Annotated in this window: 49 protein-coding genes, 1 tRNA gene and 2 riboswitches (2 of these 52 only partly in view); of the genes, 19 read left to right on the forward strand and 31 right to left on the reverse strand. The window is 61.4% G+C overall.

Features of this window, described 5'->3' with window-relative positions; all coding sequences use genetic code 11:
• From manD to purN, 8 genes are all read right to left on the reverse strand, one after another.
• Positions 1-186: the 5' end (the start) of a D-mannonate dehydratase ManD gene (manD, locus tag EWR20_RS11290; protein WP_129360761.1), read on the reverse strand. Its footprint begins 1044 nt before the window's first position; 186 of the gene's 1230 nt are visible here — the first part of the coding sequence; its start codon is at positions 184-186; the stop codon falls past the left edge of the window.
• Complete coding sequence (locus tag EWR20_RS11295) at positions 186-1790, reverse strand: glycoside-pentoside-hexuronide (GPH):cation symporter (RefSeq protein ID WP_165001031.1); 1605 nt, start codon at positions 1788-1790, stop codon at positions 186-188. Before EWR20_RS11295 ends, manD begins: the two co-directional genes overlap by 1 nt.
• A gap of 134 nt (positions 1791-1924) precedes the next feature.
• Entirely contained in the window at positions 1925-3742 is a 1818-nt protein-coding gene (gene uidA / locus EWR20_RS11300; protein WP_129360763.1) for a beta-glucuronidase, read from the reverse strand.
• A gap of 75 nt (positions 3743-3817) precedes the next feature.
• Entirely contained in the window at positions 3818-5209 is a 1392-nt protein-coding gene (locus tag EWR20_RS11305; RefSeq protein ID WP_129360764.1) for a mannitol dehydrogenase family protein, read from the reverse strand.
• Complete coding sequence (gene uxaC / locus EWR20_RS11310; RefSeq protein ID WP_129360765.1) at positions 5206-6615, reverse strand: glucuronate isomerase; 1410 nt, start codon at positions 6613-6615, stop codon at positions 5206-5208. The genes EWR20_RS11305 and uxaC overlap by 4 nt, the downstream gene beginning before the upstream one ends.
• 84 nt (positions 6616-6699) lie before the next feature.
• Positions 6700-7722 (reverse strand): LacI family DNA-binding transcriptional regulator, encoded by a 1023-nt coding sequence (locus EWR20_RS11315; protein WP_165001032.1) that lies wholly within the window; start codon positions 7720-7722, stop codon positions 6700-6702.
• A 193-nt stretch (positions 7723-7915) separates the two neighbouring features.
• On the reverse strand, positions 7916-9526 hold the full coding sequence (gene purH / locus EWR20_RS11320) for a bifunctional phosphoribosylaminoimidazolecarboxamide formyltransferase/IMP cyclohydrolase (RefSeq protein WP_129360767.1): 1611 nt from the start codon (positions 9524-9526) through the stop codon (positions 7916-7918).
• 48 nt (positions 9527-9574) lie between these two features.
• Entirely contained in the window at positions 9575-10144 is a 570-nt protein-coding gene (gene purN, locus EWR20_RS11325; protein WP_129360768.1) for a phosphoribosylglycinamide formyltransferase, read from the reverse strand.
• 38 nt (positions 10145-10182) lie between these two features.
• On the opposite strand from purN, the gene EWR20_RS11330 reads away from it, so the two are divergent.
• Positions 10183-10608, forward strand: coding sequence for a hypothetical protein (locus EWR20_RS11330; protein WP_129360769.1), 426 nt, complete (start codon positions 10183-10185; stop codon positions 10606-10608).
• 164 nt (positions 10609-10772) lie between these two features.
• Here the strand turns inward: EWR20_RS11330 and EWR20_RS11335 are convergent, their stop codons facing one another.
• The gene (locus tag EWR20_RS11335) at positions 10773-11372 is read right to left on the reverse strand and encodes a TetR/AcrR family transcriptional regulator (protein WP_129360770.1); all 600 of its coding nucleotides are present in this window, start codon (positions 11370-11372) and stop codon (positions 10773-10775) included.
• Positions 11373-11455: 83 nt separating this feature from the next.
• On the opposite strand from EWR20_RS11335, the gene EWR20_RS11340 reads away from it, so the two are divergent.
• Positions 11456-12358 carry an aldo/keto reductase gene (locus tag EWR20_RS11340; protein ID WP_129360771.1) on the forward strand — a complete coding sequence of 301 codons (903 nt, stop codon included), beginning with the start codon at positions 11456-11458 and terminating at the stop codon, positions 12356-12358.
• Here EWR20_RS11340 and EWR20_RS12700 read toward each other — a convergent pair.
• Both EWR20_RS12700 and EWR20_RS11345 read right to left on the reverse strand, forming a co-directional pair.
• A complete protein-coding gene (locus EWR20_RS12700) occupies positions 12319-12609 on the reverse strand; it encodes a hypothetical protein (RefSeq protein ID WP_165001033.1) in 291 nt (96 codons plus the stop codon). The two genes, EWR20_RS11340 and EWR20_RS12700, sit on opposite strands and share 40 nt — an antisense overlap.
• Before the next feature lie 113 nt (positions 12610-12722).
• Positions 12723-14615: a cell division protein PerM gene (locus EWR20_RS11345; protein ID WP_129360772.1), complete on the reverse strand. Its 1893-nt coding sequence runs from the start codon at positions 14613-14615 to the stop codon at positions 12723-12725.
• Positions 14616-14735: 120 nt separating this feature from the next.
• On the opposite strand from EWR20_RS11345, the gene EWR20_RS11350 reads away from it, so the two are divergent.
• The gene (locus tag EWR20_RS11350) at positions 14736-16073 is read left to right on the forward strand and encodes a glycosyltransferase family 4 protein (RefSeq protein WP_238147739.1); all 1338 of its coding nucleotides are present in this window, start codon (positions 14736-14738) and stop codon (positions 16071-16073) included.
• Here the strand turns inward: EWR20_RS11350 and EWR20_RS11355 are convergent.
• Both EWR20_RS11355 and EWR20_RS11360 read right to left on the reverse strand, forming a co-directional pair.
• Positions 16070-16510 carry a type II toxin-antitoxin system VapC family toxin gene (locus EWR20_RS11355; RefSeq protein WP_129360774.1) on the reverse strand — a complete coding sequence of 147 codons (441 nt, stop codon included), beginning with the start codon at positions 16508-16510 and terminating at the stop codon, positions 16070-16072. The genes EWR20_RS11350 and EWR20_RS11355 overlap by 4 nt on opposite strands.
• Positions 16507-16692, reverse strand: coding sequence for a hypothetical protein (locus tag EWR20_RS11360; protein ID WP_129360775.1), 186 nt, complete (start codon positions 16690-16692; stop codon positions 16507-16509). The genes EWR20_RS11355 and EWR20_RS11360 overlap by 4 nt, the downstream gene beginning before the upstream one ends.
• Before the next feature lie 27 nt (positions 16693-16719).
• A riboswitch (SAM riboswitch) is annotated at positions 16720-16851 on the reverse strand.
• An 83-nt stretch (positions 16852-16934) separates the two neighbouring features.
• Here EWR20_RS11360 and EWR20_RS11365 point away from each other — a divergent pair.
• The 4 genes from EWR20_RS11365 to EWR20_RS11380 all read left to right on the forward strand — a co-directional run bounded on the left by EWR20_RS11365 (position 16935) and on the right by EWR20_RS11380 (position 26153).
• Positions 16935-20660 carry a DEAD/DEAH box helicase gene (locus EWR20_RS11365; RefSeq protein ID WP_129360776.1) on the forward strand — a complete coding sequence of 1242 codons (3726 nt, stop codon included), beginning with the start codon at positions 16935-16937 and terminating at the stop codon, positions 20658-20660.
• A gap of 152 nt (positions 20661-20812) precedes the next feature.
• The gene (gene betT / locus EWR20_RS11370; protein WP_129360777.1) at positions 20813-23056 is read left to right on the forward strand and encodes a choline BCCT transporter BetT; all 2244 of its coding nucleotides are present in this window, start codon (positions 20813-20815) and stop codon (positions 23054-23056) included.
• Entirely contained in the window at positions 23053-24528 is a 1476-nt protein-coding gene (locus tag EWR20_RS11375) for an aldehyde dehydrogenase family protein (RefSeq protein WP_178946006.1), read from the forward strand. Before betT ends, EWR20_RS11375 begins: the two co-directional genes overlap by 4 nt.
• Before the next feature lie 29 nt (positions 24529-24557).
• Positions 24558-26153: a GMC family oxidoreductase gene (locus EWR20_RS11380; RefSeq protein WP_129360779.1), complete on the forward strand. Its 1596-nt coding sequence runs from the start codon at positions 24558-24560 to the stop codon at positions 26151-26153.
• Positions 26154-26248: 95 nt separating this feature from the next.
• Here EWR20_RS11380 and EWR20_RS11385 read toward each other — a convergent pair whose 3' ends face one another.
• Positions 26249-27628, reverse strand: a complete 1380-nt coding sequence (locus EWR20_RS11385; RefSeq protein ID WP_129360780.1) for an MFS transporter — start codon at positions 27626-27628, stop codon at positions 26249-26251.
• An 84-nt stretch (positions 27629-27712) separates the two neighbouring features.
• Between EWR20_RS11385 and EWR20_RS11390 the strand changes: the two genes are divergently transcribed.
• From EWR20_RS11390 to EWR20_RS11405, 4 genes are all read left to right on the forward strand, one after another.
• Positions 27713-28546, forward strand: coding sequence for an aldo/keto reductase (locus tag EWR20_RS11390; protein ID WP_238147723.1), 834 nt, complete (start codon positions 27713-27715; stop codon positions 28544-28546).
• A gap of 239 nt (positions 28547-28785) precedes the next feature.
• The gene (locus EWR20_RS11395; RefSeq protein WP_129360782.1) at positions 28786-30198 is read left to right on the forward strand and encodes a TY-Chap domain-containing protein; all 1413 of its coding nucleotides are present in this window, start codon (positions 28786-28788) and stop codon (positions 30196-30198) included.
• A gap of 39 nt (positions 30199-30237) precedes the next feature.
• Positions 30238-31497: an MFS transporter gene (locus EWR20_RS11400; RefSeq protein WP_129360783.1), complete on the forward strand. Its 1260-nt coding sequence runs from the start codon at positions 30238-30240 to the stop codon at positions 31495-31497.
• Between the two features lie 219 nt (positions 31498-31716).
• A complete protein-coding gene (locus EWR20_RS11405; protein WP_238147724.1) occupies positions 31717-32907 on the forward strand; it encodes a VIT1/CCC1 transporter family protein in 1191 nt (396 codons plus the stop codon).
• A gap of 50 nt (positions 32908-32957) precedes the next feature.
• On the opposite strand, the gene EWR20_RS11410 is transcribed toward EWR20_RS11405, so the two are convergent.
• The 5 genes from EWR20_RS11410 to EWR20_RS11430 all read right to left on the reverse strand — a co-directional run bounded on the left by EWR20_RS11410 (position 32958) and on the right by EWR20_RS11430 (position 40983).
• Positions 32958-34427, reverse strand: coding sequence for a protein adenylyltransferase SelO (locus EWR20_RS11410; protein WP_129360784.1), 1470 nt, complete (start codon positions 34425-34427; stop codon positions 32958-32960).
• A gap of 126 nt (positions 34428-34553) precedes the next feature.
• Positions 34554-35471, reverse strand: coding sequence for a succinate--CoA ligase subunit alpha (gene sucD / locus EWR20_RS11415; protein WP_129360785.1), 918 nt, complete (start codon positions 35469-35471; stop codon positions 34554-34556).
• Positions 35472-35508: 37 nt separating this feature from the next.
• A complete protein-coding gene (sucC, locus tag EWR20_RS11420; protein ID WP_129360786.1) occupies positions 35509-36678 on the reverse strand; it encodes an ADP-forming succinate--CoA ligase subunit beta in 1170 nt (389 codons plus the stop codon).
• Between the two features lie 209 nt (positions 36679-36887).
• A complete protein-coding gene (locus EWR20_RS11425) occupies positions 36888-38279 on the reverse strand; it encodes an MFS transporter (protein ID WP_129360787.1) in 1392 nt (463 codons plus the stop codon).
• Between the two features lie 139 nt (positions 38280-38418).
• Positions 38419-40983, reverse strand: a complete 2565-nt coding sequence (locus EWR20_RS11430) for a UvrD-helicase domain-containing protein (protein ID WP_129360788.1) — start codon at positions 40981-40983, stop codon at positions 38419-38421.
• A gap of 104 nt (positions 40984-41087) precedes the next feature.
• On the opposite strand from EWR20_RS11430, the gene EWR20_RS11435 reads away from it, so the two are divergent.
• Positions 41088-41780 (forward strand): hypothetical protein, encoded by a 693-nt coding sequence (locus EWR20_RS11435; RefSeq protein ID WP_129360789.1) that lies wholly within the window; start codon positions 41088-41090, stop codon positions 41778-41780.
• 15 nt (positions 41781-41795) lie between these two features.
• Here the strand turns inward: EWR20_RS11435 and EWR20_RS11440 are convergent, their stop codons facing one another.
• Both EWR20_RS11440 and EWR20_RS11445 read right to left on the reverse strand, forming a co-directional pair.
• On the reverse strand, positions 41796-43412 hold the full coding sequence (locus EWR20_RS11440; protein ID WP_255411267.1) for a DHA2 family efflux MFS transporter permease subunit: 1617 nt from the start codon (positions 43410-43412) through the stop codon (positions 41796-41798).
• Positions 43413-43446: 34 nt separating this feature from the next.
• The gene (locus tag EWR20_RS11445; protein ID WP_129360790.1) at positions 43447-44055 is read right to left on the reverse strand and encodes a PadR family transcriptional regulator; all 609 of its coding nucleotides are present in this window, start codon (positions 44053-44055) and stop codon (positions 43447-43449) included.
• Positions 44056-44400: 345 nt separating this feature from the next.
• Between EWR20_RS11445 and EWR20_RS11450 the strand changes: the two genes are divergently transcribed.
• Positions 44401-44592 carry a hypothetical protein gene (locus tag EWR20_RS11450; RefSeq protein ID WP_129360791.1) on the forward strand — a complete coding sequence of 64 codons (192 nt, stop codon included), beginning with the start codon at positions 44401-44403 and terminating at the stop codon, positions 44590-44592.
• 503 nt (positions 44593-45095) lie between these two features.
• Here the strand turns inward: EWR20_RS11450 and EWR20_RS11455 are convergent.
• Positions 45096-45168: transfer RNA gene (locus EWR20_RS11455), tRNA-Arg, on the reverse strand.
• Positions 45169-45210: 42 nt separating this feature from the next.
• On the opposite strand from EWR20_RS11455, the gene EWR20_RS11460 reads away from it, so the two are divergent.
• Complete coding sequence (locus EWR20_RS11460) at positions 45211-46104, forward strand: DUF4031 domain-containing protein (protein ID WP_129360792.1); 894 nt, start codon at positions 45211-45213, stop codon at positions 46102-46104.
• A 9-nt stretch (positions 46105-46113) separates the two neighbouring features.
• Here EWR20_RS11460 and EWR20_RS11465 read toward each other — a convergent pair whose 3' ends face one another.
• From EWR20_RS11465 to EWR20_RS11480, 4 genes are all read right to left on the reverse strand, one after another.
• On the reverse strand, positions 46114-46374 hold the full coding sequence (locus EWR20_RS11465; protein WP_129360793.1) for a hypothetical protein: 261 nt from the start codon (positions 46372-46374) through the stop codon (positions 46114-46116).
• Between the two features lie 378 nt (positions 46375-46752).
• Entirely contained in the window at positions 46753-47379 is a 627-nt protein-coding gene (locus EWR20_RS11470; protein ID WP_129360794.1) for a C40 family peptidase, read from the reverse strand.
• Between the two features lie 8 nt (positions 47380-47387).
• A riboswitch (cyclic di-AMP (ydaO/yuaA leader) is annotated at positions 47388-47537 on the reverse strand.
• Between the two features lie 441 nt (positions 47538-47978).
• On the reverse strand, positions 47979-48602 hold the full coding sequence (locus EWR20_RS11475) for a thymidine kinase (protein WP_129360795.1): 624 nt from the start codon (positions 48600-48602) through the stop codon (positions 47979-47981).
• 6 nt (positions 48603-48608) lie between these two features.
• Positions 48609-49304: a metal-dependent transcriptional regulator gene (locus EWR20_RS11480; protein WP_129360796.1), complete on the reverse strand. Its 696-nt coding sequence runs from the start codon at positions 49302-49304 to the stop codon at positions 48609-48611.
• Between the two features lie 174 nt (positions 49305-49478).
• Here EWR20_RS11480 and serC point away from each other — a divergent pair, with 174 nt between their 5' ends.
• A complete protein-coding gene (gene serC, locus EWR20_RS11485) occupies positions 49479-50600 on the forward strand; it encodes a phosphoserine transaminase (RefSeq protein ID WP_238147725.1) in 1122 nt (373 codons plus the stop codon).
• Positions 50601-50619: 19 nt separating this feature from the next.
• Here serC and EWR20_RS11490 read toward each other — a convergent pair whose 3' ends face one another.
• From EWR20_RS11490 to EWR20_RS11500, 3 genes are all read right to left on the reverse strand, one after another.
• Positions 50620-51897, reverse strand: coding sequence for an MFS transporter (locus EWR20_RS11490; RefSeq protein WP_238147726.1), 1278 nt, complete (start codon positions 51895-51897; stop codon positions 50620-50622).
• Between the two features lie 118 nt (positions 51898-52015).
• Positions 52016-52543, reverse strand: a complete 528-nt coding sequence (locus EWR20_RS11495; RefSeq protein ID WP_129360799.1) for a DUF3027 domain-containing protein — start codon at positions 52541-52543, stop codon at positions 52016-52018.
• A 29-nt stretch (positions 52544-52572) separates the two neighbouring features.
• Complete coding sequence (locus EWR20_RS11500) at positions 52573-52956, reverse strand: cold-shock protein (RefSeq protein ID WP_129360800.1); 384 nt, start codon at positions 52954-52956, stop codon at positions 52573-52575.
• Between the two features lie 282 nt (positions 52957-53238).
• Between EWR20_RS11500 and EWR20_RS11505 the strand changes: the two genes are divergently transcribed.
• From EWR20_RS11505 to EWR20_RS11520, 4 genes are all read left to right on the forward strand, one after another.
• Positions 53239-53535: a hypothetical protein gene (locus EWR20_RS11505; protein WP_129360801.1), complete on the forward strand. Its 297-nt coding sequence runs from the start codon at positions 53239-53241 to the stop codon at positions 53533-53535.
• Positions 53536-53640: 105 nt separating this feature from the next.
• Positions 53641-54348 carry a response regulator transcription factor gene (locus EWR20_RS11510; protein ID WP_129360802.1) on the forward strand — a complete coding sequence of 236 codons (708 nt, stop codon included), beginning with the start codon at positions 53641-53643 and terminating at the stop codon, positions 54346-54348.
• A 75-nt stretch (positions 54349-54423) separates the two neighbouring features.
• Entirely contained in the window at positions 54424-55848 is a 1425-nt protein-coding gene (locus EWR20_RS11515) for a sensor histidine kinase (RefSeq protein ID WP_129360858.1), read from the forward strand.
• Positions 55849-55981: 133 nt separating this feature from the next.
• Positions 55982-56272, forward strand: coding sequence for a WXG100 family type VII secretion target (locus EWR20_RS11520; protein WP_129360803.1), 291 nt, complete (start codon positions 55982-55984; stop codon positions 56270-56272).
• Positions 56273-56282: 10 nt separating this feature from the next.
• On the opposite strand, the gene EWR20_RS11525 is transcribed toward EWR20_RS11520, so the two are convergent.
• Both EWR20_RS11525 and EWR20_RS11530 read right to left on the reverse strand, forming a co-directional pair.
• On the reverse strand, positions 56283-57257 hold the full coding sequence (locus EWR20_RS11525) for an RNase H family protein (protein WP_129360804.1): 975 nt from the start codon (positions 57255-57257) through the stop codon (positions 56283-56285).
• Between the two features lie 10 nt (positions 57258-57267).
• On the reverse strand, positions 57268-57671 hold the 3' portion of the coding sequence (locus tag EWR20_RS11530; RefSeq protein ID WP_129360805.1) for an isochorismate synthase. Its footprint extends 790 nt past the window's final position; the window shows 404 of its 1194 coding nt (coding positions 791-1194); the start codon falls outside the window, past its right edge — the gene reads right to left on this strand; the stop codon is at positions 57268-57270.

Consider the following 57671-nt stretch of genomic DNA (forward strand, 5'->3'; position numbering starts at 1 on the left):
AGTGCTGGGATCCTTGTCCAGCAGGAGCTGACAGACATGCTCCTTGAGGTAAGCGGCAACCGCCAGTTCACGCCCGTTCAGGGTTGCGTCGCCTATACCGGTGACTCCCTCGTCCGTCGTGATCCTAAGAGTCACGAAGTTGCGGGACGGGCTCGTCACGAAGACCTCTGCCTTCTCGATGCGCATTATTGTCCTTTCGTTGGGTAGTCGTCGTGGTGCGAATCATCGTCCGTGGAATTGTCCCCGGACTGATCCTCGACAATGTGGATTTGGGCCTGATCGTTCCCGGGCACGGCCTCCTGCGAGCTGGTGGCGGGATGGGACGCACGAGCAGTAGGACCATTGAGGTCCGAGGAGGTCTCGACCGAGGTCGGGATCGCTCCTGTTTCCAGGCCTTCGTGACGCTGCCTCCGGTTTGCCTCAATGGATTTCATGACCGATGTGAATTTTGCCTCGGTCAGGGGATAACCGGTCATGATCAGCATTGCGAGAATAAATATGGCCGCCGGAATCAGGCCACCGTAGATGGCCAAACCGGACACGACTCCGTCGCCCTGACTTCCCTTCCCGGCGGTATATCCGGCCCAGGTCAGCACGATGCCGCCCAGGGACTGTCCGAGGGCTTGCCCGACCTTTCGTGTGAAGGAAAACGCCGCGTATGTGGCTCCTTCAGTCCGGACACCGGTCCGGTATTCACCGTATTCAACGGTGTCGGCTTCGAGCGCCCATGTCATGGTGTTCAGCAGCCCCATCCCGACACCCATCAGGAACAGCCCAATGAGGCTCATGGCCAAGGAATGCCAGACGGAATTGCTCAACGCGAACAGGACACCGCCCGCGGCGGCCACCATGCAGTTGTAGACGAACCCTCTCTTCTTCCCCATCGCGCGGGTGACCATAGGGCCGAACGGGCCGACGTACAATACCGCTCCCGTGGTGATGATGATCGAGACGGACGCGACCCAGCCTCCAGAGGTGTACCGGGAGAGGACCACGTTGGACAGATAAATGGTGAGCGCACCGATCATCGACTGCGCAGTCAAGTAGAAGAGCGAAGAGGCGCACAACCTCAGCAAGGGGCCGTTCCGCCGGATCGTGGACAGGGTCTCCTTGAAGCTCACCTTCTCGACCTCACGGAACACCACTTCTTTCGAAGTGAGGAACGTGGTGTAGAAGAAGATCGCGCCGATCACCAGGAAGACGATGGACGTGACAAGAAAGGTGGTCGCGAGGTCCTCAGCCTGTTTGAGCCGGGGTGCGAGAAATACGGAAAGCAGAAGAATCGTGGCCCCTGAGCCGACCATGCGCGCCGAAGCGAGCCGCGACCTGTCCACCGGATTCTGGCTCATGGCCCCCGCGAGCGACCCGAACGGAATATTGACCATCGAATACAGCAGTCCCAAGAGGGCATAGCTTACGGTCGCCCATACGATCTTGGTCGCGTACGAGTCCACGGGAATCCAGAAGCAGAGAACATTCGACAGCAGAAGCGGAACCGAGTACCACAGCAGAAACGGACGGAATTTGCCCCACCGGGTCATGGTCCGGTCGACCATGCGACCGGCAAAAAGATCAGCAAAAGCGTCCCAGAATTTCACGAACAGGAAGATCGCGCTCGCGTGCGCGGGCTGGATGCCCACCACGTCCGTGTAGAACAGGAGAAGAAACACGCCGGTCATTTGGAACGCGACGTTGCATCCTGCGTCTCCGAGACCGTAGCCCGCGATGCGTCTCTTGGGCAGATGCTCGTGGGCCACGTGAGGTATGGACGAAGTAGCTATTTCTGACATGACAGGCTCCTTTGCCTGGGGTGCCCTACAAGGGCTTAATGGAGATGGCTGGGACGGTGTCTCGACCTCGCCAGGGTTGACCGTTCTCATCGGTGAGCCCGTGGCGGACCGGCAGCATCGTCACGTACCAGGGGTCAACGGCCGAGTTTCTCCGACCACCGTCTCCGGAGCTCATGGGCCAGAGCCTTGGGTTTGCGGTCCCTGGTGAACACTCCCTTTTTGTTACCGTCCACGCGCGCGAACCCGTTCTTGGTTTGGAAATCCGCGAAATTCCACACCTGCTCACCGGCCATGCATTCCACGCGGTCGAATTCCTCGTGATACATGCGCAGCAGTGCTGTCTGGTATTCCTCGGTGAAGGGGATCTCGAAGACCGAGTGGAGACCCGCGATCGTATCCGCGCCGTATTCGGTCATGATGGTTGGTTTGCCGTATTGCTCGTCCCAGGCCTCGAGTTCCTTGCGAAGGGAACCTCGGGCCGCGACGATGTCTCCGGCGTCTACGTACCAGCCGTAATAGCGGTTCAGCATCAGCACATCGAACAGATCCGAGATCTTGTCGACTCCACAGGGCGCGAACATGACGTTGACGAACCCGACAGGCCGTGAGGGATCGAGTCGGCGGGTCAGCTTTTCGAGCGGCTCGAAGTACTCCCGCGCGCCCTCGGCCCCGGAGTCTGGTTCATTGGCGATCGACCACAGAACCACCGAGGGATGGTTCTTGTCCCGTTGGATGAGTTCGCGGATTTCACGGGCGTGGACCTTTTGGGTGTTCTCGTCGACGTTGCCGGGATCGAAGGTGTTTCCGCCTCCCTGGTCCATGATTCCGGCACCCATATGCCAGTTCAGTCCAACCGCCGGGGTCTCGTCGATGACGACGATTCCGCGCTCGTCGGCGTACTCCATGATTTCTTCGGCGTACGGGTAGTGCGAGGTGCGGAAGGAATTGGCGTTGATCCAATTCAGCAGGCCAAAGTCCTGAACCATGTGGGCGTTCGAGTGGGCCTTGCCGATCGTCTCGTGGTCCTCGTGCATTCCGAAACCCGTGAAGTAGAAAGGCTCCCCGTTGATGAGAAACCGCTTGCCTCGTACCTCAACGGTCCGTACGCCAAAACGTTGATCGTATTCGTCGACGAGTTCACCGTTGTCGTACGTCAGCACGCGCAGCGTATAGAGGTAGCCTCGTCCTGGTTTCCAGAGTTCAACTCCGGACCAGGACAACTCACCGTCCAGGGTCGAGTCGCTCGCCGCGGCTCGCTCTGCACCTGCGACGACATCGCCTTCCGCGTCCAGGACCTGAACGGCCGCTTCCGGGGCATCCCCGGTGAACTTCGCAGTGTAATGCACGATTCCTCGGCCGCCTTCACCGCCTTCGAATTCGGCAACTACAGTCACATCGTCGAGGCGAACGTCGGCGACATTGCAAAGCCACACGCTACGGTGAAGGCCCGCGTAATTGAAGAAGTCGTGACGGTACGCGAGATGTTTTCGGCCCTGGCCGTCCTGGGTTACCTCCCCGGGAGGAAGAGTCTCGTGCGACAACTCGTTGTTCACGGCGACGGTCATAGTGAATACCTCACCGGGGTGGACGTGCTCGGTGACGTCGACGTCGAACGGCATATAACCGCCCTGGTGGCGGACCACTTCCTGACCGTTGACGAAGACCACTCCGAGATGGGTCGCGGAGTCGAAGCGGAGGAGAGTCCTACCCGTCGAGAATCCGCGCGGAACTCGGACATCACGGGAATACCAGACCCAACCGACGTGCTCGCGAATCGCGCTATCGGCATACAGGTCGTTGAAAGACCCGGGCACCGGCGCTTTCAACCCTTGTTTCGGGAACTGCTGGGCCCAGCCCTTCTCAAAGCTGTCGTGGTGCCAGTCGACCGCGAAGTCGAAGAGACCATCCAGGCTGACTCGCTGACGAGTCGATGTGTCTTGGGGTCGCAACATGTGGGGTAAGTCCTTTCTGGGGCAACACGAGGTTCGATGGGTGGCTCGTTTGCCGTGGAACCGTATTCTGAGGGGTCAGTTATGGGACCGCACGAGCGAGACAAGGTGCGTATCCTGCCCCAGCCCGGGTTGAAGCACATCGAGCAAGGCACGCGTGGTGTCGTCTGAGGCGAGGGCCTGACGGATGGAATCCACCTCCGAGTCCTTGATGTCCCGGGAGTCTTGGGTGATGAGCCAAGCGATCCACGAGGCGATCGCGCCGGCCGCGGCGGCGCCGTCGCGGCCGGCCTCGCGTTCGGCCTGGTAGATCGGCAGGGCGCGAATGCGCAACTTGCTGGCCCCATCGGTACCGATTTGAGCCAGGAAATGCTGGATCCGGGGATTGCGGTACCGGGTCAGCAGATCCTCCCGGTAGGACGGCACATCGAGTTGTGGGTCCGTCAGGTGCCGCGAGGCCTCGTCCCAAAAAGCTTCGATCTTCGACAGGATCGCGGGATCGGCGATCGCTTCGGCCACGGTGCGATGTTCTGCCAGCTGGCCGGCGTAGGCCATGTAACTGTGAGTACCGTTCAAGAGCCACAGTTTTCTGCGCTCGAAGGGTTCAAGATCGTCCACGAACTGGGCACCTGCACGTTCCCATTCCGGGCGACCCCCCGGAAAATCTCCCGAGAAGATCCAAGAACGAAAGGGCTCCGCGACGACCGGCGCCGCGTCATCGAACCCCGTTTTCTCGGCAACGAACTGAGCGAGTTCCTCCGTCGCCGCGGGCGTGATGCGGTCCACCGAAGTCCCGACCCAGGAGACCACCCGATCGATCTCCTCCGCGAGTCCGTCCTTGCATGCGTGGGCCGTGCCGAGAACCGCGTTCCGAGTCGCGGTCGCGTTGTCAGCCATGTTGTCGCAGGATACGACCGCGATTCCGGCTTCGTTTCCCAAGGACCTGAGGCGACGATCGAGGCCGAGCACCAATCGGCCCGCGGCCGTGAGCAACGGCGGGTCCTGTGAAGGGTCCGATAGAGCCTCACGCAAGATTGCGATGTCGGCGGCCACGTCCTCGTCGGTGGCTTTCAGTTCTCCGGCCGGATCTAGGTGGTATCCGGCTTCCGTGATGGTCAGCGTGACGAGTGCAATTTCCGGAGCGGACAGCAGCTGAACCAAACGTTTCGAATCCGAGGCCGGGCGGACCTCGACGATCGACTGGATCAATTCCACGGAATCCGCGTCGGCGGCCCGCTCAACCAGCGAATACAAGCCTTCCTGGGGAGCGAGTTCTTCGGCCGCGACGGGACTGCGACCGGTAAACGCCGCAATACCCCACTTCGGATCACGTGCGTCGGACTCCGCGTGCTGCGTGTACCAGGCCTGGTGGGCACGATGGAATGCGCCCAACCCCAGATGGACCACACGGACGGGGGCGGGATCGCCCACGTGCCGGGCGGCGGTGATCCGGTTCAGCGACGTGCTCATAGCTTGAAGACCTTCCGCGGGTTCGAATCGGTCAATTCCACGATCGCGGAGCGCGCACGCTCCTCCGTAATGCGGTGCTCGACCACGAGCTTGGCCAAGAACCCCGCATCAACCCGGCGGGCGGCGTCGTGACGGGCGGGGATGGAACAGAACGCTCGCGTGTCATCGATGAATCCCGAAGTTCGCGAAAAACCGAGGGTTCCGGTTGTCGCCGAACGGAAACGGTGCATCGCGTCGGGTTCGTCGAGGAACCACCACGGGGCGCCCGCGTACACGGCGCGGTAGAAGCCGGCCAGCGGTGCGATTTCCCGCGAGAACGTCGTCTCGTCCAGGGTGAAGAGCACCAGATTGAAATCGTCCGAATTGCCGAAATCCGACAACAGGGGCTGCAACCCGCGCGTGTAATCCACCCCGAACGGGATGTCGTTGCCGGTATCCGGCCCAAAACGTTCAACGGTCCGAGAGCTGTGGTCTCGGTAGGATCCCGGATGAATCGTCATGGTCAGCCCGTCCTCCGAGGACATCCGAGCGAACTGATAGGTCATGTTGGCCTCGAAGCGGAGGGCTTCGGCGTTGGTGGCCGTTCCCGCGAGGCCCTTTTCGAAGAGGTCATTGGCCTCTTGGTCCCCGAGCTTGACCGACTCAGGGGTCCACACTCCGTGATCTGCCGAAACGGCACCGTTTTCCACGAAGTAGGCCCTGCGGTTGGCCATCGCACGCAGATAACCTGCGTATCCCGTCAGCCCGTCTCCTGCCTCTTGGATGAGCCGGTCCGCATTCCGAGCAAAAGAAGGGTTCCAGAATTTGACGAAAGCATCGGGTCGGAAAGTCGGGAGGACCCTCCCGTCGAAGGTCGGGTCGGACGCCAATTCCCGGTGGGCCGCCAAATCATCCAACGGGTCGTCCGTGGTGGCCAGCACCTCGAGGTCGAAGTCTCGGAACAATTCACGCGGACGGAATTCAGGACGCGCCAGCACCTCCGAGATCTGGTCAAAGAGCTCGTCGGCGTGGGCACCGTCGATCGTCGAATCGTCGACCCCGAAGACGGTCGCGAATTCTCTTCGGAGCCAGTACCCGGAGGCCGTTCCGTCGAAGAGCTCCCACCGTTCGCAGAAGGCACGCCAGATATCGCGGGCATCGGCATCCTCGGCGGTGCCCGCGTTGACGTTCTCCAGGTTCACCCCATCCGCGTTCAACAGCCGATATACGTAATGGTCGGGGCTGATGAGCAGGGCCGCGGGATCAGGGAAGGCTTCATTGCGCGCGATGGATTCCGCGGTCACATGGCCGTGAGGGGACAACAGCGGCAGCTCTTCGGCGACCGCAACCAGATCCCGGGCCACGTTGCGTGTTGCCGGATCTGCCGGAAGAAGGCGATCGGGGTGCAATGCAATGGACTGTGTCATAAAGACATTCCACGCCCGGTGACCGTAACTCAGATACCGGTTGCCACAAGTTGCCGCGAATTCCCTGAGTTGGGGCAGAGGTGCCTAACCGATGCCGCGCGTGCTCCCCCGGGTAATCAAACGCGCCGGGAGAACCACGGGACGCTCTGTTGACGCCTTGACCCCATTGGCAATTGCCATCACATGGGCGGCCGCGGTTGCACCCATTCGTTCGAAAGGTCCGACGACGGTCGTCAACTTCGGCCTCACCAGGCTTGATGCGAGTAGGTCGTCGAAACCGACGATCTGCAGGTCGTCGGGGACCACGACACCGGTCGACTGGACGTGCCGCATAAAGGACAGAGCCATCAGGTCGTTGTAGGCAATTACTGCGTCGGTGGGGCGCTCCCGCCAAACCTTCGCGGCTTGGACACCTCCCGACATTGTGGGTTCGAAAGGACCGATGCGGCGAAACTCCAGCCCAACGGCCTTGCTGACGTCGCGGACGGCTGCCCACCGCATTCCATTGGCCCACGACGTTTCGGGACCCATGATGTACGCGATGCTGCGCGCTCCAGTCCTCGCCAGGTGCTCAACCGCCGACCGAGTTCCTTGTTCCTGATCGATGACGACGGAAGCGACTCCCCGCACGGCCCTGTTCATCACGACCATCGCCTTCTGCTTGGCGAAGGTCCGGATCGCGGCGTCGGGCAAGCGTGCACCGGCAAGAATGAGCCCGTCCACGCTCGTGAGGCTTCGCTGGATAGCCTCTTGTTCCCGATCCCGGGACTCGCGCGAGTTGGACAGAATCGTCGTCATCCCTGAATCCCGCGCTGCCATCTCGACCCCTTGGACCATGTCGATGAAAACCGGATTGGATATGTCCGCAACGATCAGTCCGAGCATCCAAGACGGCCTCCGCTCGGTCCCGCCCGCACGCCTCAGCGCCTGATTCCTGTATCCGACCCGTTCCGCGGCCGCACGGACTTTCTCCGCGGTCGCATAAGAGACCCTTCCAGGGCGTGAGAAAGTGCGGGAGACGGTCGATGCCGCGACACCGGCCTCGCGGGCGACGTCGTAGATACTCGCCGGGCCGGTCGATTCGCGGGCTTTTCCGTTGTCCTGCATGGCTAGATTCTCGACCCCCGTCGCGAACCGGCAAAATCCTGCCGCCGTTTCGGCACAGTTTTCCCGTTTCTTGCCGTGCAGCCGGTCCGAGGCGCCTGTTCGGCATGAAGAAGCGACCGCTCCGGCCGCAAACATGATGACTCCCCGCTTTCTTCGGGAAAACGGGGAGTCATCGCTTGTTCGTTCGGGAGCACTAATGGAAGAAGTGACGTGCCCCGGTGACGTACATGGTTACGCCGGCCTTGTTTGCCGCTTCAATGACTTCTTCGTCCCGGATCGATCCACCGGGCTGGACGACGGCGCGCACGCCAGCTTCCAGGAGGACCTCAAGGCCGTCGGCAAACGGGAAGAATGCATCAGATGCCGCAACGGCGCCACGAGCACGCTCCTGGTTGCCTTCGCCGAGAGAATTGGCACGCTCGACCGAGAGCTTGCACGAATCGACGCGGTTGACCTGGCCCATACCGATTCCGACCGCAGCTCCGCTTTCGGCCAACAGAATCGCATTCGATTTGGCCGAACGCAGAGCGCGCCACGCGAACTCAAGATCCGAAAGAGTTTTTTCGTCCGCGGCTTCCCCTGCCACGAGCGTCCAATTAGAGGGATTGTCACCGTCGGCCTGAAGCCTATCGCTCTGCTGGAACAACGCGCCACCGGAAACCTGACGGTATTCGATGCTCTCGCGCTCGAAACCCTCCGGCAGGAGGAGAATTCGCAGATTCTTTTTGGTCTTCAAAACCTCGAGGGCGCCGTCTTCGTAAGAAGGGGCGATGATGACCTCCGTGAAGATCCCCTTGACGGTCTCGGCCATTTCCTGGGTGACTTCACGATTCGCCGCGATGACCCCACCGTAGGCGGACAGCGGATCGCATGCATGAGCCTTGCGGTGGGCGTCAGCCATGGGATCCGCAGCATCCGCCGAACCCACGGCAATTCCGCACGGGTTGTTGTGCTTGATGATCGCAACAGCCGGGTCGGCAAAGTCGAAGGCCGCTCGCAGCGCCGCATCCCCGTCGACGTAATTGTTGTAGGACATCGCTTTGCCGCCCAATTGCTCGGCCTGGGCAATGCCCGGTGCTACCGCCGGATCGACGTACAGTGCACCGCACTGATGCGGATTCTCGCCGTAACGCAATGATTCGGAGCGCTCGAAGCCCATTCCGGCGTAGGGAGGCCAAAAATTGGCCTCCGGGTCCTGAGCGAATTGCTGCTGGGTCCAGGTTGCCACGGCGGTGTCGTAGGCTGCGGTATGGGAGAAGGCTCCTGCCGCAAGACGACGGCGCTCGGCCAGGTCGAATCCGCCGTTCCGGGCGGCTTCGACAACGCGGCCGTACTGAGCGGGGTCCACCACGACGGAAACCGAATGATGGTTCTTGGCCGCGGCGCGAACCATGGAAGGGCCACCGATATCGATCTTCTCGATGATGTCCTCTTCCCCGGCCCCCGAGGCGACGGTGTCAACGAACGGATAAAGGTTCACGATCACGAGGTCGAAGGGTTCGATACCTAGGTCCGAAAGCTGCTGGACGTGGTCACTCTTGCGACGATCCGCCAGGATGCCCGCATGGATCTTCGGGTGGAGGGTCTTGACTCGCCCCTCCAAGCACTCGGGGAAATCCGTGATCTGAGCGACTTCGGTCACCGGAACGCCGGCATCCTTGATCTTCTGGGCAGTGGACCCCGTGGAGACAATGTCCACGCCTGCCTCGTGCAGACCACGGGCCAGGCCATCCAGCCCGGTCTTGTCGAAAACGGAAATCAGGGCTCGTTTGAACGGGACGCGATTCAGCTCGGTCAGGGACACGGAAACTCCAACTCATCGGTTATGGCGTACTACTGCCGGTGACGACGCTCAGTCTATTGCGCCGCCGGACAGGTTCTTAATTGTGGTTACAAGGAGGGAACGTTCTTGCGCTTTGATGCGCTCGTGAAGTGCTTCTTCGTCATCGCCATCCAGGACGGGCACCGCGGCCTGAGCGAGGATCGGACCTGTATCCACTCCGGAGTCCACCACGTGAACAGTCACGCCGGTGATTTTGACGCCGTGGGCCAGAGCATCTCTGACGCCGTGGGCCCCGGGGAAAGACGGCAGAAGGGCCGGGTGGGTATTGACGATCCGGCCATCGAAACGGCCGACCAGGTCCGCATCCACGATGCGCATAAAACCTGCGAAGATGACGTAATCCGGCGCGTAGGAGGCGATCTTTTCCTCAAGGGCGCGGTTCCATGCGGCCCGGTCTGCGTGATCCGAAGGGCTGACCACGAAATTCTCGATACCGGAATCGGCCGCCCGCTCGATTCCTCGGCAGGGCTTGTCCGCCCCTACGGCAGCGATCTCGACGTCGAGCAGATCCGCCTGCACTGCATCCAGAATGGACTGAAGATTTGTCCCGGAACCAGAGACCATGACCACTATGCGCATGAACTCAACCTTACCGACATGCCCGGTAGTGTTGAGATATGACATCACCCAGCCCTGCTCAGGACCAGCCGAATCCCAAGCACCGCGGTTCCTTGGTGTACCGCTCGAGGATCACTATTCTGCTTTCGGTCGCGGGGCTTGTGGCCACGATGCTCTCCAGCACACGGTATGGCATGGCTGCGCTGGTCGTGTCGATGATTCTGATGATCCTGGCGGCCGTCTGGTGCATCCTGACCATGATTGCGCTCAAAAAGGCCCGTGGGCAGTGGATCGGCTATTTCGTCTTGGCGCTCGTTCTACTGGCCAACTTCTATTTCGCCGCCAACGCCGGTATCAATCTGGCCATGTGGTCAGTTACCTCGGAATACCGTGAATGCGTTCAGAATTCCCTCACCATCTCATCCAACAGCGGTTGCCAGCAGAGCCTGTACGACTCGCTGATGAACTCGTTGACCGGACGCTAGGCATTGCGGGCCATGACGTTGTGGTCACCGCGCCGAGGATGAAGGAACAAGCCCCTGGATTGCACGATGGGTGGCGATGCAGCGCCGTCGACAGTCATCGAGACGCTGAAAAGCGGGGATGGCGATGCAGCGGGGACTCAGTCGGCGGACTCGCGGGCGGAGTGCTACCGCACTCGTAAGGCGTCGAGCGCGAGGTCGCGAAGTCTGCACTCCTGCTCGGGCCTTCCAGCGCGGGCTGTGGCCAGGAAGATGCCAAGCAGCAGGACCGCCACATCGTCCGCCTTGACGTCGCCGCGCAAGGTGCCGTCCGCGACGCCGGTCCGGAGCAGCAGCTCCACGGACTCGGCCACCCGGCGGCGGATAAGCGGACGAGAGGGTCTGGGCGTGGAGAGCTCGGTGCGGATGGCGTCGAGCATTCCGTGCTTGGTGGCGGCGAACCTGGCATGTCGCGCGGCCCATTCGCGCAGCGCCTGGTCGCCAGGGAGGCGGCGGCTGAGGTCTTCGGCCTCGTCCTGCAGCGCGTCGAGCTGGGTCGCGTAGACGGCTTCGACGAGCGCGTCGCGGGTTGGGAAGTGTCGGTAGAGGGTCCCGATACCGACGCCTGCCTCCCCGGCGATTGCCTCGAGGGAGGAAGAGCGGTTCTTATCCGTCAGGGCGTGAGTCGCGGCCTTGATCAGTCGCTCCCGGTTGCGCTGTGCATCCGCGCGGAGTGGTCTCTCCGGGGCGGGTGGGGTGGTGCCGATTTTTGACGATGATTCTTGCATGCGGAGGAACCTCCGGTTACTGTGGGCATGGAAACGGAGCAACCTCCGCTTTACCTCATCATTCTATATGAAGGGTCGTCACCATGCCTGCTCATCACAACACAGACGCCCAGCGCCCCGGAGGTCCGGGGTCGATCGCCGGCCGCACGGTCGCTAGGGTCGGATACGGGGCGATGCAGCTCGTGCGATCGAGCACCGACCGCACCGCAGCGATCTCACTACTGCGCCGAACCGTCGAGCTCGGGGTGGACCACATCGACACCGCCCAGTTCTACGGGGACCAGCTGGTCAACGAGTATCTGGGGGAAGCGATCCGGCCCGAGGACGGCGTGGTGATCGTCAGCAAGGTCGGCTTCGACCCGAACCCCGGCGGGCAATTCCCGATGCGCCCGGCTCAGCGTCCGGAGGAGCTGCGCGCGAGTGTCACGACCAATCTTCGGACCCTGAAGCTGGACCAGATCCCCGTCGTAAACCTGCGTCGGCCGGAGCACGAGAGTCGCATGCCTCTGCCCGCGGATCAGGCGGTGGACCTGGATGACCAGCTCGACGCCATGACTGCGATGCGTGAGGAGGGGCTGATCGGCGACTTCGGGATCAGCAATGCCCCGGAGAGCGAGGTCCGCCGCGCGATCTCCGCTGGGATCGTCTGCGTGCAGAATGCCTACGGTCTGTTGTCCCGCGGGGACGAGGCGATCGGCGCTCTGTGCCAGGAGGAGGGCATCACCTGGGTCCCGTTTTTCCCCTTGGGCAGCGCATTTCCCGGGACGCCCTCGGTCAGCGATCTCCCCGCGGCTCGTGACGTGGCCGCTGCGCTCGGCGCCACGCCTTCCCAGGTCGGTCTCGCCTGGCTGCTCCACCATTTCCCGACCTGCTTGCTCATCCCGGGCACGGGGTCCGTCGATCATCTCGAGGAGAACATCGCCGCCGGCTCCCTGGTGCTGGACGATCAGATGCTCGCCGACCTCGACCGGGCCGCGACGGTCTGAACCTCGGCGAGCCTCTTTGCCCGTGGAACGGCTGCCCTACTGCCCGCGACCGCGGCATCGAGGTGGAACAGCTCGGCCAGCGGGGAGCGCTTGTTGATGTCGGCTCCGGCGCCCGGTAGCGCTGTTCCACCGCCGAGCTCGGGTCCTAGCTTTTGCAGGTCATGGGGCGCCGACGTTGAAGCCTCCTCCGAGCTGCCTGAGCTAGAGACCGGGCAGTCGCCGCCCGGGTCCACCATGACAACTATCATCACCCGCACACCGCCTGCGGCGACCAGCTTCCTGCCTCATGCCTCCATGGCTCCATGGCTCCATGCCAGCGTTGACAACGCCATGACCGACGAGAACTAGGTCCTCGCCTTATCGTTCATTTCCGGCGCCGACCGGGCCGCGCGATCACCGGACGATTTTCCGGAACGGTGTGGGGCTTCTCGGGGACGGAAGGCTCAGATTCCTCGGGTTCCGGCGCCTTAGTTCTGGGTCCCCGTTCCTGCTCCTCTGTGGAGGGTTCTTCCGGCGTCGCATCCGGGCCGGCCCACGGCAGATCTGATTCCTCATGGGGAGCCGCGGAAGCCTCCGGCGGTTCAAGCGGCGCCTTGTCATCCGTGGACGACGACTGTGCTTGGTCGGGCCCCGGCCGGAACTTGCGCAATCGTGCGAGCGCGCTGACCTGGTCGGAGTCGCGCTCCTTCGATTCTGCTTCCGGCTCCGGAGCGGCCGACGAGGCGGCCTCCGGCCCGGGATCGGGTGCCTGGGAGACTTTGGCCGAGGAGGCTCTGACCCCGGAATTCTTCGGTTGGGCCGGTCGTTCTGGGGAATTCCCGTTCTGGGGTGAGACCGGCTCCGAATCAGGTCTCGATGCCATGGTCCGAACTCGTGATTTCCGGTCAGGGGAATTTTGGGCAGGGATCTTGGGCTTGGACGGCTCTTTCCCTCTTCCTTTCACACCTCGGGCCGGGCGGGGCTCATGGCTGACATCGGTCGTCGGGTCGTGCTCGATCCACGGGCCAATGAGCTGACCGATGATCGCACCGATGGCTATGGTCACTGCGGTCCAGAGACCCGTCGTCCAGGGATGCGGGCCGAAATCGGTGAAGCGTCCCACACCCAAAGACCCGTGTGCCAACGCCGCGAACAGGCACGCGGCCAAGCCGACAAGCACCCCCAAGGAAATGGCCAGGATCAGTCCGGACAGCACGGCGGCCAGCCATCGCCACGCGAGCTTGAGGGTCAGCCACTCATCGAGATGGTTCTCCCCGTCCCGAATGAAGTACCAGCCGGCCATGGCGCCCGCGAGAATCGGAAGTGCAAGGACAACATAGGCCCACGTGGTTGGTTCTGCCGGAACGGCGCCGAGGATCGGAAGAGACGGCAGAGCACCTGCATGAGTCGCGGCGGGCGAAATCACAGTTCCCTGGCCGACGGCGAATCCTGCCCCGTTGCCCCAAGCCATCCCGAAAATCATCAGATTGGGCAGCAAAGCGAACTGAACGAGGGTCACCGAGATATCGCCGAGGAACCCCGCGTGGAGCCCTTGGTAGAGAGAAATCATGCGGTTCCAGTGGAAAAAGATCGAAAGGCCCGTGAGCAAAGCACCCGTCGCAAGGATCCCGACGATGCCGACCCATGCCGCCCGAATGAGCGATACAACGTATGCTCCGGTCCACCTCGAATATTGGCTGTAGCGTTCGGACAGCTTTTCCGGGTCTATCCCCACCAGGCGCAACCACGAGCCCGCAACCTGGTGACCGCCCCAGAACATACCGACCATCAAGACTCCGAGTGGAACGATCGCGGAGACCACCGGATTGCTCGAAAGCGCGGACGTGCTCGTGACGAGGCTCAAGGCAGCCCCGATGACGATGTACATCACGGCCCCGCCCACGAGGGCCTGCCAGAATTGTCCCTCGTAGGACGCCCGAGCGAGCCTTTTCCCGGCTCGGCGCGCAAAGAGGAGCAAGACCACGGTCAGTCCGAGCGGGGTGAAGGTCGCAAGACCCTCGACCGCCTCCGTGGATTCCGACATGGGAATGTCAATGTGGAGCCCCACGCCGTGTCCGGCGAGCCACAGCTGACCGGTTCCGGCGAGCACGGCCACCGGCGATCCCGGGAAACCCAGTGAAGCCCAACCGATCAGGACCAGGACGAGAATGACAAACCACGATCCGAGGCTGGTCAGGAGAATTTCGATCATCGCCTGAAGCCAGAGCGGCATAGGCAACGACCGGGAAGGCGAGGGTCTACGAGGCGTCTTCTTCATCGCCTCTCATCATGTCACGCGGCACGGCATTTGGCTTTTAATCCACAGTTCAATCTGACGTCATCTGAACCTCGCACGAAAGTTCGGGTCAGACGGTTGCCTTGGATTGTGCGAATCCTGATGGTTGCGGAATCTTTTGTCCCTCATCTCAGCGGTGTCACGACCTCGCTCTTGCGAAGCGCCGAGAACCTGCGTCGGCGTGGCCACGAGGTGATGCATGTGGCCCCGTCCGGTCGCGGGTTCAAGCCCTCGGACTGGTCCCCTGCTTTGTTTCCGCGCTTCCCCCGCGTGGTCCCGTCCGGCGCCATACCCGAGGTCCGGCCGTGGCCAGAGGACTCCTCCCCCGTTGCCTTGGCCCCTGGGCAGGCGTTCGAAGAGATCGAGGACGTCCCGACCCTTCGTCTGCCTTCGTTGCCATTGGCCGGTTATCCCACGCTCCGCTTCTCCCTGGGAACTGTGGCTGCCGTTCGTCGGATCATGGCCGACTATCGGCCCGACATCGTGCACGTCGCGTCGCCTTTCGTTCTGGGGGCTCGCGCCGTGACCGCGGCCAAGGGCCTCGGAATCCCGTCGGTCGCCGTGTACCAAACGGACGTAGCCGCTTATACGCACCGGTATGGGATGTCGTGGCTCGCGGCAACGGCCGACAGACGCATAGCAGCGATCCACTCGAATGCGACCCTGACACTGGCTCCTTCCCGGTCGTCCATGGCTTATTTGGAGTCTTTGGGTGTCCCACGGGTCTTCAGATGGGGCCGCGGCGTCGATACCGGACTCTTCAACCCCAGTCGCCGCAGATTGTCGATTCGGTCCTCCTTGGGCGCAGGGCCGGACGATCTCCTCGTCGGTTTCGTGGGACGCCTTGCATCGGAAAAGCAGGTCGAGGACTTGCGCGTGATTCAGTCGCTGCCGGGGGTCAGGCTCGTGGTGATCGGAGGCGGGCCTGAGGCCCAGCGCCTCCAATCGACATTGCACCGGGCCGTCTTCGCCGGCCAGCTGACCGGGACAGTACTGGCCGAGCACATGGCGAGCCTCGATGTCTTCACACATCCGGGCGAATTCGAGACTTTCGGCCAAACCCTTCAGGAAGCCATGGCCTCGGGCGTGGCGACTGTGGCTGTCGGAAAGGGCGGGCCACTGGACATCATCGACGACGACGTGACCGGCAGGCTCTACGAGCCTGGGCAGCTCGGTATGCTGCGCACCATCGTGGAATCCCTCAGGGACAACCGATCGAGGTCCCGCCTGGCCGCCAACGGGCGCGAGGCCATGGAAACGAAATCCTGGGCCGCGACGTCGCTCAAGCTGGAGAACTACTACCATCGTGCCGCAGAATTCCACAGGACGCGGCAGTTGAGTCGCTGGAGGGACGAGCACCCCAGCGCCGGAGACAGAAACAGCCAGACCTCGTCACGCCATGGCGCCTCTGGTCACGGTCGACGGATCGAGTCGGTCTAGTTTTCCTTCCAGGGATTCTGCGCCTGGACACCCCACGACCGATAAACGTCTGATTTCGAGGAGATCACCGTCAAATCGTGGACCAGAGCCGTGGCGGCCACCAGGCCTTCCACTGCGGCGCCGGTCCACGACGCACCGGGGTTCTGACCGGTGCGCAGAATCGACTGGGGAGTCGACCGGCCCGCCCATTCCCGGGCGACCTCCGAATCCACGTCGAGGACATGATCGTCGAATCTTTCGATTAACTCCTCCAGCCATCGTTCCGTTTCCTGCTGCGGGTACAAGCCCCGTAGCTCTCCCAAGGAGAGCGTCGAGAGAAAGAGGGTCCGGTGGGCCCGGCGGCGCAGGAAAGCAACGATCGTGGGGTTCGGCCTGGATCGACGGATTTCCGCAAGGACATCCGAGTCGAGCAGGAGGCCCCGTGAGCCTGAACTCATGCGGCGCTTTCGACCGCCAACTCGACGATCGGCTCGCCGGTTCCGGCGGGTGCCAGCAGGAAGTTGAGGAACTCTGACCGTGCGGAGTCGACGCGGGCGTAGTCCTGAATGCTCATGGCCTGATAGCCACGAGATACGGGAACGGCCGAGGAAAAATCGGGACGGGCGGTGTTATTGGACATTGCCATCAGCGCGAGCGCGCAATCCTTTCGATGCTCTTGCCTATACCAAACTATTTCTGCCGCGTACGGCGAATATAGACCGCTTCGTCATCCGAGCCACCCTTGAACATGGGGTTGGCGCTCAACCAAGTCGGAGCTTGTCAGTTGAGTCTCTTGAAGCTGTGTTCAAGCATACCCAGGGATCGGCCGTCTTGAAAAGTCTCTCCTCTGAAGTTTTCCTCAGAGGTACTAGATTGGAAGTTATGCCATTTCCCGCTCAGCAGATGCCGGTATCTGTCGCGCAGATCATCAAAGCAGTCGGCCACAACGCGTTTGGCCGCGGCGAGCGCTACTACCGCGCGGGCAAAGTGCTGTCCGCCGCGTACGACGCCGATAGCCTGACCTTCTCATCCAAGGTTTCCGGCAGCGAGCGGCACACCTATTCACAGACCGTCATCTTTCCCGAAGAGACGAGCCCTCACTCGGCGCCTTTCCACTCTTTCTGTTCGTGCCCGGTGGGAACCAATTGCAAGCACGTGGTCGCCGCGCTCCTGGGTTGGTTTCACGAAGGCGGTTGGGGCGCTCCCTCGGAGTCGCAGCCCATTCGGTCTGCTTCCCAAGCAGATCATGAGGATCCGAGCGCGACGTCAAACGATGATTCCGTACCTGAGGCCGTCAAGCGCTGGTCCGAGGACTCCGGCGTGTCCTTGCCCGCGTCGGCGTTGGAGACCTTCACGAGTTTCAAGAAGAGCGACGACTCGGGTGAAGCGCCCTCGAATCGCGCCTTGGGTGACATGCAGTCCTCGTGGCGCCGGCAAATGACTAGGGCGCTTCAGTCGCAACGGACCTACGGGAGCCAGCACTCGAATCCAGTTCCCAGCGCGCTGGACCTCGACGTCGAGGTACCTCAGCATTACTGGTTCGGTCGCCAGTCCAGCGATTCACCGGCGCCGGTTCGGCTCACCGCCCGCCCTCTGAAATTGGGCACTCGGGGCCGCTGGATCAAGGGGGGATTGAACTGGAACGTCTTCTCGGGGTCCCCCCAGCAAGATGTTGGCATACCCCCGGAGCACACGGCCTGGTTCCGCGAATTCTATTCCGTGGTCCAGCCCGACCAGAACATGTACGCCTCGACGCACGATTACGTTTCGCTGGACCACGTGTCCTCGCCCCTCGTGTGGGACCTCTTGGAGAGAGCTGCGGGGTTGGGCATCGCGCTGCTGGTCCGCGGCAGGCCGGTCGCCGTCGGACTCGCCCCCGAAACCCGACTCGAGTTGCGCGTCGGTCGGAACGAAGCCGGAGGTTTGGATGTTTCCCCGGGGTTCCGGCTGGCTCTCGACCGGGAGGACGACGGCAAGGAGAACCCTTCGACGAATTGGGTCCCCGCGAATTCGGCCTTTCCACTGGGCAATACCCATGCACCCCAGGCGTATTTTGCATTGGGCGGAACGCTGCACGCGGAATACCTCAGAGACGCAGAGGCGTCGTCGGCCTGGGGAAGCTCCCGACCTAGCCCCCTCCCCGAACTGGCCGCCGCGGCCCTGGAAGAAGAATGGGTCTCGGATGACACCGAACTTCTCTTCATGCCTCTCGCGGAAACGCCCAGTCAACTGGCCCGATCGATCGCCGAGGACGGCGGACTGACCGTCCCCGAGCCGGACGTTCGGGATTTCGCCGAAGACTTCTACCCCCAGATTGCGCGCCGGGTTCCGATTTTCGCGGATGATGACGCCGTATCGGCCCTCCCTGAAGTCCAAGAACCCAAGCTGATTTTCGAGGTGTCTTTCGACGGGAGCGAGTCGGATCCGGAGGGTGTCTCGATTTTTCCGGCCTCGTCCGACTGGTACTGGAGCTATCCCGAGTCGCCCGTGGTGTGGCCGGATGATCCGAGTGAAACGCCAGAGAATCTGCACTCGGGAGGGGCCGAAGGTCAGGGTCGGATTCGCGTTCCGGTCAGCGTCGGACACCCGGATCCGTTCCGCGAGGTCCGGGACAACGAACTCGAGCATTCGGTGATTTCGGAAATCCGTCGCGCTCTGCCCGAAATCCCTTTCCGGCAGACACGCGTGTCTGGCTGGGAGACTCACGACCTGGTCGAACGGGTCATCCCTGCCGTCGAGGCCATGCCGCACGCAACGGTGGTGATCCACGGCGAACTCCCGGAATTCAAGTCCCTGGATTCGGACGCGCAGATCACGGTCTCGGTCGAGTCCACGGGGGACCGGGACTGGTTCGACCTCGGGGTCACGGTTCGTGCCGGCGCCTGGTATGTCCCCTTCGCGGATATCTTCCGGGCTCTCGACTCGGGGCAAAAGCATTTGCTGCTCGGAGACGGTTCCTATTTCCGGCTGGACCGCCCCGAATTCCACAAGCTTCGTGATCTGATCTCGGAAGCCCGCCAACTGCAGGACCAGTCCGCGCCGCTGCAAATCAGCCGGCACCAGGCCGGTTTGTGGGAGGATCTCGAGGACCTGGCGACGGACGTCCATGTCGCCGAAGAATGGAATCAGTCGGTCCAGGCCCTTCTCGAGCTCGAGGAGATTCCGCCCGTGGAACTGCCCGCGGACCTGACGGCTACGCTTCGCCCGTACCAGCTCGAGGGCTTCCGGTGGCTCGCTTTCCTCTACGATCATCGCCTGGGCGGGATCCTGGCAGACGACATGGGGCTTGGAAAAACCGTGCAAACGATCGCCATGTTCCTGCACGCTTTCGAGGTATTCCGCCAGGAACGTTCCGGCGCCGCCACCCGGCCGCGATTCCTCGTCGTCGCGCCCACATCGGTCGCCCCGAACTGGGAACGTGAGATCCACAGATTTGCTCCGTCGTTGTCGACGGCGCTCGTGAGCACCTCCTCTGCCAAGGCCAAGAAAACCGTGGCGGCTAGGACCCAAGGCGCCGATGTTGTCATCACCTCGTATGCGCTGTTGAGACTCGACGAAGGCCAATACAACGAGCTGGGACTGACTGGGCTGGTACTCGACGAAGCCCAGTTCATCAAGAATGCCAAGACCAAGGCTCACCGAATTGCGCGTGAACTGTCCGCGCCCTTCAAATTGGTCGTCACGGGCACCCCGATGGAGAACGATCTGATGGAACTGTGGTCGATGTTCTCCATCGCTGCCCCTGGCCTTTTCCCGTCAGCCAGAAAATTCCGCGACAACTATGCCAGACCCATCACCAACAGCGAGGATCCCCAGGCCCTGCCGAGGCTGCGCAAAAGGGTTCGTCCGCTCATGATGCGGCGCACCAAAGAACTTGTCGCCGCGGAGCTTCCCGAGAAGCAAGAACACCGGGTTGATCTGGCACTCTCCGAGGAACATCGCAAGGTCTACGACACACGCCTTCAGCGCGAACGCCAGAAAATTCTCGGTCTGCTCCAGGAGATGGACAAGAACCGGTTCACCATCTTCCAGTCCCTCACGATGCTGCGGCGGCTCTCCCTGGCGGCGGGCCTCGTGGACGAAGAACAGGAACATGTCGACTCGGCGAAATTGACCTATTTGCGTGAGCAATTGCCGGAAATCATCGAGGACGATCACCGGGCACTGGTTTTCAGCCAGTTCACGAGCTTCCTGAAATTGATCGCGAAGGTGCTCGAGGAAGAAGGAATTCCGTATTTGTACCTGGACGGGTCGACGCGAAACCGCGGAGCGATCTTGGACGCGTTCAACCGCGGCGAAGCACCGATCTTCTTGATCAGTCTCAAAGCGGGCGGATTCGGTCTGAACCTGACCGCCGCGGATTACTGCTTCATCATGGATCCCTGGTGGAATCCCGCGGCCGAGGCCCAGGCCGTGGACCGTACGCACCGTATCGGGCAGAAGCGCAACGTCATGGTCTACCGGCTCGTCTCCGCAGGGACCATCGAAGAGAAGGTCATGGACCTCAAAGAGTCCAAGGCAGCCCTGTTCAACGCCGTCATGGACGAGGGTGAAGTTTTCTCCTCCGCTCTGGGCGCCGATGAGATTAGGGGCCTGATTGAGAGCTGAGGGCCGACGACAAAGCCCTGTTCTCGCGCAATAGCCCTTGTCAAACACGCAGTGTTAACACGGCCGAGTACCGATGTTCACGCGTATGGGTTAATGTTGATCCGGTTACCCATCAGTAAACTTATGATTACGTTACCGATCGCTGAGACTCTATGAACACAACTGAACAGACCGAGACCTTATCCGAAGAATTGAGCGAGCTCACCGGGAGCGACTCCAACCCTCACTCCCCGACCGGAACCGAACGGTACGCTCCCAGCAAGACCAATTGGAAGGTCTTCTTGGGTGCGGCCCTCGGAACCCTTTTGATCTCTCTCTGGGCGCTCATCGCCCCCGACTCAGCGAGTTCGGTTCTCGGAACCGTGGTGGCCTGGGTCTCCCAGAATTTCGGTTGGTTCTACATTCTCACCGGAACCGTGGTCCTGGTTTTCATTGTGATCATTGCCGCGAGCAAACAAGGCAAAATTCGGCTAGGCCCGGACCATTCCAGGCCTCAATTCCCTCTCTTCTCGTGGGCAGCCATGTTGTTCGCGGCCGGTATCGGCGTGGACCTGATGTTCTATTCTGTCCTCGAACCAGTCACGCAGTATTACACCCCCGCTCAGGGAAACGGTGAATCCGCCGAGGCCGCACGCCAAGCCGTCGTCTGGACCCTGTTCCACTACGGCCTGACCGGTTGGGGCATGTACGCCCTCATGGGCCTGGCCTTCGGATATTTCGCATACCGGTTCAACTTGCCCTTGTCGATCCGTTCGGCCCTGTACCCCATTATTGGCAAGCGCATCAAGGGAGCCGCGGGCGACGCCGTCGACATCGCCGCTCTGCTCGGCACCATTTTCGGTGTCGCGACGTCGCTCGGGATCGGCGTCGTGCAGATCAACTACGGCCTTCAATTCCTCTTCGACGTCCCGCAGGGAGTCGGCGTGCAGGCGGGTCTCATCGCGGTCTCCGTGCTGATGGCCATTGCCTCCGCCGTATCCGGTGTGGACAAGGGGATACGGCGCTTGTCCGAGCTGAACATCTACTTGGCCATTGCTTTGCTGCTGTACGTCCTGATCTTCGGAGACACCGATTTCCTGATGAACGGCCTGATCATGAACATGGGCGACTACCTCAGCCGGTTCCCCGGCATGACGCTGGACGCGATGGCCTTCGATCATCCCAGCGACTGGATGAACACGTGGACCCTTTTCTTCTGGGCCTGGTGGGTCGCTTGGTCCCCCTTCGTGGGATTATTCCTCGCCCGCATTTCGCGCGGACGCACCATCCGTCAGTTCGTGGTGGGCACCCTGACCATTCCTTTCGCTTTCATTCTGATCTGGATCTCGATCTTCGGTAACTCCGCGCTGAACCTGATCTACGAACAAAAGGACTCGGCCTTCGGCGAGACGATCATGAACACCCCGGAGCAGGCTTTCTACACATTGCTCGCCCAGTATCCGGGTGCGACCGCGGCCGCTGCCGTCGCGACCTTCACGGGTCTGCTGTTCTATGTTACGAGCGCCGATTCGGGTGCGCTCGTGATGTCGAACTTCGCCTCGACCATCGAGGATCCCAATGAGGACGGTCCGAAGTGGATGCGCATTTTCTGGGCTGCGGCTACGGGCCTGTTGACGCTGGCTATGCTGCTGATCGGCGGAATCGCAACACTGCAATCGGCCACCATCGTCTTCGGCCTCCCTTTCGCGATCGTCCTCTATCTGGTGATGTTCGGCCTGTGGAAGGCGCTCCGCGTGGAGAGCGCGGACATGGCTTCCCGCGATGCCGCCTACGCCGGTGTCCGGGCCGCGAATCGCGCGATGTCGATCGAGCCGTCTTCCTCGACGCGCAGCTGGCGCCAACGCTTGACCCGCTCCGTCTCCTATCCCGGCCAGAAGGCGACGACCCGTTACCTGGAGACCGTCGTTTCCCCGGCGCTGGAGGAAGTCTGCGAAGCCCTGCGGACCGAAGGCGTGGACGCGATCGTCGAGCGCGGTGTCGATCCCGCGACCACGATTCCTTACGTGACTCTGACGGAGAAAATGGATGGTGAACGCGACTTCACCTATCAGGTCTACCCGGTCGCTTGGCCCACTCCGAGTTACCTTCTCAACCCCGCCAAGACCGAGGACAATTACTATCGTCTGGAACCTTTCGCCCTGACCGGTTCCCGAGGCTATGACGTTTACGGGTACACGAAGGAGCAGCTCATTCACGACGTTCTGGACAACCACGAGCGTCATATCGAATTCATTCGCATCAGTGGGCCGACCGTCGAAGAGGCGGGCTCGACCGAAATCATCGGTTCTTCCGTCGCGACGACGGACTGGTCCATGGATTTCACAGCCCCGCAAGACATCCCGGTGACCGACCAAGAGGCGCCGGATAAATCTCCCGCAGAGGAAGGAACGAAGTGAGCAATACGCTGTACATCAACGGCAAGTGGGTCTCCGCTCAGAATGGCGGAACCCGAACGATTGTCTGCCCGGCCGACGGTTCCGAGGTCGGAATCGTCGCGGAAGCTACGTCGGCCGACACCGAGTCGGCAATCGCGGCGGCCCGCCGTGCCTTCGACGAAGGGGCATGGGATGCCACCGCACCCGAACGTGGCGATTTCCTGCTCGAGGTCGCCCAGCAGTTGCGGGAACGCAAGGACGAATTTGCCCGCGCCGAATCCCTAGACACCGGTAAGCGGTTGGTCGAGTCCGAATTGGACATGGACGACATCGCTGCTTGTTTCCAGTACTACGGCAAGGTCGCAGGACAGGACGCGGGCCGGGTCGTGGACGCTGGCGATCCCAACGTCTCCTCGCGCGTGGTGACCGAGCCAGTGGGCGTGTGCGGCATGATCACGCCGTGGAACTACCCGTTGCTGCAGGTCGCCTGGAAGGTCGCTCCGGCGCTGGCCGCGGGCAATACGTTCATCCTCAAACCCGCCGAGTTGACTCCCCACACCGCGATTCTGCTCCTGGACGTACTGGACAAGCTCGGTCTGCCCGCGGGCGTCGGGAACCTGGTTCTGGGTGCCGGAGCCGAGGCCGGGGCACCGCTCTCCTCGCATCCGGATGTGGACCTGATTTCCTTCACGGGCGGTCTGGTGACCGGGCGCAAGATCGCCGGAGCCGCCGCCGCGACCGTCAAGAAGGTCGCATTGGAGCTGGGAGGCAAGAACCCGAATGTGATCTTCGCGGATGCGAACTTCGATGCCGCCGTGGACAATGCCCTCAATGGCGCTTTCGTGCACTCCGGCCAGGTTTGCTCCGCCGGTGCACGCATCGTCGTCGAGGAGTCGATCGCCGAGAAGTTCACCGCTGAGCTCGTCCGCCGCGCGGAGAACATCCGCATCGGCGGCCCCTTCGACGACAAGGCCGAAACCGGCGCCCTGATTTCCGAACAGCATCGCCAGAAAGTCACTGACTACGTCAAGGCCGGTGTCGAAGAAGGCGCTCGTATTCGTTGCGGTGGGGAATGGGCCACAGACGGCGAGCTGGCCAACGGCTATTTCTACAAGCCGACCATCATCGACCAGGTCGAGCGCGGGATGTCTGTGGTGCGCGACGAAGCCTTCGGGCCGGTCGTGACCATCGAGACCTTCTCCACAGAAGATGAGGCCGTGGCAACCGCGAACGACACCTTCTACGGTCTGGCGGGTGCCGTCTGGACACAGGACGCCGGCAAGGCCGAGCGCATCGCCTCGCGGTTGCGCCACGGAACCATTTGGATCAACGATTTCCACCCGTACCTGCCGCAGGCCGAATGGGGCGGAATGAAGCAGTCCGGCGTGGGCCGCGAACTTGGCCTGCACGGGCTCGGTGAGTACCAGGAGACCAAGCACATCTACCACAACACGGCCCCGGCCGTGACCGGCTGGTTCAGCGACTCCGAGTAAAGATCTCCGACACGAGAGGAAACCAAGATATGACCGAAGTTCAGGAATTCGATTACATCATCGTCGGGGGCGGCTCATCGGGTGCGGCGACCGCAGCCCGCTTGAGCGAGAAGAACCCGGAGGCCCAGGTCGCGCTGATCGAGGCCGGTCCGGACGACGAGGGCATCGATGAGGTTCTGGCGCTCAACCGGTGGATGGAGTTGCTCGAATCCGGCTACGACTGGGATTACCCGGTCGAGGAGCAGGAAAAGGGCAATTCTTTTATGCGAATGGCACGGGCCAAGGTGCTCGGCGGTTGCTCGTCGCACAACTCTTGCATCGCTTTTTGGGCCCCGGAAGAGGACCTCAACGAGTGGGAAGATAAGTTCGGTGCCAAAGGATGGGACGCAGAGAACGGGTTCCGCCTGTACAAACAGCTCGAGACGAACGAAGATGCCGGCAAGCCCGGCAATGAGCACCACGGCGACTCGGGCCCCGTTCACCTGATGAATGTCCCGCCCAAGGATCCCTGCGGCGTCGCACTCCTGGACGCGTGCGAACAGGCCGGGATTCCCCGGACCCAGTTCAACTCGGGCAAGACCGTGACCAACGGTGCAAATTTCTTCCAGATCAACCGCCGTGCGGACGGTACCCGTTCATCGTCGGCGGTGTCCTACATCCACCCGATCCGGGACCGGAAGAATTTCCACCTCATCACAGATACCCAAGTCAAGCGGGTCATTTTCGACGAAGACAAGCGGGCAGTCGGCGTCGAGGTCGTGGACAATGCCTTCGCCGTCGCCAAGACCATCCGTGCCCGCAAGGAGATCATTCTGTCCGCGGGTGCCGTGGATACGCCCAAGCTCCTGATGCTCTCAGGCATCGGTCCGGCCGAACATCTGCGTCAGGTCGGCATTGAGGTCCTCCAGGACTCGCCGGGTGTGGGCGAGAACCTTCAGGATCACCCAGAGGCCGTTATCCAGTGGGAAGCCAAGAAGCCGATGGTCACCGACTCGACGCAGTGGTGGGAAATCGGAATCTTCACGGAACTCGATGTGCCTTTCAAGGATGAGTTCCCCGGTCGGCCGAATTTCATGATGCATTACGGTTCGGTGAACTTCGACATGCACACTCTCCGGCAAGGCTACCCCACCGGAGACAATGTCTTCTGCCTGACCCCTAACGTGCCTCACGCTCGCTCGCGCGGAACCGTTCGTCTGCGTTCCTTGGATTTCAGGGACAAGCCGAAGTTCGACCCGAAGTACTTCACGGACGAGGAGGGCTACGACATGGCGATCATGGTTGCGGGCATCCGGAAGGCCCGTGAGATCGCGTCGCAGTCGGCCCTGGACGAGTGGCGTGGACGCGAACTCTTCCCAGGCGAAGACGTCCAGACCGACGAAGAGATCGCCGACTACGTCGCCAAGACCCACAACACGGTCTACCACCCCGTCGGGACCGTGCGCATGGGGGCCGACGACGACATCGACTCTCCCTTGGATCCTCGTCTTCGCGTCAAGGGCGTGCAGGGGTTGCGCGTGGCCGATGCATCGGTCATGCCGGAGATCGTGGCAGTCAATCCCAACATCACGTGCTTCATGATTGGTGAACGTGCCGCCGAATTGATCACGGAGGACAACGCCTAATCTTGTGATCCCTGCGAGGTGGCACTTTTGCCCGGCACATGCCGCATGCACGATGCGAATGTGCCGCCTCGCGAAATCAGCCGCCCCGGTGCGCGTTACTCGTTTTGGTCGGGTCTCCGGGGCTGTATCTGGGGAAATTCCGCGGTCTCGGTCCGGGTCTGCGGCATCTGAATCGTGTCTATGGCTGACGTCTCCGGCGGCGCAGGAGCACGGTAACCGCGAAGCTGCGGAAACTTCGCGCTCAGTGCTCCGAGGCTCGCCGCACACGCAATCGAGCCGTAGACCAACGCCATACCCGGACCGGCCCACTGCCCCGCCGCACCCATCACTCCGGAGCCGATGCGCGGCCCGCCGGTCACGGTCACGATGAACAGGCCTTGCAGTCTTCCGCGCATATGGTCGGGGGCCGCGGTCTGCAGAATGGTAGACCGGTAAATACCGCCCACCGCGTCGGAGGCACCGGCGACCATGAGGCCCAGCAAGCACAGCACGAGGCCGGTCCAGGCGCCTGCGCTCCCCGGGGTCGTGCCGGTGGCTACCCACACGATCGCCAGCCCAGACCACAGCATCCCTACGGTCCATCCCGCATACGTCCACGTCAGCGCCGCACCCTGCCGGGTTACGGCGACCGCGCGGCCTGAAAGCAAGGTCCCCAGAAAAGCTCCGACCGTCATAGTTCCGGACAGCAGGCCGGCCACCGCCGCATTGCCGCCCACCACGGTGATGGCCATCGCGGGGAACAATGCCTGGGGAAACAGGAAAATCATTGCGCACAAGTCCAAGAGAAAAGTCATGGAGATCACCGGAGATCTGCGCACGAAGCGGAAACCTTCGAAGACCGCGGCGAATCCGCGGGACGGCGCGGCGTCATCGTGATCAGGCCGCTGGGCGGGCAAACGGTACAGCGCCCACAGCCCCACGGTGAAAGTCACGACGTCGACGACGTATGTCCATCCGTATCCGACGGCCGCGACCAGGAAACCCCCGAGCATCGGCCCAAGGGTCATGGCAAGAGTATTGACGGACATGTTCAGCGCGTTGGCAGCCGGAAGCCGCTTCATCCCGACGACTTTCGGGATAATGGCTCCACGTGCGGATTGGTTGATCGGATGGAAGAAGGACTGGACGGCCACGAGTCCATAGAGCACCCCAACATTCTCCAGATGCAGAAACGCCTGGAGAGCGATCAATACGCTGACCAACCAGAGGGTCAGCGAAGCCGCGAGCGCGACCACGCGTCTGTCCATCGCATCCGCGATGACCCCGCCGTACATTCCGCCCACGATCAGCGGAAGCACCGCGACCAGCCCGACCGCACCGACGGCGAATGTCGACCCTGTGATGGCGAAAATCTCCAGGGACACAGCCATCGTGGTGACTTGGAAACCCAGGGTCGAAAAGGCAGAGCCCATCCACAACCGGCGGAAGTCCGGGTACTTCCTCAACGGGGTGAGGTCCATGAACAGCTTGGACATGGGAAGAGCCTAGCCGGGAATACCCTCGCCCGGTGAGCTGTTATGGCGATCAAGACAAGGCAATCTTTGAAAGGAATTTACGTTTTGAGCACATCACCGAATGTCACATTCAACGACGGCAACCAGATCCCCCAGTTGGGATATGGCGTATTCCAGGTCGAAGACGACGTCGCCGAAAAAGTAGTTCAGCAGGCCCTCGCCGCGGGCTACCGTCACATCGACACCGCGAAGATCTACGGGAACGAGGAAGGCGTGGGACGCGGTATTGCCGCATCCGACGTGAACGAGAAGGATATTTTCGTCACCACCAAGCTGTGGAACGACGATCAGGGATACGAGTCGACCTTCGAAGCCTTTGACCGTTCCGCGGAGCGCCTCGGCTTGGACAAACCGGTCGATCTCTACCTGATTCACTGGGCCCAGCCCGAGAACAAGCGGTACTTGGACACGTGGAAAGCTTTCATCGAGCTCCAGAAGCAAGGCAAAGTCAAGTCGATCGGCGTCTCCAACTTCCCTGAAGAGCAGTTGCGCGAGATCGTCGAGGAAACCGGAGTCACTCCGGCCATCCATCAGGTCGAGTTGCATCCCTTCTTCAATCAGGAGGACATACGCCGAGTCAACGCCGAGTTGGGCATCGCGACGGAAGCCTGGTCTCCCCTGGGCCAGGGCGGAGAGGTTCTCCAGGAGAAGGTCATCACCGACATCGCTGAAAAGCACGGTATGACCGCGGGCCAGGTTGTCATCGCGTGGCATCTTGCTCTGGGCAATGTGGTCATCCCCAAGTCGGTCACGCCCGAACGTATCGTCGAGAACTTCAAGTCCCTCGACCTGAAGCTTACGGACGCGGAAATCCAGTCCATCAGCGGCCTCAGTCGTGAAGATGGTCGCATCGGTCACGATCCATCCGAGACCATGTAGCGAAGGTTCGCAGTGCGAGAACCGTCGGCGCCCCTTCCGCAAAGTCCGGAAGGGGCGCCTCTGTGTGTCGGCCGCGGAGTGTAAGCGTTCGCAGTATCAGGTAATATCGCGTTCGCTTCTTGGCAGCTCACGTCGAGGATGCATACGCTCATAAGGAAAGACGCAGTCAGCGGCAATGGGTCCGCTCCCGTCTTTCAGCCCGCCGCCCGGCGGATAATTCTCGGTGGGATGAAGGGATCATGGACGGTTCAGAATGCGAGGGATACGCGGAGTTCCTCGACGCTTTCAAACCTCTGGTCAATGAACTCGCCGACGCTGGTTGGACGCGCAGCGAATCCCGCCACCGTTTGGTGACGCTGTACCCGAAAATTCCGCGCCATTATCTGGACCGGGCCCTGTCCCAATACCCCCAGCGATTCGTGCATCCCGGCGAGGAGTCGCTCAACAGCACGTTGCTCGCCTCGGGTGTCTGGCTGGCCCTCAATCATCTACTCGACCTCGGCGAGGACCGCCGCTTCATTGCGGTTTCGGGCGACCCCGCGATCGTCCAGGATATTTCCCGGATCTTCGAGGCCGCCGGGGCTTCGGAGGAACAGACAGCTGCGCTTCTGGGCAAAGTCGGGGCAACGCTGTCTTTTCTGACCGAATTCCCGCAAACGTCGATCACCAGCACAGAGTATGAGGCCTTCCGCAATGAATTGCCCGGCGATCTCGTCGAGATGTCACGGTTGGTGCGGAGCAACTGGCCCGCGAGCGCTCGGTCGCTGAGTTCCCAATTCGGCGAAGGTTCGTGGTCACGTGCCCTTGTCTCGATCGGTTTGGCTCCCGGTAAGCGCTATGGTCCGGATGGCACGGACCGCGTCCCGGATTTCACGCAGGACCGGTTTCGGAGTGCCATCGCTGACTTCCTCACGTATTGCATCCGGAACAATCGCAAACCGTTGGCGTTGCTTTACGGTCGGTGGTCTTCCGACGTCGCCCGGCACACGACGCCCCGACCCACTCTGGCGACTCTGCGCAATCGTTTCGGGTCGTGGCACAAGGCTTTGGTTCATGGCCGTCGGCTCATCAATGAGGAGGCTCCCGGTCGGTGCGATCCGCGATACGAGGAGAATTGGGTGGGCCCCTGGGGCAACGGTCAGTCCACCTCAGGAGCGCAAGGGCCAGGTTCATGGTCGCCTCAGCATTGGATTGACCGGGGCATTGGCGTCGTCGAACACATAGGCGGTGAGGCCACCGGTGACGAGACGGCCTGGCGCAGCCTGATCGAAGAAATAGGCCAGGCAATCAAGGAACTGCCGTGGAAGCATTTCCTCACTGTCGACTACGACACCGGCAATACGGGAGGTGACTCACCCTACGCACAGGCATTTACCGGTCCGGGTGGGGTCTCGGTTTCCCTGGTTTCGGAGCAGTTCCTCCCGGCGATCATGTGGCCCCTGGACGAGGAATACCTGAAAGAAGCAGGTTGGACGCCACCGAATCCGGATCAGTGGCACTGGGAGCAGTCCCAACTCTCGTTGAATGACGCGGCCGGGATCCTGGTGGACGCGCTCCGCTACGGCAGGGGCTGTTCCGATCCATACCGATTCCGGTGGGGGTCGGGAGCCATCTACGAGTTGGGCCGGTCTGCCACGGCCCCGACTCTTTAGGGCCTCACCACACTCACGCTGAGCAGGAGATGATTCTTGGTGTCTTCGACGCCGCCAACAGGTCCGATCGACAACGAGTGGTTGGGCTATACACGCGGCACCCCAGAATTCACGAGAATGCTCGTAGCAATGTTCTGTGCGGGCGTGGCGACTTTCGCTCCCCTGTATTCGCCGCAGGCCGTTTTGCCGTCCATTGCCTCGGATCTGAATCGTGATGTCGCATCCGTTGCCCTCATAGTTTCTGCGGCCACGCTTGGTCTTGCTCTCTTCGCGTTGCCTTGGACTTACGTTGCCGATCGGTGGGGTAAGAACCGCACCATGGCGATCGCGATCATCACCGCAACACTCTTGGGCCTGCTGATCCCTTGGGTTCCTCACTTCGAGATGCTGCTGTTCTTCCGGTTCGTGCAGGGCGCCGCCTTGGCCGGGCTCGCGGGGGTCGCCGTCGCGTTCATCACCGAGGAGACCCAACCGCTCCATGCGGGTGCCGCGACCGGGTTGTACGTTGCCGGAACCACGATCGGGGGGCTCGCCGGTCGCCTTATCTCGGGTCCCGTCGCACAGTTCACGGGTAACTGGCGCATCGCCATCATGTCCGTGGCGGTTCTGGCGACGGCCGCCGCCGTCGCGTTCCTCATCCTGCTGCCCAAGGCCCGACGATTCACACCCGTGCCCGCATCGGGTGCTATCCGCACAACCCTCGAGCGCATCGGCCGGCACCTCAGGAACCCCGGCATGGTCAGCCTTTTTCTGTTGGCTTTTACTCTCATGGGCGCGTTCGTGACGGTGTACAACTACGTCGGGTTCAAACTGGAGCTGCCACCGTATTCGCTTTCCGAGGTAGCGATCTCGTTACTTTTCTTGGCGTATCTTTCGGGGACCTTCACCTCGAGCATCGCGGGTCGACTTGCCGCGCGGTTCGGTCGGCTCACCACGATTCTGGTGTCAATGTTCGTCATGATTGCAGGAGTTCTGCTGACCACGACCGGGCCCCTCATCCTCGTCGTGATTGGACTGGTCCTGCTGACAATGGGATTCTTCGCGGCACACTCCGCGGCCTCCGCGTGGACCGGCTTGCTCGCGGGGGACGGTAAGGCCCAAGGCACCGCGATGTACAACCTTTTCTACTACGCCGGTTCGGCAGTCGTGGGTTGGGCAGGAGGGTTCTTCTACATTGCGGGCGGCTGGAGACTGACGGGTTGGTTCTGCATCGCGGTTGTGGCCTTCGGCGCATTATTCTCCGGGGTCGTGCTTCGCGGCCAGAAAACGGCTAAGGTGGAGCGCATCGAAGGGGAGTAGTTCCCAACGGCGCTTTGAGGCGCCAAAGAGGATTGTCGACACGCTGGAGAGCATTCTCCCGGCAATCCACCCATCGCATCGCGGAGGCCCCGGCCTTGCGGAATGATGCTATGGGCGAGCGAGACCTTCGGCCCCATGACCCATCCAGGGATCAACAAACTAGGGCCGAAGTCTCCGCGATATTTCCTCGTGGTGCGCGGCCCGGAGGAGACACCCCCTATGAGCCAAGAGCCGATGAACCCCCATCCCGCCGGCCACGATTCATCCAGTTCCCGCTACCCCGATTCCCCCGGCGCCGCCCAAGAGTCGGTGAGTCCCGAGTCCATCACCGCATCCCAGCGACGCCGTTGGCGTCGGTACCTTGCCGACGAGATTTCTGAAGCCAAGGTGTACCACTACTTGGCGGAACGCACCGAGGGGCGCGACTGCGAAATTTTGTCCGAAATGGCCGACGCCGAAAAACGGCACCAAGAGCATTGGCGGGATCTTCTCGGTCCTCGCGCGTACCCCGAGCCGCGCCCGTCTGCCTCTTCCCTTGCGCTCCAGTTCATGGCAAAGCATTTCGGGTCCGTTTTCGTCCTGGCGTTGGCACAACGAGCCGAAGGCCGTTCACCTTACGACGAGGATCCGGACGCGCCCGACTCGATGGCCGCGGACGAGGCAGTTCACGAGGAGGTCGTACGGGCCCTGGCAACCAACGGCCGTGAGAAGCTCTCCGGCAACTTTCGGGCCGCGGTATTCGGCGCCAATGACGGGCTGGTATCCAACGTCGCCCTCATCATGGGTATCGGAGCTTCTGGAGCGAGCCCGCATATGGTCCTGCTCAGCGGTGTGGCGGGCCTTCTGGCGGGCGCCTTGAGCATGGGGGCGGGCGAATTCGTCTCGGTGCGATCCCAACGGGAGCTTCTGGACGCCTCTCGCCCGACCCAGGTCACCCTGGATGTGGCCCCTGACCTGGACATCGACCGCAACGAGCTCGAACTCATTTACCGGGCGCGCGGCATGAACCAAGAAGCCGCTCGGCACCGGGCCATGGAGAGGTTCGGGTACTTCGAGTGCGATTGCGACCCCTCCTTCTCTCATCGACCTGAGGCAGAGCTGAAAGAGGAGTCCGCGGAAAATGTCGCTCTGGGCACGGACCTCGGGGCGGCGGCGTCGAGCTTCTGTTTCTTCGCTTCGGGCGCGATCATTCCGATCCTGCCCTATATCTTCGGCGTCTCCGGATTTCCGGGCATGGTCATTTCGCTATTGCTCGTGGGCATCGCGCTCATGGGGACCGGCGCTGTGGTGGGGCTGTTGTCCGGAGCATCCCCGCTCAGGCGCGGATTCCGCCAGCTTCTGATCGGATACGGGGCCGCAGCAGCGACCTACGTTCTGGGGTTGCTGTTCGGCACATCCGTCGGTGGCTAGTGCTGCCGGTGCACGTTGCCTCAGGCTGTGGCACGCCGTCCGTCGGCCGGTCAGGTGCCGCAGTAGGTGACGTAGCGTCCTTGATCAGCCGGGGCAGGCTCGGCGTACCGTTCATAGCCTGGCCTATCGACGAACGGATGGGTCACGACGTCGAGCAGATCGCTGAACAGCCCGATATCCCCGTCGTTCGCGGCAGACAGCGCTTCCTCGACGAGATGGTTTCGAGGTATGTACACCGGATTGGTCCGATCCATGGCCTCGGGGTTCGGCCGGAGCCGGCTCCAACGGATAAACCACGCGTCGAAGCGCGGATCCTCGATGCGCTCTCGAAGCGCATCTGATGAGTCCTCGCTCCGGAGGGCGTCGGAGAGAGACCGGAACGTGCTGGTGAAGTCCAGGCCGGATTCCGACATGAGGTCCAAGAGCTCATTCGCAAGCTCGCGGACCGTCGACTCGTCTGTCTCGGCCCCCTCGTGATCGGCCGAAGCGCCTTCGAGTCCCAGCTTGCGTGCCATCGCCCGTGTCCATGCGGACTCGTAGAGGGGTGCGAAGGTTTGGAGGGCTTCTGTCGCGACTCGGACGGCTTCGTTGGGGTCATCGTCGAGGACCGGCAGCAACGCTTCGCCGAGGCGCGCGAGATTCCATTCGGCGATGCCCGGCTGGTTGCCGTAACGGTAACGTCCGCCCGAATCGATCGAGCTGAAAACGGTCGCGGGCGAGTATGCATCCATGAAAGCGCAGGGGCCGTAGTCGATCGTCTCCCCGGAAATCGTCATATTGTCGGTGTTCATGACGCCGTGGACGAAGCCGACAGCCATCCACTGGGCAATCAGCTCGGCCTGAACGCCGATCACGCGCTGATACAAGTCCAGGCCCGGGCTGTCGGGTTGTTCCTGACTTTCTGCACCGTGGCGTTCGCGGGCGACGTCGACCAGTCGCCTGACCAGATCAAAGTTCCCGAGACTCTGCGCGGCGTATTGGAATGTGCCCACGCGCAGATGACTGCTCGCGACTCGCGCCAGAACGGCTCCGGGAAGGATCCGCTCGCGAAGGACGTCCTGGCCCGTCGTGGTCACGGCCAGGGCTCGAGTCGTGGGGATCCCTAGGGCGTACATGGCTTCGCTCACGAGGTATTCGCGAAGCATCGGGCCTAGGACGGCTTTCCCATCAGCGTTGCCTCGAGCGAACGGCGTTCGCCCGGACCCTTTGAGGTGCAGATCCCGCAGTCTGCCGTCCGAAGCAGTGATCTCACCGAGAAGAAGCGCTCTGCCGTCCCCGAGCCGCGGCGCGTAGGAACCGAATTGATGGCCCGCGTATCCTTGGGCCACTGGCGTGGAATCTTCGGAAGGTGCTGCACCTGTCAGGAAACGAAGTCCCTCCGGGCTCCGGAGGTACTCCGGATCGAGGCCGAGAAAATCCGCCAAGTCCTCGTTCAGCACAATGTGACCGGCGTCTTCGGGCTCATCTGCCTTCCATTCGACGGACAGCTCGGGAAATGCTTCGGCAAACAAGGACTGCATACGGCTCCTTCGACGGTTGTCTGTTCAGTAGAACACTGCTCACTTCGTGTTATTCCCGTGAGCGTGCGCCTACGCAAAACCGCCCGGACCTGATGGTCCGGGCGGTTGGGCGAAACTCGGTCGAGTTTACTTGTTCGCGAAGATCTCGCGCATGAGCTGAGCAGACTCGGAAGGAGTCTTGCCGACCTTCACGCCGGCGGCCTCGAGGGCCTCCTTCTTGGCCTCGGCCGTGCCGGAGGAGCCGGAGACGATGGCGCCTGCGTGGCCCATGGTCTTGCCCTCGGGAGCGGTAAAGCCCGCGACGTAGCCGACGACCGGCTTGGTGACGTGGTCCTTGATGTAATCCGCGGCGCGCTCCTCGGCGTCTCCGCCGATCTCACCGATCATCACAATCGCCTCGGTCTCGGGATCCGCTTCGAAGGCCTCGAGGGCATCGATGTGCGTCGTGCCAATAACGGGGTCACCGCCGATTCCGATCGCGGTCGAGAACCCGATGTCACGCAGCTCGAACATCATCTGGTACGTCAAGGTTCCGGACTTGGAGACCAAGCCGATCTTGCCCGTGCCGGTGATGTTCGCGGGGGTGATGCCCACGAGCGACTCGCCGGGGGTAATGATGCCCGGGCAGTTGGGCCCGATGATCCGCGTCTTGGGCTTGCCGTCCGCGCCCGTGCTGGCCTTGGCATGTGCCCAGAACTCGGCCGAGTCCTGGACCGGGATGCCTTCGGTGATGACGACGACGAGGGGCACCTCGGCGTCGATGGCCTCGATCACGGCGTCCTTGGTGAATGCCGGCGGGACGAAGACGATCGACACATTGGCGCCGGTCTCCTTGACGGCCTCGTCAACGGTTCCGAAGACGGGCAGATCGACGTCGGAGCCGTCCTGGGCCTTGTGGGACACCGTGGTGCCGGCTTTGCGTGCATTCACGCCACCGACAACCTGGGTACCCGCGGCCAGCATGCGCGCGGTGTGCTTGGTTCCCTCGCCGCCGGTGATGCCCTGAACGATGACCTTGGAGTCCTTGTTCAAAAAGATAGACATGTTTTCCTTACAAATCTTGAGATGTATCGGCGGGTTCTTAGGAAGCCTGATGCGCGAGCTCGGCGGCTTTGTCTGCACCGGAGTCCATGGTTTCTGCCTGGGTTACCAACGGGTGGTTGGCCTCATTCAGAATCCGGCGGCCCTCTTCGACGTTGTTGCCGTCGAGGCGGACAACGAGCGGCTTAGTTGCCGTGTCTCCGAGGATCTCCAGGGCCTTGACGATGCCCGTGGCCACGGCGTCACATGCCGTGATTCCGCCGAAGACGTTGACGAAAACCGATTTGACCTGGTCATCGCCGAGGATGACGTCGAGACCGTTGGCCATGACCTCAGCAGAGGCGCCACCACCGATGTCAAGGAAGTTGGCAGGCTTGACGTTACCGTGCTTTTCGCCGGCATAGGCCACCACGTCGAGCGTGGACATGACGAGACCCGCGCCGTTGCCGATGATTCCGACCTCACCGTCGAGCTTGACGTAGTTGAGGTCGTTTTCCTTTGCCTTGGCCTCCAGCGGATCGGTCGAGGACTTGTCCTCGAGACCTGCGTGGTCCTCGTGACGGAACTCGGCATTGTCATCCAGGGACACCTTGCCGTCGAGCGCAAGGATGTCGCCTTCGCCGGTCTTGACCAGCGGGTTGACCTCAACCAGGGTCGCGTCTTCCTTGTCGAAGACCTCTCCCAGCTTGACCAGCACGTGAGCGACCTTGGAACGGAGCTCCTCGGGGAAGCCTGCGGCAGCGACAATTTCTTCCGCTTTGGCCTGGTTCAGCCCGTCGGCCGGGTTGACCTCGACGCGGGCCAATGCCTCTGGGCGCTCCTCTGCGAGCTGCTCGATTTCCATGCCGCCTTCTACGGAGCACATGGCCAGGTAGGAGCGGTTGGCACGGTCAAGAAGAACCGAGAAGTAGTATTCCTCGGCGATGTCCGCACCCTGCGCGATCATCACGCGGTTGACGGTGTGACCCTTGATGTCCATGCCCAGAATCTGGGAAGCGTATTCGTAAGCTTCGTCGGCCGACTTGGCGACCTTGACGCCGCCGGCCTTGCCGCGACCGCCCACCTTGACCTGCGCCTTGACGACGGTCACGCCACCGATCTTCTCAGCGGCAGCTTTTGCTTCTTCGGGAGTTTCGGCAACGATCCCTTGAAGTACGGGTACACCGTGCTTCTCGAAGAGATCGCGTGCCTGGAATTCAAACAGGTCCACGGATATGTGTCCTTCTTCGTCGAAGTCGTGCCGGGTGAACCGTCCAGCCCATCCGGCTTGATTGTCGTGGAGCGCCCTCATCCGCCGTGACCCATCGATCATCGCGGGAGACAGACGCTCCCCTGAGGCGACTTTAGCTCAGAAGGTGGTAGGCACCCTAACTAGAAAGGCCGTGTTTCACCGCGAAACAGTGGTCCCTGAGTCACAATTCACGCAATCTTTTCTTCGGCGGGTTCAACCGGATCGCCGAATTCGAGAGATGAGTCGGAGCGGTCTTTCGACCATACGACGGCGCCCAGGGCGAGAAGGGCCGCGCCCATCAGCAAATACGCCGGCCACATGGTGTTACCGGTCTTGTCGATCAGCCAGGTGTTGACGGCACTCATCGGTCCCCCGAAGAGCGCGTTGCCGATGTTGAAGACCAGGGCGAATCCGCTGAAACGCGCGGCGGTGGGGAACAATTCTGAAACGGCCGACGGCAATGCGCCGTCGTTGAGGGACAGAAATGCGCCCATGACCACCAGGGCGGAGACGGCCAGCCAATAGTGCCCCGTGCCCATGACCGCGAAGGCTGGGATCGAAAGGAAGATGAACAATGTAGAAGCGAGGATCAGCGTGCGCCTTCTGCCTATCCGGTCGGCTATGGATCCCGTAAGGAAGATGAACGCGATGTAGGTAACCAGGGACAACGTCGTCGCCAGTTGAGAGGCCGTCGCGTCGTAGCCCAGGTTCTCGGCCAGATACGTCGGCATGAAAGTCAGCACCACGTAGAAGCCGACGGCATTCAGCAGGACGATTCCGAGCCCCTGGACCAGCTGCTTCGGGGCGTGGGTGACCAATTCGACCAGGGGCGGCGTGGGCTTCTGGCCCCGCTTGACGATCTCCATTTGGTTGGTGTTGTGCTTGACGAATGCCGGAGTGTCTTCTATTTTTCGCCGAATGTACAGGCCGATCAGGCCGAGAGGCGCAGCTATGAGGAACGGCAGTCGCCAACCCCACGCGTTCATGGCGGTCTCGTCCAACAATCCGTACAACAGTGTCGCTGCGAGCGAGCCCAGGAGCAGACCCGACGCCGTCGAAGCCGGAACCACCGACGCGTATCGTCCTCGTTTACCTTGGGGTGCGAATTCGCTCAGGAGAGCGGAAGCGCCGGCGTATTCGCCGGATGCGGAAAAGCCCTGGACCAATCGGAGAACGAGCAAAATGATCGGAGCGGCGATTCCTATAGAGGATGCGCCCGGCATGCACCCGATGAGGAAAGTTGCGCTGGTCATGAGAAGGATCGACCACGCAAGGGTTTTGGTTCGCCCGAAGCGGTCTCCCCAATGGCCCCAGAAGAAAGCCCCCACGGGTCGGATCAAGAACGCCACGGCAAAAAGCCCGAAGGCCAAGAATGTGGAATTCTCGGCGTTTCCGGGAAAGAACTCGGCACCGATCGTAACGGCCAAATAGCTGTAGGCGCCGTAGTCGAACCACTCGACAAAATTTCCGAGGAAACTGGAAACGACGGCTTTTCGCCTCTGACTGTCGTCCGGGTCCGTTGCGTCGAGTTGACGATGCGCCGTGTTTTCGGAAGACCGGCTGTCAGATGAGGAGGTCATAAATGCCCTTCAAAGATGTGGTTTCCACAACACCCTACCGGCATTTTTCCAGGTCAGCAGGTCGTGGGCCCACGCCCTTACGTCATCCTCGGAGCTGGGGTGCTGTTCCTCGTCATCTTTGAATCGTCCGGCGAGACGGCTACTGCTCGACCTTCTTCAACGGCGCGTAGCGAAGGAGCAGCCGCTTTTCCTCGTTGGCGAATCGAACCTTGGCCACCGTTTTGTCGCCTCCGCCTTCCAATGCGATGACGCGGCCCGTGCCGAATGTCTTGTGCTCGACGGTGTCCCCGATGGCCAGGGAGGGAATTTCCTTCGACTGATTGATGCGAGATGCCTTGGTTGCACGCGTGCCCAAGTTCGGCGACCCTTCGATTCCGCCGGAATATCCGGCGTCGTGACTTGAAGGTGCCGGACGCTGGGTAGGACCGGTACCACGTCCACCCCATGCCCCGGATCCACTCCAGGTTCCGTGGTCGCGTCGACCCGGACCGCCCCCGAATGCACCGGAACCGTATACAGGCGAACCGAATCCTCCCGCGGAGAATCCCGAAGCCGCCCCGAGTCGTTTCCAATCAATTAGGTGCTCCGGAATCTCCTCCAGGAACGGGGACGGCGGGTTGAATTGCCCCTGGCCCCACATGGAACGCGATTCAGCTCGAGTCAGGTAGAGCCTCTCCATCGCGCGGGTCAGCCCCACATATGCGATGCGGCGTTCCTCACTTATCTCGTTTTCATCGGCCAGTGCCCGCTGATGCGGGAAAATCCCGTGCTCCATGCCCGTTAGGAAAACGACCGGGAACTCGAGTCCTTTGGCAGTGTGCAGGGTCATCAGGGTCACGACGCCCTGTTCGCGAGCCTCAGCAACCTCCCGCGCGACCTGGGCAGCCGAGACGCCACCTTCCTCTTCGTCGCCCTGTTTCGGTCGATTCGGGATCTGGTCCGCGTCGGCCACCAGCGAGACGTGCTCCAGGAATTCGGTCAGCCCGCCCTCCGGGTTGTCTCTTTCGAATTCGCGAACCACCGCCACGAGCTCGGCGAGGTTTTCCACCCGCGATTCATCCTGCGGATCGTCCGAGGTCCGGAGCGCCTCCAAATATCCGGACTGTTCCAAAACGGCCTCGAGACAGGTCGCGGCCGACTCCGTGGAAGCGATCTGCTCGAGATCGTCCATCAGAGTCACGAACGCACCGATCTTCTTGGCACCGGCTGCGGCCAGGCCGGGAGCTTCCTCAGCATTACGGGCCGCGGCCATGAATGAAGTCCGGTTCCTGGACGCGAGGTTTGCGATCGCGCCTTCGGACCGCGCGCCGATTCCACGCTTCGGCTCGTTGAGGATGCGACGAACGCTGATGTCGTCATCCGGATTCATGAGAGCGCGCAGGTACGAGAGCGCATCCTTGATCTCTTTGCGCTCGTAGAACCGTGTCCCACCCACCACGCGATATGGAAGACCAACTCGCATCAAGATCTCTTCCACCGAGCGCGACTGCGCATTGGTCCGGTAGAACACGGCGACGTCGCCCGGAGCGACTCCCTCTTCATCCCGAAGTCGGTCGATTTCCTCGGCGATGAACCGTGCCTCGGCGTGTTCGTTCTCAGCGACGTAACCCGTGATGAGAGCGCCATCTCCGGAGGCAGTCCACAGTTTCTTGTCACGGCGGTTGGGATTGCGTTCAATCACCGAGTTTGCCGCGCTCAGAATGTTCTGCGTGGACCGGTAATTCTGTTCCAACAGGATAGTGCGCGCCGAGGGGTAATCCCGTTCGAAGTCGGTGATGTTCCGGATATCGGCCCCACGGAACGCATAAATGGACTGGTCGGAATCACCTACAACCGTCAATTCGGCCGGTTCGGCTCCTTGGGGATACGGCGTCGCTTGATCCTGAGAGGAATTTCGAGCGGCATCGTGACCGGTAAGTTCTCGGACGAGCGCGTACTGGGCATGGTTGGTGTCTTGGTACTCGTCAACCAGAATGTGGCGGAACCGGCGTCGGTAATACTCGGCGACTTGGGGAAAGGCGCGGAACATGAAGACCGTTTCCGCAATGAGGTCGTCGAAATCCATCGCATTCGCCGCACGCAACCGACGGGTGTATTCGCTGTACACCCGAGCAACATTCGATTCCCACGGGTCAGTGCTGGAGGCGGAAGAAGCATTTTGCTCGGCATCGATCAGCTCGTTCTTGAGCGCCGAGATCCGGTGTTGCAGAGCCTTGGGAGCGAACTTCTTGGAGTCGAGTTCGAATTCCTTGGCGATCAAAGTCACCAGCCGCAGGGAGTCCGCGGCATCATAGATCGAAAACGAGGATTTCATCCCCAGCGTGCCCGCCTCGCGGCGCAGAACACGGACACAGAAACTGTGGAAGGTCGAAATCCACATCTTTTCGGCACGTGGTCCCACCAATTCGACGACGCGCTCGCGCATCTCTGCCGCGGCCTTGTTCGTGAAAGTGATCGCCAAGATCTCGCCCTGATGCGCGCGACCCGTTGCGAGCAGATAAGCGATGCGATGCGTCAGAACACGGGTTTTGCCGGATCCGGCCCCGGCGACAATCAACAAGGGCGAACCCGAGTGTGTCACCGCCGCAGCCTGATGCTCGTTGAGACCCTCAACCAATGACTGAGGATCACGAGGTCCGGCTCCCGGTCCAGTGGACGAGGAGCTCTCGGGCGTAAAAAAGGAAGAGTCGCGCAGAAAATCCATACCGAGAACCAGTCTAGGCGAACATAGTTTCGATTGGCTCCCCCGTCCACGCCCGCAAGGTCCATAATTGGACTATGGGTATGTCGAAGGGGCAAAAACGGCGCATGTACGGTAACCGGGTGGAACCTTCCTCACCGCCGCGGTACGCCGTACAAACACAGAGCCCAGGCACTCGGGCATCCAATGATCAGCCGAGGAGAGCCTCGGCCCACCCTCAGCCTGCATCGGTTTCTTCTCCGCGAACACGTCCCCAGCAGAAATCCTCCGTCGGGGTCATCACCGGCGCACTTCTCGTGGTTTCGATCCTGATGTTCGTCTTCCTCCACGCATGGGTGCTCCCTCAACTGGGAGCGAGCGCCGGCGTGGCCTTGCCGGAACTGCGGCCTCTGGGTTTCCCGTCCGAGGCACAACGCGTCGCAGACCAACTCGGCGGCCAAGGGCTCCAGGCCTACTCTTCAGTCCATTGGTCTTGGGGACTCGTCACCCCGATTTTCCTGAGCGCCGCGTGGATCGCCATGATCGCTGCTTCCGGGCTCAAGGGTGGTTTGCGCTGGTTCCTGTGGACTCCCCCGATCCTCTTCATGCTCATTTTCCTCGCGGGCAGCTTCACAACCGACGCCGCCCTCGCCGACCCTGCCGGCTCAGGGCCGGCGGTCGCGACGGCGCTCATCCTCATCCGGTGGGTCCTGTTGGTCGTCCTGATCATTGAGGCGGCGTGGCTCGCGACGCGATTGATCCGGGGAAAATTGGACGCTTTTTCTCGAGGCGAGCTCGAGGGCCAGCAACCGGTGCGCTGACCCCCGTGCTCCGGATCAGGCCTGCTTCGAACGATCCAGCTTGCGGGGACGGAAGAAAGCCGCAACCACGGCGGCGAGGAGCACGGCCGCTGCGGGAAGCAAGATACTCTGCCCCATCGCGGTCGCGTACCCGTCACGAAGCATCTCCGGCAATTGGGTACTGCCGGCTGCGGCCTCTCCCCCTTGGGCGGATTGCCCTGACATCTGGGGCAGGTTCGCTGCGATGCGGTTCTCCATCATCATCGCGATCAATGACGAGCCGAGAACGGAGCCGACCTGACGGGTCGTGTTGAAGACGCCGGATCCCGCACCGGCCTGCTGCGGAGACAAGTCGCGCGTCGTCGTGATGGAAATCGGCGCCCACATGCAGGATCCCCCGATGCCCATGATGAACGAGGGAATCAACATGATCCAGATTGATGTATCGGGTGCCATGAAGAACCAGTACCCCACCAGGCCCAGCACATTCATCAGGAGTCCGAAGACTGCGATGAAAGGAGCCCTGGCGGCCGTGATCAAGCGCCCGACGACGGGGGCCAGCACGCCCGAGACGATGGCCATCGGAGCAATCATCAGTGCAGCCTGGGTCGGGGCCATGCCGCGAACGAGCTGGTAGTACAGCATCAGCGGCAGTACGAACGACACGATCATCAGCCCCACCATGCTGATCGCAGAGTTTCCCAAGGAAAAGTTCCTGTCACGGAACAACCCGAGAGGGATCAGTGGTTCTGCCGTGGTGATCTTCTGCCAGACCACGAATAGAGCGAGGAAGATCACGCCGGCGATAATCAGTTCCGGGACCGTGATGGGCCCCCATATCTTGCCCCAGTCGTGTCCGTGGCCTTCCTGGATTCCGAAGACGATGAGGAACATCGCGATGGCGCTCAACACGACCCCGAGGTAGTCCAACTTGTGCCGGTGGATTTCGAGCTTGGGAACTTTCTGCCAGGCACGAATGAACGCGAAGATGCCCACCGGGATGTTGACGAAGAAGATCCATTCCCAGCCCAGGCTGTCGACCAGGAGCCCGCCCAGGATCGGTCCCAGCAAGCTGGCGACGCCGGCAGTCGCGCCCCAGATACCCATCGCAGCACCGCGACGCTCTGGAGGGAACATTCGGGTAATGATCGCCATGGTTTGGGGGGTCATGATCGCTGCACCCAACCCCTGGAAGACACGGGCGACGATGAGCATCTCAACCGTGCCGGACAGGCCGCACCACAATGACGCCAGCGTGAACAGCGCAAGGCCGCCCAAATACATTCGGCCGGGACCGACACGATCACCCAGCCTTCCGGTGACCAACAGAGGCACGGCGTAGGCGAGCAAGTAGGCACTCGTGACCCACACGACCTGATTGATGTCGGTGTCAAAGTGATTCATGATCGCCGGCATCGCGGTGGAGACGATGGTTGCGTCGATCAGGATCATAAAGAACCCGATCACAATGGCCCAGAGCGCACTCCATGCCTGTTTGTCTTCTTTTTTGGGGTCGACGCCCTCACCGCGGGGGGCTTCAGGCAACTCCTCTGCCGGCGGCATTTCCGCGGGGTTCGAAGCGGTGGATGTGGTCTCCCCACGCGCCTTCTCCGGGGTGGCACCGCTGTGCCGCGGAGTGTATTCGGAACTCATAATTCTTCTTTCAGGAAGTCGGTGTGGGGAAAATCTAGGGCCACGTCAGTGCGCCGCTCTCGACGAGATCGATGGTGCGCTGCATGTGGTTGAGCTGTGCTGTCTGCACTTCCAGCAGATAGGTGTCTTCCAGAAGGAAGATCTCGCTGATGTCGGCTTCCCGAGCATGGTTGAGGCGTTCGATCCTGCTCGCGCGAAGCTCGTGCAGTTCCTTGATCCTTTGCTCGAAGGCCCCTCTGACCGTCCTCCACGGAAGTTTGGGTGCGACGGCCAGCGCCACAGGAAAGACCGGATACTCATTCCGAACTTTGGAAAGCTCGGAAATCACCCAGTCTGTCGCGGCCCGTTCGCCGGACGGTTCGAGGGCATACACGGTCCGTTCCGGCCGGTTGCTTTCCCGCTCGATCCGGTCGATTCTGACCAGGCCGCTTTCTTCCAATTTTTCGACGGCGTGGTACAGCGCTCCAGGACTGACTTTGATCACTTGGTCGTCCCCGCGCTTCCTAAGCACCTGGAACATTTCGTACGGATGCATTGGGCCTTCGCGGAGCAGACCCAGCACCGTTACCGCCAACGCTTTGAGTTCGACGCGTCCCCCTTCGGAATATTCCGCGTCAATTATTCTACCCAGAATATATAGCATTGCGAATAGAGGCGCCCAGTCGTTGATGCAATCCAATCAATGCCGCTTCCGCCTTCCACACCCCACAGTCGGGCACCCCAGGGCCGCCGACACATCGCCCGCCCGCTAGGTCTGACCATGAAGTGCTCAAGAAGCAACACAATTTGCATCACGCAGAACGAACCGAGTGGCCTCACCACCCCCGCGCCCCCGTGGGCTGCGCAAGAACAAAAGCTCTCCAAAATTCCCTTCAATTTTGCATTGATTTAAATCCTTGCGCACACACTCTTCTGCCCCTAAGGTCTGTTCTGTACTTTCAAGTACAGAAAATAAGGAACCATACGAGGAGCGCCGCCTCGGAATGCCATGGCGCCCCATTGTTCCGATAACCCTGTTGTCGGCGCGTGGGAGGTTGCGGCATTTCGGGACGGTACATCCAAGAACCAACACGATGGAGAATCCGTGGATATTGCAGGAATCATCAAAGCAGCTCTCGTCGCGGGCGGCGACATCGTAGCCGTCATCGAGAAGATCGTCTCCGCGATCTTCGGCAACTAACACTGTGAGGGGCGGGCGGATCCTATGAGGTCCGCTCGCCCTCTCTTATTCCACTCGACAAACCGTGGCGCGAGCGGAACTCAGGGCATACTAGCCCGACCCGCAGCCTAACGGATACCCAAACCATGCTTCCGCATCAGAAACGAGAGCAACCCTCTGCCCGGGCCCTCTTCCCTCTCACGCCGGAACCGGCACCAAGAACCACGTAGCGATTCATAGACGGCCCAACGCTGTCGGCACGGGAAGAATCAGAATTCATCGACACGGATCCACAATTCTTGTGCATTTATGGATTACGGTCTTCACAAGGTCGAGATATACAGCTCGGGTTTTCACATATATCTCTCATGGCGAGGTATTGCCGAGGCCATCGCAAGCCGACTGGCGTGCCGGCTATCGCCCCGATCACCAAGAGCGGGCCTGCTCGGTTCACTCGAAGCCCGCCGTCCCCGCAGAATTCAGGCACGACGCACGTGAAACTCCGCACCCCGGAAAAGAATAAGTGCCCTCGAGTGGATTCGAACCACCGACACCGGCTTTAGGAGAGCCGTGCTCTATCCCCTGAGCTACGAGGGCGCACCGCTCTAGTCTACAGGGTTTGCGTGCGATGCTGGAGTCATGGCCGTTTTGATTGACCCGCCTTTGTGGCCCGCGCACGGAACAGTGTTCTCCCATCTCGTATCCGATTCCAGTCTCGAAGAACTGCACGAACTGGTGGGTCGAACCTCAATCAGTCCCAGAGCATTCGATCACGATCACTACGACGTTCCGGCACACTTGATCGACGAGGCCGTCGCCGCAGGCGCCACGCGCGTGACGGCACATGAGCTCACACGCCGTCTCACGGCGTCGGGCCTGAGAATCCCGGCCAAAGAACGACCGGCCAGACTTCGGGGACGCCTAGCGCGCGAGTGGAACACCCTTGTCCCCACAGCCCCCGAGCTCGGGGACATTCTGCTGGATCGATGGGACGCACAGGGTCGCGAATATCACACATCTGTTCACTTGTCCGAGGTCCTCGGAAACGTGCGCGTACTCGGCAACGCGGAGAGCATCGGCCCTGAATCCTCCCGCATCCTGCGAATCGCATCCTGGTACCACGACGCTGTATATCACGGCATACCGGGCGAGGACGAACGAGCAAGCGCCGAACTGGCCGTAGCCCACCTCACCGGGCATGTGGGGACCGCAGAAATCAGTCGCATACAGGCAGTCATCCTCGGAACGATCGATCACACCCAAGCATCCAACGAACCCCTCTGGCCGATCTTTCACGACGCCGATCTGGGAATCCTGGCGGCTTCACGGGGGCGGTACGAGCGATATGTCACCTCGGTACGTCGAGAATACTCCCATGTCCCGGAGGGAATCTTCCGCAGGACCCGTACCGAAATCCTGGAAGGATTCCTTGGCCAGGACAGGCTTTATCTCACGGACATGGCCAACCGGTTGTGGGAGAAACAGGCTCGCCAAAACCTTCGGTCAGAGGTCGAAGCGCTTCGGACCGAGTGAGGCGGCATGTCAGTCGCGCTTTGATTCGCCGCCCGTACCATTCTCACGGTTCTTACGAGAACGAGAGCGGTTGTAGATGACGGCCGACACGAGGCCGATAATGATGCCGATTCCGCCGACGATGGAGACCCACATTGCGGGGTTGCCGAGCGAGAAGGACAGGATCAGTCCGATGATGATCCCAGGAACCGCACCTGCCACCATGCCTACGGCCATTGCCTGGAATTCTTGATCGCTGCTGCTCTTGGGGGGTTCAAACTGTGAGGGCATGACCTCATGATAGATCGTCAACCTTGGTCCGAGCGCAAAAATGCGACCCCCACTGGTCCACGGGGGCCGCATCGCTCGGAACCGGTAACGGCTCCGAAGTGACGAGCTTTCGCCGTGATGACTCAACTCGCCCAAGGAGGAAAAACCTACTTGTCCAGCATAGTCATAAATTCAACGAGCGAGGCGAATATAGTCGGGAGAATACGCACTCGGGAGATTTGCGCTCAATCCGGCCGTGGTGCCATTTGTCCCCCGCAGACTCTGCGGGGTGACGTGCCGGGAGCGCAGACCCGGAGTGATCGGGCATAAAAAAGGGGCGCCCGGGTTTCCCTCCCAGGCGCCCCTTATTACTCATAAGGTGAAGTCAGTGTGCCGAAATTACATTCCGGGCATGCTGTAGTAGCCGTCAACCGGCATCATTCCGCCGCCGTCAACCGAAGTGATTTCGGTGCCCTGCGAGGGGTTCAATGCGGAGACCATCTGGCCATCACCGAGGTAGATGCCAACGTGCTCGTAACCATTGGTGAAGACGACGTCACCCGGCTGAGGAGCAGAGGTCGGGGTCAGCTGGTTCTTCATCGAGTGGGTGTAGGAATCGAGCTGGACTCCGGACTGTGCGGCGACGTAGGACACGAAGCCCGAGCAGTCCCAAGCCTTGAAGTCCGAGCCGCCCCAAACGTAGGAGCCGCCGATGCCGGCCTTGGCATCCTCAACGATCTTGGCACGATCACCGGAAACGTTGGTGTTGCCCGCATCCTGGGTATTGGACGCCTGAGCACCGTTGTCAACGGCCTGGGTGTTGGATGCCTGAGTGCTGAAATCAGCAGTCTGCACGTTGGAGGACTGCGTGGTGTACGAGGCGTTGTCAGCCGGCGCTGCGGTTGCGAATGCGTTGGCCGGGGCTACCGAACCGGCGATGACGCCTGCGGCGGCGACGGCGATACCGGTGTTGCGGACAGCGTGGGACTGGGTTGCAGCGCGGTGACGAGCAATGTGCTTAGTCATAATAAAAGTTTTCCTCCCTGTGCCTGCGAGGTGAGCTGTCGGGTTCGGATGGGAGACACCCGGTCGCGCAAGCGACTTAACCCCAAGGGCTCTTACAAAGAAGAACCCGTTATTGGGTCCCCCGCCTCTGCCAACGGACGTATCGGTTTTTGGTTCTTCGGTTAGTGGCAGAGCTAGGCGTTCTAACCGAAGGTGCCGTCTCGACCAGTGATTGGCACGAGTTCGAGAGTACACACGGGACACGGAAAAGTCACGTTTTGGTCACGACGATCTGGAGCAAAGAGCGGTCACCGGTTCTGTTCGAGGTTGACGGGCGCCACTTTCGACCTCGAACGAGAAGACTCAATCGGCCGCTGACAAGCACTATTGCGGGGGAGCTGGCTTATCTAGCGGGTGTGACCTGAGACACGGCGTAACACTTAAAATTTTTTCCGTGTCGTATGGTACAGGGTCTTTCAGACGACTTTTCGACCTTCCGAGTGGCCCTCCAGGTCTTTCTCAGCGGTCCTATGGATCACGAAAAGGTCACGAAATGATTAAGCTGGTGGCGTCAAAGGTCAAGATTCGGCCACTTTTTCAACGCACTGATGACCGTGGGGCTATTCCCCCAGCATGCCGCGGGTCTCGTCGAGGTAGCAGGTAGCGCACAGTGATTCGTAGGTCACGGCCTCACCGTCGATGGCTATCTGTGTTCCGGAGAAGACGAAGTCGTCTCCCACGCGCCGGCCATTGAACAAGGCTTTACGTCCGCAACGGCAGATGGTTTTGAGCTCTTCCAAAGTGTGAGAGAGCTCGAGCAATCGGGCGGACCCGGGAAAAGCGCGTGTCTGGAAGTCGGTCCTGATCCCATAGGCAAGTACTGGCACACCATCCAGAACCGCGATGCGCATCAGATCGTCGACCTGAGTCGGCGTCAGGAACTGGGCCTCATCGATCAGTAGACAGGCCACAGGTGGCAGCTCGACGTGCATGTCGAGCCCTCCGTCCTCCCCTTGAGCGTGGTGCCTAAAGGTATCGCGTGCGGAATCCTCAGGGCCCAGGAGGAAGTTGACCTCCCGCTCAACCCCGAGCCGCGACACGATCTGGGATTCGCCTTTGGTATCCACTCTTGGCTTGGCCAAGAGGATGCGTTGCCCCCGCTCCTCGTAGTTGAAAGCAGCCTGGAGCAGCGCAGTGGACTTGCCGGAGTTCATGGCTCCGTAACGAAAATAAAGTTTGGCCACGTCCGGTCAGGCGCCGCGCTTGACGACAATGTGGTCCGCGACCTCCAGGTCCACGTCCACACCGCCTTCTTCCCCATCTACCTGCACGTGAATCGCCCCAACCTTGGGTTGGATACTGATCACGGCGCCCTGACGGAGACCTGCCCGGCCCAGAACCTTCATGATTTCGACGTCCGATTGCAGCACTTCCGGGAAGCGGGCAACCGTGAACCGATCCTCTTCGGAGGAATCCTTGGCGGCAATGGTCAGGGTCACGGTCTTGGGGTCGTCCCTCTCGCTGGTTACGCCCAGCTCTTCGAGGCCCGGAATGGCATTTCCATACGGGGAGAACTTGGGAGAATTGAGCAACTCGACGAGTCGACGCTCGACGCGTTCGCTCATGACGTGTTCCCAACGGCACGCCTCGTCGTGGACGTATGCCATATCGAGCCCGACGACGTCGGCCAGGAGTCGCTCGGCCAAGCGGTGCTTGCGCATCACGGAAACGGCACGGCTGCGCCCCTCTGGTGTGAGGGACAGCGACCGATCGCTCTCGACGTGCACGAGACCGTGGCGCTCCATACGTGCAACGGTTTGAGAAACGGTTGGGCCAGAATGGTCAAGGCGCTCTGCGATCCGGGCACGCATCGGAGTGATGCCTTCTTCCTCCAAATCCAGAATGGTTCGGAGGTACATCTCGGTGGTATCAACGAGGTCCGTCATTGGAGGTATAACGCCCTTCTCGTAATTTTCCTGACTGTATGCCAGTCCATTCTAGGGGCTTAGGTTCATCTTCCGTCGAAGATTCACTCTTGGAGGACTCGACCAAGCACAATGGTGGAGTCAGGACGCAGCAGAGACAGTACGCGTAGCCCTCTGATCATTGGAGCACAACCCGTGACCGAAAACATTGTCATTCCGGAAAATATTCTTCCCGTCGACGGACGCTTCGGCGCCGGTCCTTCCAAAGTTCGCCCCGAGCAAGTCGATGCCGTCGTATCGGCGCAGAACATTCTCGGGACCTCCCACCGTCAGGCTCCGGTCAAGAACCTCGTGGGTTCCGTCCGGTCGGGACTCAGCAACCTGTTCGGCCTCCCCGAGGGTTACGAGGTCATCCTGGGCACGGGTGGGGCGACGTCGTTCTGGGATTCGGCGACTTTCAACCTGGTCCGTTCCAAAGCTGCGCACCTGAGCTTCGGCGAATTCGGTTCCAAGTTCGCGGCCGCTACCGATAAGGCTCCATTCCTGGATCCCTCCGAGATCGCCACGTCGGAGCCCGGAACGCGCCCTGACTTCGCTGCTGTTTCGGGAGCCGATATTTACGCGTGGCCCCAGAACGAGACGTCGACTGGGGTCTCCGCCCCTGTTGTTCGCCCAGAAGGCATCGACGAGGGCGCCCTCGTGGTCGTCGACGCGACCAGCGCGGCCGGAGGCATGGCCGTCGACGCCAGTGAGGCCGACGTCTACTATTTCTCGCCGCAGAAGAATTTCGCTTCGGACGGCGGCCTCTGGCTCTCCTTCTTCTCTCCGGCTGCCCTGGAACGCGTCGAAGAGATCGCGGCTTCGGATCGCTGGATCCCCGACTCTCTCAATCTCAAGACTGCCGTGGACAATTCGCGGAAGAATCAGACCTACAACACGCCGTCCTTGGCTAATTTGGTCATGCTCGACAACCAGATTTCGTGGATTTTGGACAACGGCGGGTTGAGCTGGGCTGCCAAACGCACGGCCCGTTCCTCCGATATGGTCTACCGCTGGGCGGAAGCCAGCGAATTCGCGCGGCCCTTTGTCGAGCGCCCCGAGGACCGGTCAACCGTTATCACCACCGTCGATTTCGACGACGCCGTGGACGCCGCGGAGGTCGCCAAGGTCCTGCGCTCTCATGGTGTGGTGGATACAGAACCGTATCGCAAGCTGGGCCGCAATCAACTTCGCATCGCTACTTTCACCGCGATCGACCCCGATGATGTCCAGGCACTCCTGACGTGCATCGATGAGGTCGTTGCGCAGATGGCATAGCCATTTGCCCTTCCGTCGGTTACCGCGGTTCCTGGACTTCGAGGGCCGCGGTGATCGGCGCGTAATTCGCTTCTTTCTCCAGACGTACGAAGCCTCGCCGCGAGCGGTCGAAGGTCAGGTGAAGGTGCTGGCTCCGCCAATACCAGAACAGCCCCAGGACCGCGGTGATCACCCCGGCAACCACCGCCACTCCGAGGCCCCAGCGTGCGCCGAAGACATCGTTGACGACGCCGACCACCGGTGCGCCGATCGGGGTTCCGCCCATGAATACGGCCATGTAAATGCTCATGACTCTGCCGCGCATCTGTGGCTCGGTCGAGACCTGGACGTATGCGTTGGCCGACGTGATAAAGGTCAGCGCCGCGAGCCCCATCGGGACCAGCGTTATCGCGAAAATCACCACGTTGGGCGACAGAGCGGCCAGAAGACACGTCACTCCGAATGCTCCCGAGGCCCCAAAAATGAACCGCAGCCGTGGCCGCTCCCGCTTGGCGGCCATCAGTGTTCCCGCGACGGAGCCCACTGCCATGGTCGAGCTCAAGAATCCGAACTCATTCGCGCCGAATCCGAATTCGCTGGTCGCCATGGCCGCAATGTTGATTGCGGAGTTCATTCCGAAAGTACCGACCAGGAACGCGCCGATCATCACGACCACGATGTCCGGCCGGCTCATGATGTAGGTGATTCCGTCGCGCATCCGAGAGTTGGCCCGTGATACGCGAGGTATGGGCCGCAACTTGGACGTGTCGATCTTCGCGATGGCGCCAATCATGGCCAAGAACGTGACCATGTTGATGAGGAAGACGGGCCCCGAGCCCACGGCCGCAACCAAGACACCGGCGATTGCGGGACCCACCATGCGCGCCGAGTTGAAGGACATCGAGTTCAGCGCGACGGCGTTCGGAAGGTCCGCGTCCGAGACCAGATTGGACACGAACGTCTGGCGCACCGGGGAGTCGAGCGCCGTGATGACGCCGAGCATCAGAGCGAAAATGTATACGTGCCACAGTTGTGCCGCACCGGTCAGCACGAGACCGCCGAGAAGCCCGCCCAGCACGGCCATCGAGATCTGGGTGATGAACAACAGCTTCCGCCGGTCCGCTCGGTCTGCCAGGAGACCCGCATAAGGTGCAAGGAAAAGTTGCGGCAGGAATTGCAAGGCCATCACGATGCCCATCGCGGTGGAGTCCTCGTGGGAAAGGTCGTTGAAGACCAACCAGTCCTGGGCGATTCGTTGCATCCAGGTTCCCACGTTGGAGATGAGGGCACCCGCGAACCACAGCCGGTAATTCGGCACTTTCAGGGACCGGAAGGTGCCACCTCGCGCGGGCTGAGGCTTGACGGTGTTCTGACTAGGCGTACCGGGTCATCTCCTTGTGAGGGGCCGCGATCGGAGGTCGCGTGCCCCATGCGTTCTAGTCCTCGGGTGCGGCAGCCTCCTCGGCATCCGCATCTTCGGACGTGAGCTGATTTGCCTCACGTTCTTGCTCCGCTGTGTGTTCTTCACCGGCGGAGTCCTCGTCCTCGACGGCGTCTTCCGGCCTCAGGCGGTCAGCCCAAGGCACCCATTCGGGAGCGAGCAGGGCGTCGTCGCCGGGCAACAGACCGACTTCGCAGACAGTTGCTTTCTTGGAACGAGGGGCTCTGGCCACGGTCGAGAACCAGAACCAACCGCGGTATCCCGGAAGCGTGCACTCAAATAAGTGGGTGCTGAGCCGGTCTTCCTCGCCACGAATGTGGTGGACCGTGCCGACGGTCGATTCGGGAGTGATCTCCAAGACGCTGCGATACGCGGCCTCTTTCGCCTCTGCCAATACCGCGTCCAAGCGAGTGGTGCGACGCCGCGGCTTGCGCGGATCCCCCAGCTTGGGGCTTTGGATCTCGGCGGTGGACTCGTCGGGTTGTCCCGTGGCCACCGTTTCGTCTTGCGCTGTTTTCGCCATAGCCTTATTAAACCTTGTGACCGGCCGATTTACGCATCAAGGTTGTCAGCGACGTTGCGCAGGATCGTTGCGACCTTACGTCCCACCGCCCGGTCTGGGTACCGGCCCCGACGCAAGGTGTTCGACACGCCGTCCAACAACTTGATCAGGTCCTCGGTGATCACTGCCATTTCGTCGGCGGGTTTCCGGTGGTTTTTGACCGACGACGGAGCTTTGTCCAGCAGGCGTGCGGACAGGGCCTGCGCTCCTCGGCGACCCTCTGCGATCCCGAATTCCAAGCGCATTCCCGACTTGACGCTCTTGACTCCGGAAGGAAGAGCCGAAGCGGGCAGGAATACTTCTTGGCCGTCTTCGGCCGTCACGAAGCCGAATCCTTTCGACTCGTCGAACCACTTCACTTTTCCGGTGGGCATGTTCATTTCCTTTGCTTGTCTTGGCGGAGGTTACCCCGATGGCGACGCACACGCGCCCGACGATGATGGCGTCCCTCGTCGAAAGGACTCGCTGTGGTCCTCAACCCAATCCCGCTGCCCCGGCACCGAAGCCACGACGTCGGTACGCACTCGGTACCGAAACGGCCATGACAGACACCTGGGGAGGACCCGTTTACACGAAAGTCTGAAGTAACCATTATACAGCGCCCAACCGTTTTCGCGTGGCCGATCGCGACCTCACGGAGCGGTACCGTTGTAGTCATGAGTAGCTCTCCTTCCTCACACACGCCTCCGCGAGACTCATCCGACTCGGAACCCAAAGCCTCTAATTCGTCCGCCCCGCGGTCAGAGTCCAGGGCTTTCACCTGGTTCGCAGGCCTCGCGGGCGTAATCGCTCTGCTGTGCGTGGTCAGCGGCGTGGTCATGCTCGTTTTGAAGTGGATGGGCCTGCACCCATGGAGCTTCCTGACCCAGTTGCCGCTCATCTTTCTGCCGATAGCCTTCATCCTTTTGATCATTGCCCTGGTCCTGGCCGCCAGACGGCGTCGATCCCTATGACCAGGTGGGGACGGAGTCTTCCGCAGATCGTCATCCAGAGCCGAACCAGCATTCACCTTCGCAACGCTCAGCGTCTACTCAGATACTTGGGTGAGACTTGTTTCTGTGAAAGCACATCAGTCTGAAGCCAAGCTGTTAGTCGTCGACGACGAGCCCAACATCCTCGAACTCCTCGCGACCTCGCTGAGGTTCGCGGGTTTCGAGGTCATCACCGCCGCCAACGGCCGTGAGGCCCTCGACAAAGCGACTGCCGAAGCCCCCGACCTGGCCGTCATGGACGTCATGTTGCCGGATATGGACGGGTTCACCGTGACCCGCAAGATTCGGGCGACCGGTCTCGTCTTCCCGATCCTGTTCCTCACCGCGAAGGACGACACGGAGGACAAAGTCACCGGCCTGACCGTCGGCGGCGACGACTACGTCACCAAACCTTTCAGCCTCGACGAGGTCGTGGCACGTATTCGAGCTGTCCTCCGTCGGACTCAAGCATTGGAGGAGGAAGATTCCCGCCTTCGCGTCGAGGACTTGATCCTGGATGACGACGCCCACGAGGTCTACAGGGGCGACCGGGAGATCGATCTGTCCCCCACGGAGTTCAAGTTGCTCCGTTATCTCATGCTCAATCCGAATCGCGTTCTGTCCAAGGCACAGATCCTGGACCACGTATGGGAGTACGATTTCAACGGCGACGCGTCGATCGTGGAGTCGTATATTTCCTATTTGCGCCGCAAGATCGACAACGACAAGTCCCTTCCGCCGCTGATTCACACGAAGCGCGGCGTCGGCTACCTGTTGCGGACGACCAAGCACTAAATAGTGGTGTACTCCGTTACCAACCGGGTACGTCAATCCAAATTGGGTGCGCTGTCCCTGCGCACCCAATTGGTCATGCTGACCGGATTTCTGCTGGCTCTGGCCATCGCCGTCACGAGTCTTGTGGCGATCTCCGCACTTCGCGGACAGCTCGTGCAGCAAATTGATTCCGAGATGAAGTCCAGCGCCTCGTCGCTCACCAAATATCTGGGCAACGACAAGGCCGTATCTTCAGACGGGCCTGGTTTCCGCTATTCCGCGTACCTGATGGATTCGGACGGCAACCTCGTGAGCTCCATTGTCGCCGACGACGGACATTCCTCGCCGCGCCTCAACGGTTGGAACCACGACAACGGGCTCAGGTACAACGGACAGGGTCTCACCGTCCCGAGCAACAGCGGGGACACCGAGTGGAGGATCCTCCCACTGGCCACTGATGACTCGGGGTACACGGTCATCATCGCAACGCCGCTGACCCAGACCAATGCCGTCGTGACCTTGGTCGGTCTGCTCACCCTGGCTTTCGGCTTGGCCACTCTAGCCGCCGCAGCCGCACTAGCTTGGGTGTTGGTCACCCGCGCATTCGAGCCCTTGGCTCGAGTCGAACGGACCGCAGCCCGCATCGCGGCAGGCGATCTGTCCCAGCGCATCGAGCGTCACGACCCCCGAACCGAGATCGGCCAGCTCTCTTTGTCGCTCAATGTGATGCTGACTCGCATTGAAGAAGCTTTCGACGCGCAGAAGCGCTCCGAAGTCAAGATGCGTCGGTTTGTCGGGGATGCTTCCCATGAGCTGCGGACTCCTCTCGTTTCGATCCGAGGCTATTCGGAGCTGTACCGCCACGGGGCGTTGCAAACGGATGAAGACGTCGCCAAGGCCATGGCACGGATCGAAGCCGAATCGAAGCGCATGGGGCAGTTGGTCGAGGATCTCCTGATGTTGGCCAGGATCGATGAACGCCGCCCTCTGGAACTGACCCAGGTAGATCTCCTCGATCTCGCACAGGACGCGGCGGACGACGCCGCAGCTTCGGCGCCCGAACGTGACATCTCGGTCATCGGCTTGGAGCCCGGCCCCGGTCTGCCCGCTCCGGTTCGGGGGGACGAGCCCCGTCTCCGCCAAGTTCTCGCGAATTTGGTAACCAATGCGCTGCGATACACCCCTGATGGAAGTCCCATCGAACTCGCGGTAGGCTCGCGGCCCGGAATTGACGGAAAATACATTTCCGTCGTGAAGGTCGTGGATCACGGGCCCGGTATCCAGGGCGATGACATGCAAAAAGTCTTCGAGCGTTTCTACCGTTCGGATACGTCGCGTGCACGCGATACCGGAGGCACAGGCCTCGGACTCGCAATCGTTGCCGCGATAGTAGCGCAGCACGACGGGTCGGTTCGTGTCGAAGAGACTTCCGGTGGCGGTGCCACCATGGTCGTGCAGATTCCGCAGCTCTCCGACAACGACGAGCTGAGCCATCCCCAGACCGGCAATATTTCGTCCTGAGCTGCTATGAGTCCCCATTCGTTGGGTTCCAGCACACCCGCGGACTCACGACAGGTGGCCACATCGTAGTCTCCTGTCACCGGCCGCAACCGGTCGGGTAAGCGGCGCTCAGCGCCTGATTCAGGAGGGAATAATGGCCCAGTTCGTGGTCGATTCAGAAGTCATTGCTGCCAAGACTGCCGAGGCACGCGGTTTCATGGAACGCATTTCGTCCGAGGTCAACGGGATGACCGCTTCGTTGCAGGATCTGCAATCCAGTTGGACAGGAACCGCATCCGTGAATTTCCAAGAGGTCTTGGCCATTTGGAGGTCGACGCAGGCTCAAGTCGAGGAATCCATCACGCATATCAACACCGCGCTGTGCAACGCGGGCATCAATTACGCCGAGACGGAAGCTGCGAACGCCTCGCTCTTTGCTAGTTAGTGGAGCGCGGCTAGGCCTCGAGGGTGTCCTGCCGCATAGACAGTGCCCAGTCTCCACGTGGTGTCCGGGCCCATAGGCTCGACCGCAACGCCGGTCCTCTCGTGGTCTCCACACGACTGACGACCAAGCCCGAGTCTTCGGTAGCGGCGCTATTGCGCAGATACTCCGGCTCCGATCGAAGGCCGAAGGCCTGCTCGGGATAGTTGATAGCTGCTGTGCGATCGGCCAGGCGCCCTCGGACGGTGACCCAGATCAGGTCATCCGCTAGCAAGCGTTTGAGGCTCCCCGGGTCAGTGTAGGTCTCCGCTCGGTTGAGGAGCCGCTCGTGCTCCAGGGCCGATTCCGCCGAATTCTCCTGCGGGCGGGAGGGTTGGTCCCCCGTTGTCGTGGACGCGTTTTCCGCGGAAAGTACCTGCGTTTCGAGCGGCGTTCCTTCGGATGAAAAACCTGGCCCGGGATCCGGGTCCTGGCCGTGTTGAAATGCGGTCGCAGCGGCTCGGGCCCGGTCGTCGGCCGCCTCGTTGAGTTCGTGGCCTGCGTGACCTTTGACCCATTCGAATTCGTACGTGCGCCCGATCATCGCCAGGTCCAGTTGTTCCAGGAGGTCCCGATTCAGGACAGGTTTTCCGTCCTTCTTCTTCCACCCTTTGGCTTTCCACCCTGGCATCCACCGCGTGATGCAATTGATCACGTATTGGCTATCGCACAGAATCCGCAGCGGCCGGTGCGGGTGATCCGCAGTGGCCTCCAAGAGGGCGAGAACTGCCTTCAGCTCTCCCATGTTGTTCGTGCCGTACGGCCATCCCCCGGCTTCCCAGCAGTCGTCGTTCACATACCAAGCCCAACCGGCTGGGCCAGGGTTACCCAGTGCCGAACCGTCGGCCGCCGCAATGATCGGAGCATCCGATCCGGCGTCTTCGACCGTTGAGGTCGTTTTGCCTGGGCCGATATTGGGGGGATCGCTGCTTGCGCCGGGGCTGCTCATACGGCCCACTTTACCGGGCAAGATCATCTACATCTTCGAGTCGCAGTCCCAGTGCGGCCAAGAATGTAGAGAGTTTTATCGCCGTTTCGTGATGTTCTCCGCCGGCAGTCGATCCGTCGACGATGCCGGCTCCCGCGCACAGCGTCGCCCGTCGCGCACCCACCCGTCCGCTCCGCAGATTCAGTGCCCATTCTCCGTTGCCGTCGGCGTCCATCCACCCAACGAGGCCTCCGTAGTATCCCCGCTCGTAGGGCTCTAATTCGCGGATGATCTCCAGGGCGGCACTGCGCGGCATGCCACATATCGCGGGTGTCGGGTGGATGGCTCGTGCCGCGTCCAAAGCCGTGATTCCTTGTTTGAGCTTTCCGCTCATCGGAGTGCCCAAGTGCCACAGTTGCGGAGTTGCCGCGAGTG

The sequence above is a fragment of the Rothia uropygioeca genome, from assembly GCF_004136585.1.
Taxonomy (GTDB): domain Bacteria; phylum Actinomycetota; class Actinomycetes; order Actinomycetales; family Micrococcaceae; genus Rothia.

Bases quoted from the DNA above. Each gene is read 5' to 3' on its own strand.
- EWR20_RS11295 (WP_165001031.1), bottom strand. From the start codon at position 1,790: ATGTCAGAAATAGCTACTTCGTCCATACCTCACGTGGCCCACGAGCAT.
- uidA (WP_129360763.1), bottom strand. From the start codon at position 3,742: ATGTTGCGACCCCAAGACACATCGACTCGTCAGCGAGTCAGCCTGGAT.
- EWR20_RS11305 (WP_129360764.1), bottom strand. From the start codon at position 5,209: ATGAGCACGTCGCTGAACCGGATCACCGCCGCCCGGCACGTGGGCGAT.
- uxaC (WP_129360765.1), bottom strand. From the start codon at position 6,615: ATGACACAGTCCATTGCATTGCACCCCGATCGCCTTCTTCCGGCAGAT.
- EWR20_RS11315 (WP_165001032.1), bottom strand. From the start codon at position 7,722: ATGCAGGACAACGGAAAAGCCCGCGAATCGACCGGCCCGGCGAGTATC.
- purN (WP_129360768.1), bottom strand. From the start codon at position 10,144: ATGCGCATAGTGGTCATGGTCTCTGGTTCCGGGACAAATCTTCAGTCC.
- EWR20_RS11330 (WP_129360769.1), top strand. From the start codon at position 10,183: ATGACATCACCCAGCCCTGCTCAGGACCAGCCGAATCCCAAGCACCGC.
- EWR20_RS11335 (WP_129360770.1), bottom strand. From the start codon at position 11,372: ATGCAAGAATCATCGTCAAAAATCGGCACCACCCCACCCGCCCCGGAG.
- EWR20_RS11340 (WP_129360771.1), top strand. From the start codon at position 11,456: ATGCCTGCTCATCACAACACAGACGCCCAGCGCCCCGGAGGTCCGGGG.
- EWR20_RS11345 (WP_129360772.1), bottom strand. From the start codon at position 14,615: ATGAAGAAGACGCCTCGTAGACCCTCGCCTTCCCGGTCGTTGCCTATG.
- EWR20_RS11350 (WP_238147739.1), top strand. From the start codon at position 14,736: ATGGTTGCGGAATCTTTTGTCCCTCATCTCAGCGGTGTCACGACCTCG.
- EWR20_RS11355 (WP_129360774.1), bottom strand. From the start codon at position 16,510: ATGAGTTCAGGCTCACGGGGCCTCCTGCTCGACTCGGATGTCCTTGCG.
- EWR20_RS11360 (WP_129360775.1), bottom strand. From the start codon at position 16,692: ATGTCCAATAACACCGCCCGTCCCGATTTTTCCTCGGCCGTTCCCGTA.
- EWR20_RS11365 (WP_129360776.1), top strand. From the start codon at position 16,935: ATGCCATTTCCCGCTCAGCAGATGCCGGTATCTGTCGCGCAGATCATC.
- betT (WP_129360777.1), top strand. From the start codon at position 20,813: ATGAACACAACTGAACAGACCGAGACCTTATCCGAAGAATTGAGCGAG.
- EWR20_RS11380 (WP_129360779.1), top strand. From the start codon at position 24,558: ATGACCGAAGTTCAGGAATTCGATTACATCATCGTCGGGGGCGGCTCA.
- EWR20_RS11385 (WP_129360780.1), bottom strand. From the start codon at position 27,628: ATGTCCAAGCTGTTCATGGACCTCACCCCGTTGAGGAAGTACCCGGAC.
- EWR20_RS11395 (WP_129360782.1), top strand. From the start codon at position 28,786: ATGGACGGTTCAGAATGCGAGGGATACGCGGAGTTCCTCGACGCTTTC.
- EWR20_RS11405 (WP_238147724.1), top strand. From the start codon at position 31,717: ATGAGCCAAGAGCCGATGAACCCCCATCCCGCCGGCCACGATTCATCC.
- EWR20_RS11410 (WP_129360784.1), bottom strand. From the start codon at position 34,427: ATGCAGTCCTTGTTTGCCGAAGCATTTCCCGAGCTGTCCGTCGAATGG.
- sucD (WP_129360785.1), bottom strand. From the start codon at position 35,471: ATGTCTATCTTTTTGAACAAGGACTCCAAGGTCATCGTTCAGGGCATC.
- EWR20_RS11425 (WP_129360787.1), bottom strand. From the start codon at position 38,279: ATGACCTCCTCATCTGACAGCCGGTCTTCCGAAAACACGGCGCATCGT.
- EWR20_RS11430 (WP_129360788.1), bottom strand. From the start codon at position 40,983: ATGGATTTTCTGCGCGACTCTTCCTTTTTTACGCCCGAGAGCTCCTCG.
- EWR20_RS11435 (WP_129360789.1), top strand. From the start codon at position 41,088: ATGTACGGTAACCGGGTGGAACCTTCCTCACCGCCGCGGTACGCCGTA.
- EWR20_RS11440 (WP_255411267.1), bottom strand. From the start codon at position 43,412: ATGAGTTCCGAATACACTCCGCGGCACAGCGGTGCCACCCCGGAGAAG.
- EWR20_RS11445 (WP_129360790.1), bottom strand. From the start codon at position 44,055: ATGCTATATATTCTGGGTAGAATAATTGACGCGGAATATTCCGAAGGG.
- EWR20_RS11450 (WP_129360791.1), top strand. From the start codon at position 44,401: ATGGCGCCCCATTGTTCCGATAACCCTGTTGTCGGCGCGTGGGAGGTT.
- EWR20_RS11460 (WP_129360792.1), top strand. From the start codon at position 45,211: ATGGCCGTTTTGATTGACCCGCCTTTGTGGCCCGCGCACGGAACAGTG.
- EWR20_RS11465 (WP_129360793.1), bottom strand. From the start codon at position 46,374: ATGCCCTCACAGTTTGAACCCCCCAAGAGCAGCAGCGATCAAGAATTC.
- EWR20_RS11470 (WP_129360794.1), bottom strand. From the start codon at position 47,379: ATGACTAAGCACATTGCTCGTCACCGCGCTGCAACCCAGTCCCACGCT.
- EWR20_RS11480 (WP_129360796.1), bottom strand. From the start codon at position 49,304: ATGACGGACCTCGTTGATACCACCGAGATGTACCTCCGAACCATTCTG.
- EWR20_RS11495 (WP_129360799.1), bottom strand. From the start codon at position 52,543: ATGGCGAAAACAGCGCAAGACGAAACGGTGGCCACGGGACAACCCGAC.
- EWR20_RS11500 (WP_129360800.1), bottom strand. From the start codon at position 52,956: ATGCCCACCGGAAAAGTGAAGTGGTTCGACGAGTCGAAAGGATTCGGC.
- EWR20_RS11505 (WP_129360801.1), top strand. From the start codon at position 53,239: ATGAGTAGCTCTCCTTCCTCACACACGCCTCCGCGAGACTCATCCGAC.
- EWR20_RS11515 (WP_129360858.1), top strand. From the start codon at position 54,424: ATGCTGACCGGATTTCTGCTGGCTCTGGCCATCGCCGTCACGAGTCTT.
- EWR20_RS11520 (WP_129360803.1), top strand. From the start codon at position 55,982: ATGGCCCAGTTCGTGGTCGATTCAGAAGTCATTGCTGCCAAGACTGCC.
- EWR20_RS11525 (WP_129360804.1), bottom strand. From the start codon at position 57,257: ATGAGCAGCCCCGGCGCAAGCAGCGATCCCCCCAATATCGGCCCAGGC.